The 57,671-nt window shown below is 45.7% G+C and carries 51 protein-coding genes and 2 pseudogenes (1 of these 53 running past the window's edge); 29 read left to right on the plus strand and 24 right to left on the minus strand.

Annotation, left to right across the window (positions count from 1 at the left end; all coding sequences use genetic code 11):
- Positions 1-526 precede the first annotated feature (526 nt).
- Both FS818_RS00005 and FS818_RS00010 read right to left on the minus strand, forming a co-directional pair.
- The gene (locus tag FS818_RS00005) at positions 527-1,261 is read right to left on the minus strand and encodes an MBL fold metallo-hydrolase (protein ID WP_145328459.1); all 735 of its coding nucleotides are present in this window, start codon (positions 1,259-1,261) and stop codon (positions 527-529) included.
- Positions 1,262-1,447: 186 nt separating this feature from the next.
- Entirely contained in the window at positions 1,448-2,002 is a 555-nt protein-coding gene (locus tag FS818_RS00010) for a hypothetical protein (RefSeq protein WP_145328461.1), read from the minus strand.
- A gap of 160 nt (positions 2,003-2,162) precedes the next feature.
- Between FS818_RS00010 and FS818_RS00015 the strand changes: the two genes are divergently transcribed.
- On the plus strand, positions 2,163-3,026 hold the full coding sequence (locus FS818_RS00015; RefSeq protein WP_145328463.1) for an SDR family oxidoreductase: 864 nt from the start codon (positions 2,163-2,165) through the stop codon (positions 3,024-3,026).
- 6 nt (positions 3,027-3,032) lie between these two features.
- On the opposite strand, the gene thrS is transcribed toward FS818_RS00015, so the two are convergent.
- The 3 genes from thrS to FS818_RS00030 all read right to left on the minus strand — a co-directional run bounded on the left by thrS (position 3,033) and on the right by FS818_RS00030 (position 8,129).
- Complete coding sequence (thrS, locus tag FS818_RS00020) at positions 3,033-5,048, minus strand: threonine--tRNA ligase (protein WP_145328465.1); 2,016 nt, start codon at positions 5,046-5,048, stop codon at positions 3,033-3,035.
- A gap of 550 nt (positions 5,049-5,598) precedes the next feature.
- Entirely contained in the window at positions 5,599-7,362 is a 1,764-nt protein-coding gene (locus FS818_RS00025; RefSeq protein WP_145328467.1) for a sensor histidine kinase, read from the minus strand.
- Positions 7,359-8,129, minus strand: a complete 771-nt coding sequence (locus FS818_RS00030; RefSeq protein WP_145328469.1) for a response regulator transcription factor — start codon at positions 8,127-8,129, stop codon at positions 7,359-7,361. Before FS818_RS00030 ends, FS818_RS00025 begins: the two co-directional genes overlap by 4 nt.
- Positions 8,130-8,350: 221 nt before the next feature.
- Here FS818_RS00030 and FS818_RS00035 point away from each other — a divergent pair, with 221 nt between their 5' ends.
- Both FS818_RS00035 and FS818_RS00040 read left to right on the plus strand, forming a co-directional pair.
- Positions 8,351-9,403, plus strand: a complete 1,053-nt coding sequence (locus FS818_RS00035) for a M23 family metallopeptidase (RefSeq protein WP_186375377.1) — start codon at positions 8,351-8,353, stop codon at positions 9,401-9,403.
- A 400-nt stretch (positions 9,404-9,803) separates the two neighbouring features.
- The gene (locus FS818_RS00040) at positions 9,804-10,340 is read left to right on the plus strand and encodes a GNAT family N-acetyltransferase (protein WP_145328473.1); all 537 of its coding nucleotides are present in this window, start codon (positions 9,804-9,806) and stop codon (positions 10,338-10,340) included.
- A 76-nt stretch (positions 10,341-10,416) separates the two neighbouring features.
- Here the strand turns inward: FS818_RS00040 and FS818_RS00045 are convergent, their stop codons facing one another.
- Entirely contained in the window at positions 10,417-10,908 is a 492-nt protein-coding gene (locus tag FS818_RS00045; protein ID WP_186375378.1) for a DinB family protein, read from the minus strand.
- 294 nt (positions 10,909-11,202) lie between these two features.
- Here FS818_RS00045 and FS818_RS00050 point away from each other — a divergent pair, with 294 nt between their 5' ends.
- The 10 genes from FS818_RS00050 (at position 11,203) to FS818_RS00095 (ending at position 20,855) form a co-directional block, all read left to right on the plus strand.
- Positions 11,203-11,622, plus strand: a complete 420-nt coding sequence (locus FS818_RS00050) for a hypothetical protein (protein WP_145328477.1) — start codon at positions 11,203-11,205, stop codon at positions 11,620-11,622.
- On the plus strand, positions 11,619-12,908 hold the full coding sequence (locus FS818_RS00055) for an ammonium transporter (protein ID WP_145328479.1): 1,290 nt from the start codon (positions 11,619-11,621) through the stop codon (positions 12,906-12,908). Before FS818_RS00050 ends, FS818_RS00055 begins: the two co-directional genes overlap by 4 nt.
- A 146-nt stretch (positions 12,909-13,054) precedes the next feature.
- Positions 13,055-14,005: a DUF1963 domain-containing protein gene (locus FS818_RS00060; protein WP_145328481.1), complete on the plus strand. Its 951-nt coding sequence runs from the start codon at positions 13,055-13,057 to the stop codon at positions 14,003-14,005.
- A 231-nt stretch (positions 14,006-14,236) separates the two neighbouring features.
- Positions 14,237-14,695: a DinB family protein gene (locus FS818_RS00065; protein ID WP_145328483.1), complete on the plus strand. Its 459-nt coding sequence runs from the start codon at positions 14,237-14,239 to the stop codon at positions 14,693-14,695.
- 140 nt (positions 14,696-14,835) lie between these two features.
- Entirely contained in the window at positions 14,836-15,795 is a 960-nt protein-coding gene (locus FS818_RS00070) for a phosphotransferase family protein (protein ID WP_260984452.1), read from the plus strand.
- A 67-nt stretch (positions 15,796-15,862) separates the two neighbouring features.
- Complete coding sequence (locus FS818_RS00075) at positions 15,863-16,567, plus strand: response regulator transcription factor (protein ID WP_145328487.1); 705 nt, start codon at positions 15,863-15,865, stop codon at positions 16,565-16,567.
- Between the two features lie 30 nt (positions 16,568-16,597).
- Positions 16,598-17,731 (plus strand): sensor histidine kinase, encoded by a 1,134-nt coding sequence (locus FS818_RS00080; protein WP_145328489.1) that lies wholly within the window; start codon positions 16,598-16,600, stop codon positions 17,729-17,731.
- A 140-nt stretch (positions 17,732-17,871) separates the two neighbouring features.
- Entirely contained in the window at positions 17,872-18,312 is a 441-nt protein-coding gene (locus FS818_RS00085) for a HAMP domain-containing protein (RefSeq protein ID WP_145328491.1), read from the plus strand.
- On the plus strand, positions 18,306-20,183 hold the full coding sequence (locus FS818_RS00090) for a transglycosylase domain-containing protein (RefSeq protein ID WP_145328493.1): 1,878 nt from the start codon (positions 18,306-18,308) through the stop codon (positions 20,181-20,183). Before FS818_RS00085 ends, FS818_RS00090 begins: the two co-directional genes overlap by 7 nt.
- Before the next feature lie 126 nt (positions 20,184-20,309).
- Positions 20,310-20,855 carry a DUF2569 family protein gene (locus FS818_RS00095; RefSeq protein ID WP_186375379.1) on the plus strand — a complete coding sequence of 182 codons (546 nt, stop codon included), beginning with the start codon at positions 20,310-20,312 and terminating at the stop codon, positions 20,853-20,855.
- A 139-nt stretch (positions 20,856-20,994) separates the two neighbouring features.
- Here the strand turns inward: FS818_RS00095 and FS818_RS00100 are convergent, their stop codons facing one another.
- The 15 genes and pseudogenes from FS818_RS00100 to FS818_RS00175 form a co-directional block, all read right to left on the minus strand.
- On the minus strand, positions 20,995-21,453 hold the full coding sequence (locus tag FS818_RS00100; protein ID WP_145328497.1) for a threonine/serine exporter family protein: 459 nt from the start codon (positions 21,451-21,453) through the stop codon (positions 20,995-20,997).
- Positions 21,454-21,471: 18 nt separating this feature from the next.
- A complete protein-coding gene (locus tag FS818_RS00105; RefSeq protein WP_145328499.1) occupies positions 21,472-22,251 on the minus strand; it encodes a threonine/serine exporter family protein in 780 nt (259 codons plus the stop codon).
- 192 nt (positions 22,252-22,443) lie between these two features.
- The gene (locus FS818_RS00110) at positions 22,444-22,749 is read right to left on the minus strand and encodes a hypothetical protein (protein ID WP_145328501.1); all 306 of its coding nucleotides are present in this window, start codon (positions 22,747-22,749) and stop codon (positions 22,444-22,446) included.
- Positions 22,750-22,817: 68 nt separating this feature from the next.
- Positions 22,818-23,861 carry a S66 family peptidase gene (locus tag FS818_RS00115; protein WP_145328503.1) on the minus strand — a complete coding sequence of 348 codons (1,044 nt, stop codon included), beginning with the start codon at positions 23,859-23,861 and terminating at the stop codon, positions 22,818-22,820.
- 111 nt (positions 23,862-23,972) lie between these two features.
- Entirely contained in the window at positions 23,973-25,316 is a 1,344-nt protein-coding gene (locus FS818_RS00120; protein WP_145328506.1) for a DUF4179 domain-containing protein, read from the minus strand.
- Positions 25,313-25,828 carry a sigma-70 family RNA polymerase sigma factor gene (locus tag FS818_RS00125; protein ID WP_260989749.1) on the minus strand — a complete coding sequence of 172 codons (516 nt, stop codon included), beginning with the start codon at positions 25,826-25,828 and terminating at the stop codon, positions 25,313-25,315. Before FS818_RS00125 ends, FS818_RS00120 begins: the two co-directional genes overlap by 4 nt.
- A 286-nt stretch (positions 25,829-26,114) precedes the next feature.
- Complete coding sequence (locus FS818_RS00130) at positions 26,115-26,660, minus strand: ankyrin repeat domain-containing protein (RefSeq protein WP_145328510.1); 546 nt, start codon at positions 26,658-26,660, stop codon at positions 26,115-26,117.
- Positions 26,661-26,765: 105 nt separating this feature from the next.
- Positions 26,766-27,641, minus strand: coding sequence for a helix-turn-helix transcriptional regulator (locus tag FS818_RS00135; RefSeq protein ID WP_145328512.1), 876 nt, complete (start codon positions 27,639-27,641; stop codon positions 26,766-26,768).
- The gene (locus FS818_RS29455; RefSeq protein ID WP_311278866.1) at positions 27,638-28,711 is read right to left on the minus strand and encodes a GNAT family N-acetyltransferase; all 1,074 of its coding nucleotides are present in this window, start codon (positions 28,709-28,711) and stop codon (positions 27,638-27,640) included. Before FS818_RS29455 ends, FS818_RS00135 begins: the two co-directional genes overlap by 4 nt.
- A gap of 192 nt (positions 28,712-28,903) precedes the next feature.
- The gene (locus FS818_RS00150; RefSeq protein ID WP_145328514.1) at positions 28,904-29,734 is read right to left on the minus strand and encodes a polymorphic toxin type 44 domain-containing protein; all 831 of its coding nucleotides are present in this window, start codon (positions 29,732-29,734) and stop codon (positions 28,904-28,906) included.
- Positions 29,735-30,444: 710 nt separating this feature from the next.
- Positions 30,445-31,808 (minus strand): annotated as a pseudogene (locus FS818_RS00155) (IS3 family transposase).
- 71 nt (positions 31,809-31,879) lie between these two features.
- The gene (flgB, locus tag FS818_RS00160; protein WP_145328516.1) at positions 31,880-32,290 is read right to left on the minus strand and encodes a flagellar basal body rod protein FlgB; all 411 of its coding nucleotides are present in this window, start codon (positions 32,288-32,290) and stop codon (positions 31,880-31,882) included.
- 253 nt (positions 32,291-32,543) lie between these two features.
- Entirely contained in the window at positions 32,544-33,359 is an 816-nt protein-coding gene (gene speD / locus FS818_RS00165) for an adenosylmethionine decarboxylase (protein ID WP_090917942.1), read from the minus strand.
- A gap of 269 nt (positions 33,360-33,628) precedes the next feature.
- Positions 33,629-34,207, minus strand: a complete 579-nt coding sequence (locus FS818_RS00170; RefSeq protein WP_145328518.1) for an SLOG family protein — start codon at positions 34,205-34,207, stop codon at positions 33,629-33,631.
- 82 nt (positions 34,208-34,289) lie between these two features.
- Entirely contained in the window at positions 34,290-35,432 is a 1,143-nt protein-coding gene (locus FS818_RS00175; protein ID WP_260989750.1) for an RluA family pseudouridine synthase, read from the minus strand.
- Between the two features lie 190 nt (positions 35,433-35,622).
- Here FS818_RS00175 and FS818_RS00180 point away from each other — a divergent pair, with 190 nt between their 5' ends.
- Positions 35,623-36,030: a hypothetical protein gene (locus FS818_RS00180; protein ID WP_145328520.1), complete on the plus strand. Its 408-nt coding sequence runs from the start codon at positions 35,623-35,625 to the stop codon at positions 36,028-36,030.
- A gap of 287 nt (positions 36,031-36,317) precedes the next feature.
- Here FS818_RS00180 and FS818_RS00185 read toward each other — a convergent pair whose 3' ends face one another.
- The gene (locus tag FS818_RS00185) at positions 36,318-37,028 is read right to left on the minus strand and encodes a GT-D fold domain-containing glycosyltransferase (RefSeq protein ID WP_145328522.1); all 711 of its coding nucleotides are present in this window, start codon (positions 37,026-37,028) and stop codon (positions 36,318-36,320) included.
- Between the two features lie 313 nt (positions 37,029-37,341).
- Between FS818_RS00185 and FS818_RS00190 the strand changes: the two genes are divergently transcribed.
- The 5 genes from FS818_RS00190 to FS818_RS00210 all read left to right on the plus strand — a co-directional run bounded on the left by FS818_RS00190 (position 37,342) and on the right by FS818_RS00210 (position 43,224).
- Complete coding sequence (locus FS818_RS00190) at positions 37,342-38,031, plus strand: glycosyltransferase (protein WP_145328524.1); 690 nt, start codon at positions 37,342-37,344, stop codon at positions 38,029-38,031.
- A gap of 17 nt (positions 38,032-38,048) precedes the next feature.
- A complete protein-coding gene (locus FS818_RS00195; protein WP_145328526.1) occupies positions 38,049-39,038 on the plus strand; it encodes a polysaccharide biosynthesis protein in 990 nt (329 codons plus the stop codon).
- A 34-nt stretch (positions 39,039-39,072) separates the two neighbouring features.
- Positions 39,073-40,593 (plus strand): nucleotide sugar dehydrogenase, encoded by a 1,521-nt coding sequence (locus FS818_RS00200; RefSeq protein WP_145328528.1) that lies wholly within the window; start codon positions 39,073-39,075, stop codon positions 40,591-40,593.
- The gene (locus FS818_RS00205) at positions 40,580-41,326 is read left to right on the plus strand and encodes a class I SAM-dependent methyltransferase (RefSeq protein WP_145328530.1); all 747 of its coding nucleotides are present in this window, start codon (positions 40,580-40,582) and stop codon (positions 41,324-41,326) included. The genes FS818_RS00200 and FS818_RS00205 overlap by 14 nt, the downstream gene beginning before the upstream one ends.
- 767 nt (positions 41,327-42,093) lie before the next feature.
- Positions 42,094-43,224: a glycosyltransferase family 2 protein gene (locus FS818_RS00210; RefSeq protein WP_313960454.1), complete on the plus strand. Its 1,131-nt coding sequence runs from the start codon at positions 42,094-42,096 to the stop codon at positions 43,222-43,224.
- 236 nt (positions 43,225-43,460) lie between these two features.
- Here the strand turns inward: FS818_RS00210 and FS818_RS00215 are convergent, their stop codons facing one another.
- On the minus strand, positions 43,461-43,997 hold the full coding sequence (locus FS818_RS00215; protein WP_145328532.1) for a DUF5412 family protein: 537 nt from the start codon (positions 43,995-43,997) through the stop codon (positions 43,461-43,463).
- A gap of 452 nt (positions 43,998-44,449) precedes the next feature.
- Between FS818_RS00215 and recQ the strand changes: the two genes are divergently transcribed.
- The 8 genes and pseudogenes from recQ to FS818_RS00260 all read left to right on the plus strand — a co-directional run bounded on the left by recQ (position 44,450) and on the right by FS818_RS00260 (position 56,259).
- Positions 44,450-46,327 carry a DNA helicase RecQ gene (recQ, locus tag FS818_RS00220; protein WP_145328534.1) on the plus strand — a complete coding sequence of 626 codons (1,878 nt, stop codon included), beginning with the start codon at positions 44,450-44,452 and terminating at the stop codon, positions 46,325-46,327.
- 822 nt (positions 46,328-47,149) lie between these two features.
- Positions 47,150-49,192: a B12-binding domain-containing radical SAM protein gene (locus tag FS818_RS00225; protein WP_145328536.1), complete on the plus strand. Its 2,043-nt coding sequence runs from the start codon at positions 47,150-47,152 to the stop codon at positions 49,190-49,192.
- A gap of 133 nt (positions 49,193-49,325) precedes the next feature.
- Complete coding sequence (locus FS818_RS00230) at positions 49,326-50,552, plus strand: tyrosine-type recombinase/integrase (protein WP_260989751.1); 1,227 nt, start codon at positions 49,326-49,328, stop codon at positions 50,550-50,552.
- A gap of 41 nt (positions 50,553-50,593) precedes the next feature.
- The gene (locus FS818_RS00235) at positions 50,594-51,109 is read left to right on the plus strand and encodes a hypothetical protein (protein ID WP_145328538.1); all 516 of its coding nucleotides are present in this window, start codon (positions 50,594-50,596) and stop codon (positions 51,107-51,109) included.
- Between the two features lie 143 nt (positions 51,110-51,252).
- Positions 51,253-52,344 carry a hypothetical protein gene (locus tag FS818_RS00240; protein ID WP_145328540.1) on the plus strand — a complete coding sequence of 364 codons (1,092 nt, stop codon included), beginning with the start codon at positions 51,253-51,255 and terminating at the stop codon, positions 52,342-52,344.
- A gap of 416 nt (positions 52,345-52,760) precedes the next feature.
- Positions 52,761-53,134: pseudogene (locus FS818_RS00250) on the plus strand (DUF1643 domain-containing protein).
- Between the two features lie 155 nt (positions 53,135-53,289).
- Positions 53,290-54,369 (plus strand): hypothetical protein, encoded by a 1,080-nt coding sequence (locus tag FS818_RS00255; RefSeq protein WP_145328547.1) that lies wholly within the window; start codon positions 53,290-53,292, stop codon positions 54,367-54,369.
- A 135-nt stretch (positions 54,370-54,504) separates the two neighbouring features.
- The gene (locus FS818_RS00260; protein ID WP_145328549.1) at positions 54,505-56,259 is read left to right on the plus strand and encodes an ATP-dependent nuclease; all 1,755 of its coding nucleotides are present in this window, start codon (positions 54,505-54,507) and stop codon (positions 56,257-56,259) included.
- Between the two features lie 212 nt (positions 56,260-56,471).
- On the opposite strand, the gene FS818_RS00265 is transcribed toward FS818_RS00260, so the two are convergent.
- Positions 56,472-56,759: a hypothetical protein gene (locus FS818_RS00265; RefSeq protein WP_145328551.1), complete on the minus strand. Its 288-nt coding sequence runs from the start codon at positions 56,757-56,759 to the stop codon at positions 56,472-56,474.
- A gap of 153 nt (positions 56,760-56,912) precedes the next feature.
- Here FS818_RS00265 and FS818_RS00270 point away from each other — a divergent pair, with 153 nt between their 5' ends.
- Together FS818_RS00270 and FS818_RS00275 are read left to right on the plus strand one after the other, a co-directional pair.
- On the plus strand, positions 56,913-57,173 hold the full coding sequence (locus FS818_RS00270) for a helix-turn-helix domain-containing protein (RefSeq protein ID WP_145328553.1): 261 nt from the start codon (positions 56,913-56,915) through the stop codon (positions 57,171-57,173).
- 152 nt (positions 57,174-57,325) lie between these two features.
- Positions 57,326-57,671 carry the beginning of a hypothetical protein gene (locus tag FS818_RS00275; RefSeq protein ID WP_145328555.1) on the plus strand. 899 nt of this gene lie beyond the right edge of the window, so the window shows 346 of its 1,245 coding nt (coding positions 1-346); the start codon lies at positions 57,326-57,328; the stop codon falls past the right edge of the window.

Genomic DNA, 57,671 nt, shown 5'->3' on the forward strand with positions numbered 1-57,671 from the left:
TCATGAACACTCTCCTCATTTCATTTAGTGTATCTGAGGTAGCTTTGAGTGTCCAATTGGATTAGGGGGCTTTAAAGCTGGTGATCGTTAGAAAATAAAACGTGGCGAATCAGGCCCAATAAGGCTTCTGGTGATCGTTAGAATTTTGCGGACTCGGAGCATTGAGTAGCTAGAAGGTAAATACTCATCCAATGGTAGATACGCGGTCGCTGGCAGGTGGAGGGCTCCGCGTATTCGCTCGATATTGCTCTGCTTTGTTAGTTTACAGACGCATCCATCGCGATAAAAGTCAAAAAAAGCTGTCCCCGCCAGTATACAGACGAGGAACAGCTTTTGAATTACAGGCAATCTAGTTATGGAATTTAGTTAGAGCTACGAGGGAAAGCATAAACCAGCTTCAGAGTCTGTCTACCCATGTACACGGTGAGAAGGATTTACGTGACTCTAATGCTATTGGTTGTTATCCGCCCAATATTTATAAGCTTTAACCTCCAGAGCGTCGCGTGCACAAACTGTAATCTTATACCTAAGCTTCGGAATTCTCAGCAAGTTCGGCGATGCGCTTTGCAGGCTCCTTTGTATATTCTCCGCCATGGTAGCAGAGAACTTTATCTACGTTCAGGCCGGTCAATTTCTTCAGACTGCGAAGTGCTTCGGGCATGTCTGGCGTTGCTGGTTGCGCTGGGCCGACCAGTTCATCGTCAACGACGCGCAGTTCATCGGCAGCAAGCAGGAACTGTTGCTCGCTAAAATAAAAACACAGATGGCCTGGCGTATGTCCTGGTGTATGAATGACTTGTGTTCCGCCTTGGAGTGGAAGAATGTCTCCGTCCGCAAGTGTTCTGCTGATGTGGATCTCAGGCAGTTGCATCAGCAATTGATCGGCCAGAGCCAGCACAGGGGCAGGTAACATGGCACGGCGTTCCGGCGTGAATTTGATTAGAGGTTTGGCACCTGTCAAATAAGGAATTTCATCTGTATGAGCCCAAACTTCAAGGCCTGGAATAGCATCCAGCAGAGCACCCAGATTACCTATATGATCGATATCCTGATGTGTGACAATCACACGTTTAATCTCGGAGAGAGGGACGTTCAACTCTTCGAGCGTCGATTGTAATTCGGCAAATTGGCCGATCATGCCCGTGTCTACTAACGTGTATCCGTCCTCGTCATGAAGAAGCACAGGATGAATAGGGCTGTTGCCCGTAGGGGTTGGTATGTTGAGTGTTAGCACTGTGATGGATGGTATAGGTTGGCTCATAAAATATCCGGATATGTGTCCGGAGCACCTCCTTATATGGTTTTGTTTTTAATAATGGACAGTAAACTCGGCTTGTACCTTGTACCTTGTACCTTGTACCTTGTACCTTGTACCTTGTTCATTTCCCCATTTGCATCAAGAAACGCGTAAGTAATTACTTCATTATTTAATCACGTAATCACGTACTTACTCCTTGTTCTGAACGTTCGGTTCATAGCTCAGATGTTTCCTGTATTTTTTCACCGCATGTAAAATGGTTTCAAAGGTGTCCTCTTCATTGCTGCCATCCTTCACAATGGCTACGAACGAGAAGTTCTCGTGAATCAGTCTGTTCCTTGTCTGGAACGCCTGATGGAGCGCTGTGCTGCATGGCTCTTTGCCCGCTTTCAAAGCAATATGTTGCTTGCCCAGTTCGGACTCCAGCATCTCCATGTTGGAGCGTGCCCGGTAAGCAGGAGTTTTCATGAGCTGGGTCGAATTAAACTTTTTCTGATACGTACGTTTGTAAAGCTGTAATAACATCTGTTCCATAATAGAGCATAACTCCACAGTTAGCGATGCGTATCTCCGGTTTTTGCGTTTGCGGGTAAGCTCGCTTGACTGTTCTTCGTGTAGCCATTCGTATTCTTCATATATTGAGGAATCGTCATGGTTCAGAATATCACGATATTCCTGTTCCAGCAGTTTGATCTCAAGCTTGGCGAGTTTCTTGACGTGTTTGAAATCCTCTTGGGTTAGCATACGACTTGTCCTCCCATGGGTACCGAGATGTGTATGGAGCATGATCGAATCATGAATGTTGCTGATCAGGTGATCGCTTCATTATCTCATATTCTGGAACATAATGCCTTAGCGTCAAAATAATTTACGGAACCTCCGGTTCAGAAGGGAAGGACACCTCATGTCCATTCAGACAGCCATCGTTACAGGAGCCAACTCGGGTATGGGGCTGGCAACCACCATTGAACTTGCAAAACAAGGATATCACGTCATTATGGCTTGCCGCAGCGAAAAGAGAGGACAAGAGGCGCTGCAGCAAGCTTTACGCGAGTCCGGCTCTGCGGATATCGAGCTGATGCTGTGTGATCTCGGTTCGCTGGGTAGCATCCGCCAGTTTGCACGCAAGTACCGCGAACGCTATGATCACCTGGATGTACTGGTGAATAATGCAGGCGTCGTGATGGTGAAGCGCAAAGAAACGACGGAGGGCTTCGAGCAAAGCATTGGCATTAATCACCTGGGTCACTTTTTGCTTACGTTGCTTCTCATTGAACCACTGAAAGCGGCTAAACAGGGCCGAATTGTAAATGTATCGTCTGGAGCATACAAAGCCGGTAAGATTCATTTTGATGATCCACATTTGCGAAAAGGCTATAACCCGATCAAAAGCTACGCCCAATCCAAGCTGGCTAACGTATTTTTTACCCGGGCGCTTGCTCGTAAGCTCGCCGGAACTTCCGTTACGGCGAACTGTTTACATCCAGGTGCAGTAGGAACCAGCATCGGAGTGGATCGCAATACCGGATTCGGCACCCGCATCATGGCACTTGCGGCCAAGCTGCCTTTTTTCCTGACACCGGAGGAAGGGGCACGGACAGCGATCTACTTGGCGACAAGTCCAGATGTCACCGGAGTGACTGGGCGGTATTTCTATCAGCAGAAGGAGCAGCGCTTGAAAGACCATGCTTTGGATGATGCGGCCGCCGAGCAGTTATGGACGTGGAGCGAAGAACAGGTTGGTTTGCAACCTGACGAGAGGTTATAACCTCTCTCATAACTGTCCGAGCACAATCTTATTCATCACCGCGTGCTGAACCATCTGGACAAAAGCATCGATGTGTTGCATGCCTTGATCTCCCTGACCGTATGCACGGACAGAGGCGGATGAGGCATTTTTCTCTTGTTCACCAAGTACGAGCGAATAAGGGACCTTTTCCATCTGTGCTTCCCGAATCTTGTAACCAAGCTTCTCATTGCGTAAATCTGTTTCTACACGGATACCTGCTGCCCGCAACTGGCTCTGCACCTCAAGTGCATAGTCGGCATAATGATCCGATACCGGAATCAGCTTGACCTGGACAGGAGCCAGCCAGAGTGGGAACGCACCTGCATAGTGTTCAGTCAAAATGCCGATGAAACGGTCAATGGAGCCATAAATAGCTCTATGAATCACGACTGGGCGATGTTTCAGACCCCCTTCACCGATATAAGTAAGATCGAATTTCTCCGGCATCTGAAAATCAAGCTGGATCGTTCCGCACTGCCAGCTTCGCTTCAGCGCATCAAGAATATGAAAGTCAATCTTCGGCCCGTAAAAGGCGCCGTCGCCTTCGTTAATGCGATATTCCACACCGCGGGCGTCTAAGACATTCCGTAACGCCTGTTCCGCCTGATCCCACAATTCTTCGGAGCCCATGGAATCTTCGGGGCGTGTGGAGAGCTCGATTTTATAATCGAATCCAAAAATGTCGTACATCCGTCCAATCAGGGAGATTGCCCGGTTAATCTCGTCTTCGATCTGTTCAGGCATCACATAGAGATGGGCATCGTCCTGACAGAACGTCCGCACCCGCATCATGCCATTCAGTGCTCCTGAAAATTCATGACGGTGAACCTGACCGAATTCCATCATGCGAATCGGCAATTCGCGATAGGAATGCAGTGTGTTTTTAAAAATCAGCATATGTCCGGGGCAATTCATCGGTTTTAAGGCAAAAGTAGCATCATCCACGTCCGCAAAGTACATGTTATCCTTGTAGTGCTCCCAGTGACCCGACTGTTCCCACAGGCGGTTGTTCATCATCAGCGGAGTACGAACCTCCTGATATCCTTCCTGAAGTTGTAACTCCCGTGAAAATTGCTCCAACGCTGTACGAACTGTCATGCCTTTGGGCAGGTAGAAGGGCATGCCAGGGGCTTCGTCAGAGAACATAAACAGCTCCAGCTCTTTGCCGAGCTTGCGGTGATCCCGCTTTTTCGCCTCTTCCAGCATGTGAAGGTGTTCCTGCAACCGGGCTTTGTTTGGAAAAGCAGTGCCATAGATGCGTTGCATCATTTTGTTGTCGGAATTTCCGCGCCAGTAGGCCCCTGCCACATGCAGCAGTTTAAATGCTTTGATAAGGCCAGTGGATGGAAGATGAGGGCCACGGCACAAGTCGAAAAACTCACCCTGCTCATAAATTGAAAGTTCGGCGTCTTCCGGCAGATCACGGATAAGCTCCAATTTGTAAGGGTCTTGGATGGCTTCGAATATGTCCAAAGCTTGCGCCCGGCTAACCACCTTGCGGTGGATTGGAAGATTTTCCTGAATAATCTTGTTCATTTCCCGCTCGATGGCTTCCAGATCACTGATGGAGAGGGACTGCTGCAGATCAACATCATAGTAAAATCCATCTTCAATGACCGGTCCAATCCCCAGCTTTACGTGGTCCGCGCCATACAAACGTTTCAGTGCCTGTGCCAGCACATGTGCTGTGCTATGACGATACCTCTGCAGACCTTCCTCGCTATCCAGTGTAACGATGATGAGTTCGCAGTCCCGCTCCAGTTTTTCGCTCAGATCGACATTCTGTCCATTCACGATCCCGCCGATCGCCTGTTTGCCAAGACTTGTGCTGATTGAAGAGGCAACTTCGCCGACAGTGATGCCTGCTTTGTAACTACGTACAGCACCGCCCTGCAACCGGACTGCAATCCCTTCTTCAATCAACGAATCTGATGCTGCTACGTGCGGGTCATCCAAGGATTTTTGGTTGTTTTCAAACGCCTGTTGTTTATTTTGACTCATGTGAACCACTCTCCTGTATTTTTGTGTTGGAAGCGCAAAAAACACCCGTCCCGGAGAAGGGACGAGTGCGCTTGGCTCGTGGTTCCACCCTAATTTGGTTATGTTGCATTCTGCTTTCGGCCAGCCGCCGCAAACAGAACCATCATAACCCTCATTGGAATCCGTTAACGGGGATCAGGCGGTGAACTCTACTGACCGTACATGTAACCATCTTGCGAGATCCTCGATTGAAATCATTTATTTAGATGATCTACACATTATCTGTACATTGTCGGAGGTTCGAGACCACGGCTACAGAGGGGTAACCTGGATTCGTTCGCTGAAGAAGGTTTCACCAATCCCTTCTCTCTCTGGGCAGCACGCAATCCAAATCATGTCTCTGGTCATCGCTAAATATGAAGGATGCAACGAACTGAATAACACAAGTCAATTTCAGATCCGTTGATCCTGTAGTATGCAGAATTTATTTTGATAAAGGGAACAGGTGTTACTTGAGAGTCGATTATATAGACTGAAAATGGAAAGGTCAAGTGGAATGTTCGAATGCGGGCTAGCCCGTTTCTTTTGCGCTTTGCATCCAGATCAATCGAATCGTTGTTCCTTCGCCAGGTGCAGATGACACTTCAATTCGACCTTTCATTGCCTCGATTAAGCCTCTCGTAACCGCCATGCCAAGTCCTGACCCCACGTCACTCGTTCCCGTATCCGTACCACGGTAATAGCGTTCAAATAGCTTCCACACGGTCTCCGGACTCATGCCTCGCCCATTATCGGCAAACTCGATTGTAAATTCACCGTCACGTTCACCGGCTTCTACACGAACAACGAGAACAGACTCGGGTGGGTTGTGCAGCAGAGCATTAGCGGTGAGATTATCTACAATCCGTTCAAAAGAAGGAACGTGTACTAGCCCATAAACAGGTGTGTCTGCAGATTGAAAAACAATACGTCCTTCACCGTACGCAGGGTTGCGCTCGGCTCGCTGCACCAGATCACGAAGCAACGTATTTACGTCAGTTCGTTCAACCTCAGGTTGATATCCTCCGCTCCGCAGACGATAGGTCATCGCAAGATCATTCACAAGTCTGTCCATATACATGGATTTGTCAATCATGATGCCTGCGAATTCTCGAACTTCTTCAGTTGTCCAGGTGTATTTGTCTGTTTCCAGCATATGTGCGTAACCTTGAATGGAGGAAAGAGGTGTTTTGAGGTCGTGCGTGATACCGGCGATCCATTCCTCTCGAAGGGAATCCGTTTGTTTCCGTAGTTCCTCATCCTGCTTGAGTGTATGGGACAAAGCTTGCATGGAGTGAAGTACGTCGCCATACACATGATATTTACGCTTCCATTTTCCATTGCGGCGTTGGCTCCGCGGAATACCTGATGCTCCGGTTGGTTCCTCATATTGCCCTTGCTCGAGTCGCTGCAACCACTGGAGCATGTGCAGCATCGGGGCGCCGAATCGATTAGCGTACCATAAGGCAAGTAAAATCAGCAGCGCAATGATGGACAAGATCAAGACGATGAGCGCAGGTTCAAGAATAAAAGCGTACGGATTCTGTTTCTCAACGACAGTTGAATCCATCCGTACACTTACCATCCAGGTCGTTTCGTTTTGGTTATCGTACCATGTGGCGACCGATATACCTGAGCGATTCGGGTAACGGACCTGAAGAACGAGATCCTGAATACTGTACTGGCTGGGCACGCCAACAGCCGGTTTGTTATAAGAGTCGATTTCTTTTCCATAGGGATCAAGGATCTGAATGTAGCCATCTGCTTTGCGAATCGTTTCTTGCTCCGCTGGTTTCACAATCAGTTTGCCCTTCTCATCCGACAGCTTTGGACGGATTTCATCAAGTAGGGATTTGGCCGCATTTCGTTCTCCGTATAATAACGTAAAATTTTTCCCGTCCTTTTCCCGGATCAGCATGGATAGCTGGTAGGGAAATGGTTTATTAGCTTCCCAGTAGGCGATCAATTCTCCTGGTTTGTAGTGGTCTGGTACATCGGAAGGGACATGATAATCGTCGATGACATAGCCCTTTTCATCCAGAACCTGAAGCCAGCCATGATTTTTATCCACCTGCTTGAGCAGATCGGGATCGTATCGTATCGTGTTATCCGGCATGATCTCCGCTGAATTAATAAGTTGATCCAAGCCGTTAACTGCAAAGTCATCTACAATATTCACTTCATTCACTTTATGCAAAACCCAGATGGTAGCAAGTGATCCTAACAAAATAATCAGAATCACCGTGCCAGTGAGCATACCGATGAATCGAGTCAATAACTTGCGGCGAATACTCATGACCGTGACAGGTTGTTAGGCTGGATCAGTTTGTACCCCAAGCCGCGCACATTAACGAGAAATGCCGGATTGGAAGGGTCCGCTTCAATGCGTTCCCGAATGCGATGGATATGCACCATAACCGTGTTGTCGTCGCTAATTGCCTCTGAGCCCCACACGCGTTCGTACAGTTCAGACTTGGTGAAGATTCGGTTCGGATGTTTGCAAAAAAAGAGCAGCAGCTGGAACACCAGTGCCGGACAGGTTACAGCCTGTCCTTGAACGCGGAGTTCTCCTGCCAGTTCAAATACCTGGAATCGTCCAAAATCATATAGACCTTGTGAAAGGTCGTTAGATGGCGTATTTACGTGTGATGAGGCATTTTGTTGTTGCTGTTGAAAAGCTGTCGCCTTGGAAGGCAAATAGCGATTCAGCAGGGATTTGATTCTTGCAACGACTTCCAGCGGGTTGAACGGTTTGACGACATAATCATCGCCGCCAACCGCAAATCCGGTCAGTTTGTCATAGTCCGTTGTTTTGGCGGTTAGAAACAGAATAGGGGCGTCCGTGACCTGCCGTATAAAAGGACAGATTTCCAAGCCGCTTTTCCCTGGAAGCATAATATCAAGCACGATACAATGATACGTTTTGTTGCTGCATGCTTCGAGCGCGGCTTCACCTGTAGTTACCGTATCGATATCGAGAAACTGCTCTTTGAGCAGTACGGTTTTGAGCATATGTAGAATCGCTTGTTCATCATCCACAAGCAGTAGTGAGACATGATCCATGATGTAATGCTAACCTCCTTTTAACTCACTTTCTTGTATATTGCCCATCATAACATTCTTGAGACCAATTGGAAGATAGGTTGCCTTAACAGAAGCTTAATTATGAAGCTTAAAGTAAGGCGATAGTTTAACTAGATGTAAGTGAAGGTTAGACCAACCATAAGACTCATGATGTAGATTTGAGGTAAGCAAGAAAAGATAAACAGAAAGGGTGTTGAATGATGAATAGGAAATGGAAACTACTCCTTCTAACCGTGACGGCATTTGCTGTACTCTCTGCTTGTACAAGTAACAAAATTACCTCCGATGAAGCAGAGCAGGCCGAAAAGCAAGCGGCAGAACAGGTGGCGGATCAAAAGGGTAACGATGATACTTTGCGCAATGAACAAAATACGGGTTCGACAGATCAACAGGTAACACCCGACAATCTCTTGGATACATTGACGAAGGGTTCCAAAGATGCGATTTATAATCAGTTTACTCCTGAGATGAAGCAAGCCGTGTCCTTGGAGGATTTCAAGGCGTCTGCTGACAGCTTTTTGAAAGGAGCGAAGTCGTGGAAGCAGGTGGTGGATACCGAGATGAATGGTTTGACGGAACATGCGTGGACAGATGATACAGGAGCCAAGGGCATCCTCGCCTATTTTACAGAAGATCATCAGATTGCCGGATTAAATATTACTCAACTGGAATCTCATTCGGATACAGATAACAAGCTGACCAAGACCGAGTTTCAGTTCCCGATGAAAGGAGAGATGTATGTCTTCTGGGGAGGCCATAGTGTTCTGGAAAATTATCATTACGAGCACGAAACACAGCGCTATGCACTCGATATTGTTCAGACGAAAGACGGGGCGAGCTATCAGGGCGATGCCAAGGTTAATGCCAACTATTATGCGTTTGGCCAACCTCTTTATGCTGCTGCGGACGGTACGGTAGTGGAGATCAAAAACGATATCGAGGATAACGTACCTGGCGTGATGAATCCGGAAGAACCGGCAGGGAACTATGTCGTGATTGATCATGGCAATAAAGAATACAGTATCACGGGTCATATCAAAAAAGGCAGTGTTGCGGTGAAAAAAGGGGATAAAGTCAAGCAGGGCGATCATATCGGGGATTTAGGTAATTCGGGCAACTCCAGTGAAGCTCATTTGCACTTTCAGGTATCCGATGGGCCAGATCTGTTCACATCGCGTTCACTAAATATTCGCTGGGCCGATCAGAGCCAGGAGTTGACACGGGGCAATACCGTTCAGGGACTGCCGGAGTAAGCAGGTCAGGCGAAAAATAGTTTAAAGGTAATACTTGTTGTCGAGGTATGGATATTCTACATGCTGTACGCCAGCTTCCTTTTTCCATTATAATAGCGTCTATAATTAATTATAGTCTTGAACTTGGTTGTGAATGAGATTAGAGCTGGATAAGGTGGAAATTTTATTTACACTTTAACGGAGAGGACAGAAAAAACCTGAATAAGCGAAGCTAAAAGCTTTCTGCAAGAAAGCTACATCGGAAGCATAAGCTTAGCGCCTTTATCACCGGATTTTTCCCTTTGGAAAAGGGAATCAAAAAAATCTGGGGATAACCGCTACTCTCCAGGTTATTCTGTCATCGGAGTGGACTGTGTAAAATCTTTAGTTCAACTTATAAACGTTAATGGAGGAATAGGGAATGGCACTGGAAAAGGTACAGATCGAACATGCATGTCTGGAAGACTTGCCGAGAATTGTGGAGATTTATAATTCAACCATCGAGAGCCGCATGGTAACGGCGGATTTGGAACCGGTGACGGTAGAGCAACGCTTGCCATGGTTCAACGAGCATACACCGGATCGTCGTCCGCTGTGGGTAATGAAACGGGATGGACAGGTTGTCGCATGGGCCAGTTTGAGTTCGTTTTATGGGCGCCCGGCATACAATGGGACGGTAGAAGTCAGCGTATACGTCGATCAGCAGTGCCGTGGAATTGGGGCCGGTGGGCTGTTGCTGAATACAGTATTCGAGGCTTGTCCTGAGCTGGGAGTCACGACGATTCTAGGATTTGTATTCGGGCATAATGAGCCGAGTCTGGGTTTATTGCGCAAGCATGGCTTCGAACAGTGGGGATTCTATCCTGAAGTGGCCGTGCTGGATGGCATGGATCGGGACCTTGTAATTCTGGGCAAAAAAATGGGAACAGATCACCGTCTGAAAGAGGCGCAGATTTAAATAAAGAAAAACCTCCGTAACCACTATAAGTGGAGTGCGGAGGTTTTTTGCTTCTTTTACAAATCAGGAACCCATTTTACAGTCCCAATTGTTGCTTGATTTCTTGAATCTGTCCCAGATGACGTTCTTCATGGTAGCTTGTAAAATCAATCCACTGCTCAAGATCCATCTCACCAAACGCGGGGTGAGGGAACGACTTGCTCCGTAACAGGGCAACATCATGCTCACGTGCAAACTGTTCCAGTGCTTGATGGGAAGCAGCAAGATCGCTGCGAATATCGGTGAGTGCCTCAGGCTCAGCTGATGGCTGCACATGAGGAGGGGCTTCAACCGATCTGCTACGGTCCAGAGACATTTCATAAGGCTTTTTCTCAATGGACACATTCTGTCCTTTTTCCAATGCATGACGTGCTTGCTTGGTGATTACATTTTCCATCAGGTTCAAGTGCCGCAGTACTTGTATAATACTCCATTGCTCGGGTGAAGGCTTCTGATTTAATTGATCTTCATCTAATCCAGAGATAGCCTCCCAGATTCGGCCTCGTATTTCGTCATTACGTTCAAACATCATGAACATCCTCTCTTTAGGTTTATTAAGATAACATGACGGTTTGTATATGTCCAATGGAACATATGAGTTCCTGTTTAATCAGCATAGAACATAGAAAGATTAAATGCGAACTTCACCTATATTACCCCTTGTTAAATGAATTTATGGAGAAAACAAAAAACATACCCTGGAATTGGGTATGCTGAATCGTATATATCGCCGTCGGTAAAACGAAAAAAAGATTGACGGGCATAGCCCGGCAAACTATAATCGGTAACAAGTAACTTGATATGTAAGGAGTCCTGACATGATATGTTAGTAATCGACGAGGTGTATCACCATACAGCATTGCAAATATCATCGTCCGATCTATTGTACCTTATCGAACGGTTGAAGGTCAAAAAAGAAAATGAGATTGAAACGCTCAAGCAGAAAATTGAGCAGTTTGAACAAAAACGAAGAGCTGAGGAAGTGGCCTACCAATCGCTGTCGCCTGTTCGCAAATGGTTTGCGGGGCGCCCGGCTTCTCATCACCAAGCGGTGGAATATATGGTGCAGGTGAAGGAACGATTTCGCAAGATGGAGCAGATTCGCAGGCGTATTCGTGACCTCGATCAGATCGCAGAACGTATTCAGATCGCTGATCATAACCGGGAAGAAGAGATTGAGCTCCCGCCAGAAACGATCCGCGAGATCAGACAGCTTAGTGAAACGGAGGATGTACAGGCATGACTTTGGAAACGTTAAGCTCCGGGATCGACACGGTCTGGGTTGTTCTCAGCGCAGCGATGATTTTGTTGATGGAGGGCGGATTTGCCCTGCTGGAGGCTGGCTTTGTACGTTATAAAAATAGTGTGAATATCATCATGAAAGTATTTGCGGATATTACGATTGGTACGTTATTGTTTTACGCCATTGGTTTTGGGTTGATGTATGGTTCAGATGCTGGAGGATTTATAGGGGTGACAGGTTTTTTCCTGAATGGTGATCTCTCTCATGTGAACGTCCCGGTATCCCTGGAGACATTTTGGCTATTCCAAGCCGCGTTCACGATTGCCGTCATCTCAATCGTATCCGGTGCCGTAGCCGAACGGATCAATTTCCGTGCATACCTGCTGTACATCATCCTGATGACGGCGATCATTTATCCGATTGGCGGGCATTGGGCTTGGGGCGGAGGCTGGCTCAGTCAGCTAGGTTTGCAGGACTTTGCCGGTTCGGCAGTGATCCACGCACTGGGCGGTTTCTCTGCACTGGCGGCTGCCATTATTATCGGGCCCCGTAAAGGGAAATACACGCCGCTTGGTGTAAGTGCCATTGCATTGCCAAGCAATCTGCCGCTGGCTTCGGTAGGGGCTTTCTTGTTATGGTTTGGCTGGTTTGGCTTTAATGCGGGAAGTACATTGAGTGCGACCGATGTTAGAATCGGTCACATAGCCATCGTGACGATGCTGTCCGCTGCTGCGGGTGGCGCGGCTACGCTGCTCTATACCTTGTTCCGCTTTAATCGTTCCGATGCACCGTCCGTCATCAACGGTTCACTTGCTGGACTGGTAGGCATCACGGCAGGCTGTGCATTCGTAGGGGATTTGGCGGCGATATTCATTGGCGCTGTCTCCGGTCTGTTGATGATGGCTGCAACGAACTGGCTGGATCGCATGCGCATTGATGATCCGGTAGGTGCATTTCCGGTTCATGCCGTGTCCGGAATGTGGGGGACTGTTGCTGTAGGTCTGTTCGCTACGGACGGCGGTTTGTTCATGGGCGGCGGCTGGAAGTTGCTTGGCGTTCAGGTGCTGGGTCTGACTGCGTTGGTCGTCTGGGGATTCGCCATGACCTGGTTCGGACTGAAGCTCATTGGTAAAGTGGTTCCTGTCCGTTCAACCGAGGAAGAGGAAGACCTCGGTCTGGACATCAGTTATCATGGGGTGATGGCAGCGCACCAGTCGCATGAATTTCTGGATGGCGAGGAGCATATGATTGCTTATCAACAGAAGTCCTCTGATTCAAATCGATAACATAAGTATATGAAAAGATAGGGGCTGACGAAGGTCAGCCTCTTTTTTACACAGAAAGCAGGGAAAAAAGACAAGGCGGAAGAATATACAGGTGTGAACGTGAATAAGTCTCAGCATAGGTGTAACGTCAAAAAGGGAGGATCTATATGATTAAGCCGGAACAATGTGAACGTCTGACTAGAAAAGCACGTAAAACCCTCGAAGAAGAATACGGTCTCGGTGCTGTTGCCGATCTGGTGCTGGATGCTGGGCGCTGGGGTATTCGCCTGGATGTGTCCACAACGGATGAATATCGCAGAACAGGAAATTCGCGTGTTGGCGGACATCCTGATCTGCCGGATGATCTGGACTGGCCGCTTACGAAGGACGGGGTGCCAATGACTTTTCTGGCCCAGCTGAATATGGTGGATTTGTCTCCGTATACACCGAATGACGGGCGCGGAACGTTGCCGGAGCGGGGCATGTTGTACTTTTTTATTGGCAGTGTGGATGCAGCTTATCCGATTGAACATCGAGTAATCTACGAACCATCTACATATAATCTTGTAAAACGCGAACCGGACGGGGCTACTGCTCTGGGGGGAGAACCTACGATAGCGCATTCGGTTACCGTCTTGCCTAACCTTGAGCTTCCTACATATGCGTACATAGATGCTGCGGCGTTGGATGAACAGGGGAAAGCTTCAGAGGCAGCTTCCGATGCAGAGGGAGCTCTCGAAGGCCGTTGGCTAGACCGTTATCTGGAATTCGAATCAGATTGGAATCACCCAAGCCCGCTGAATTGGGGCGGCATGTTTGGTTACCCCGATGGGCAGCATCCCGATGCAGAACACCGGGCGTTGAGTTATATTGAGCTGGGTGAGGCACATACCGGCAGTGAGCAGGAATGCGTGAAGAAGCTGACCGCGCATTACGATGGAGAAGAAGAGCGCACGTGGGAGGAATTGTCGGACACGTTGCTGTTATTAAAAATTGATACGCATGATGCTATCGGTTTTCAGTGGTTGGATTGCGGTGAATTACAGTTTTTCATTCGAGGTGCTGACCTGGAGGCTGAGCAATTTGATCATACATGTTGTTCGATTTATTCCAGTTAAGTTGTAGTTCATTTTTATGCATAGGCCAACTGTCATTCCATAAATTAGGTGAATATTTATTCAATAGCTGTAACAAAATGTCCCGAATCCCCGTCTAAAGAAGGAGGAGGGACTTTTTTTGTGCGCATATGTTAATCAGAGGCGCCAGCGTGTTTAAATAGTTAAAGGAAGTACATAGGTTGAAACGAGATCATATGTTCTGTATAATGGAATGAAAAGGAAGTGGTAGAGTTGATCCAGTCTGTATTCAAACATATCGATACAGCGGTTGCGTCTTTAGTTGATATTTGCGATCAATTAAATGAAGAAGATTTGGACCTGACTCCAATCGAGGGCAAGCGTTCTGTAAAGGAGTTACTTTCGCATCTGGCGCTAGTATGCCGTGCGGATCTGTACATATCCGAAGGGGCGTCGGAGGAAGAGATGAACCAGTTTTACGAAGAGAACAAGATGTGCTCCCTGGACCAGATCAAGTGTGCACTCATAGAGAATCGGAACTTTCTCTACCAGCGGTACATGCGGTTTACGACGGAAGAATTGCTTCACGTAACAGTATCATATTGGGGTGCTTCCTATAGTCGTCTGGAATGGCTGCTTGAAATGATGGGCCATATGTACCATCACAGAGGCCAACTTTATACGATGTTAACCTTGACGGGAAGAGAACCGAAGACGGCGATGTTTGCCTAAACGAATACATATCATAAATACATACGAGGTTAAGGGGAAATTGCGTTCATCCGGGTACAAAGGTTTGTGAGCAGGAACTATGCTGATGTTCTTTGGAATGAGCTGGATTGTGGCACATACCTACAATGGGGGGGATACAGTTGGTAGAATTCAAGCATAATGGGAATCTATCTTTAATTGAGCGTGGAATACTTGAGCTTGTGAAAGTGATTCCTCAACTTCGGGATGCTAAACAGATTGAACGAATATCCAAAGGATATTCCCTGGATCACAAGTTCAAAATTGCTGTTTCAGGCCAAGGGAATGTATTGTTGCGGATCTTTCCATACCGAGATATAGATAGTAAACAAAAAGAGGTTCATGTTTTAGAAGCATTGAAGCAAATGGGGGTTCTTTGCTCGACACCGCTTGGCATCGGCAGGATGGATGAAAATAATGGATATATGATTTTGAATTATATTGAGGGAGAAGACGCTTCCGAGGTATTACCTTCAATGAGTGAGCAACAGCAACATTCCATCGGCTTGCAAGCAGGTGGCGAGTTGAAGCGTATTCATCGATTACCTGTAGAGAAACGGACCGAATCATGGTATATACGGAAGAGTAAGAAGCATCGGCGTTACGCGGATCAATACAAGGCATGCCCTGTGGTAATGGAGGGAGATCAACCTATTTTGAATTTTATTGAGGATCATCTGGCATGGATGAAAGAACGTCCCGATGGTTTTCAGCATGATGACTTCCATCCCGCTAATCTGGTGGTAAACAAGGGCGAACTGGCTGGAGTAATTGATTTTAACCGAGCAGATCAAGGAGATCCTGTGCATGAATTTTTGAAACTGGGTTTGTTTGCTACGGAGGTCAGTACTCCGTATTCCATTGGACAGATACAAGGATACTTTGGCGGACGCGAGCCGGATGAGGGTTTCTGGAACATGTATTCACTGTATATGGCTATGGCACTGGTATCTTCAGTGGTGTGGATTCAGAACGTGAAGCCGGAAGAAACCGATCAGATGATGATGAAGATTGAACAGGTGCGCGAAGATCACGATGATTTCCGTAGGTTGATTCCCAAGTGGTATACTGTGTACAGATAACAGATAGATGGCTTAGATACTCGGTTTCAACCGATGCAGCACTTGTGAAGCAGAAAGGAATTATGCCGTGGCACAACCAGCATCTCTACTGCTTGTTGATGATGAGCAGGATATTATTAAATTGATGGAAATTTATTTTGGCAATGAAGGGTACCGGATTTTTACAGCGAAAGACGGAATACAGGCTTTAGAGGTGCTTAAGACGGAGAAGATCGATCTCATTATTCTGGACGTCATGATGCCCAATATGGACGGAATCGAAGCCTGTATGAAAATTCGCGAAGAGCAGAACATGCCGATTATCATGTTGTCAGCAAAAAGTACCGATATCGATAAAATTACGGGTTTAAGCATCGGTGCTGATGATTATTTAACCAAACCGTTCAATCCGCTTGAGCTTGTAGCGAGAGCCAAATCCCAGCTTCGCAGGTATCATACGTTTAATGGGGGCAGGGAAAGCAAGGAGCATGAATGGATCATTGATGATCTGATTATTAATACGGATACACATGAAGTGTGGGTGGATGACAAACCTGTGCATCTTACCCCCCGGGAATTTGCAGTGCTCGAACTGCTCGCAAGGCATCAAGGATCGGTACTTAGTATGGAACAGATTTACCGACAAGTTTGGAAAGAAGACTTCATGGAGTCTAACAACACGGTCATGGTACACATTCGTAAACTTCGTGAGAAGATTGAGCATGACAGTAAACATCCAAAGTTCATTCAGACCGTATGGGGCGTCGGGTACAAGATGATTAAACCGATGTAGGTTATATGTTACAAGCAGGGAGTTTCTACCATGAATTCGAAATGGATTAATACGGTACGCTGGAAGTTTATTTACGCATTTCTGTTAAGTGGCATGTTGACTGCCGTGATATTGTATGGGGCAGGCAAAGTGGGCGAGACGATTCTGGAAAATCAGCGATATCCGAATTACACGATTCCGGGCCAAGTGGTTCGCTGGCTAGTGAATCATATTGGCTCTGTTCCGCTGATGATTGCTGTAGGAATCATCAGTTTTGTGCTGTTTTTCTTTCTGTTCACCCGTAAAGTGATGGTTGTGCTGGATGAGATCACGGCGGGGATTCAGGAAGTTGCCAAAGGAGAACTGTCACATCGGATTCAGGTGAAGACTTCCGATGAGTTTGGTGTGGTCGCGGCGAGTATCAATCAGATGGCTGAACAACTCCAGCGCTCTCTTCAGGAAGAACGGAGTGCAGTTGCAGCCAAAAATGATCTGATTACAGGCATCTCGCATGATTTGAGGACACCCTTAACCTCGATTCTTGGATTTCTGGAGTATATCGAGAAGGATCGGTATCAGGATGAATTAGAAATGCGTTATTACGTCAGTATCGCTTATGAGAAATCTCTGACGTTGCGCAAGCTCATTGATGATTTGTTTGAATATACTCGAGTCAGCGGCGGAAGTCTGCCGTTGTCTTTAAGACCACTGAATCTGACCCCATTCCTTATGCAACTCGCCGAAGAATTCGCTCCAATGCTTGAAGAAGCAGGCATGACTTATACGATCGTTGGAGGCCAAAAGCCATTATGGATTCAGGCTGCTCCGGGAGAACTTGTTAGAGCCTATGAAAACTTGTTCAGCAATGCGATTCGATATGGTGCGAAGGGCAAAATAATGGAAATTGGCCTTGTTCTTGATGAGGAAGAAGCGGTGGTACGTATCAGCAATTACGGGGAACCGATCCCCGCTCAGGACTTGCCACATCTGTTTGAACGCTTCTACCGGGTCGATAAATCACGTTCTCGTGATACAGGGGGCACAGGATTGGGACTTGCCATTGCCAAATCCATGATAGAACTGCATCAGGGGCAGATTGCGGCTTATAGCGATCAGGGTAGGACGGATTTTGTTACCCGTTTTCCAGCCATAAAACCACCCGTCCATACGCCATTGGAAGAGTAGAATGTTTCATATCATACCTCTCCTATTAAGTTTTGGATCTATAAATTAAGAATTTGATAAGAAGTTAACAAAGCTTCTTTAAGAACTATTCGGTATGCTACCTCTATCAATCCGTTTGAAGTATGAGGAGGATACCGAAGATGAGTTCGAGATTTAATACCGTTCGAATGAAATACATCTATATTTGCGGAGCAAGCGCGGTTCTCAGCATCGTGCTTCTTTTTGTTATGTACCAGATCATGAGATTAGCTTATCGTTTGTTGTTCCATGAGGCTACCTGGTTTACCCATCTGGTACATTGGTGCATTAATCATGTAGGGAAGAAACCGATCGGGTTGCTTATAGGCGGAGGTTTGTTTCTTTTATTTTTCTGGATTCGTTCCCAGAAAATAAGCGAAGACATGCAAGCCCTTGTGCGGGGAACCCATGAACTTGCTAATGGCCGGAATCCTGCACCAATTCAGGTGTTAAGTGGTGGTGAACTGAGGCAATTGAGTGATCAGATCAATGCGATTGCGGAGCTCGCAGCGAATAAAGATAGCTCTGGAATGAAGGGGAAGTCCGGGGAATCATCATGTTAAATATGAAGATCAAACGTTCGATCTATCGACTGTATGATGTTGCTGTTATTGTAGCGGTTCTACTGGTGCTGCTGTACGTCTATTTGTTTTCGTATGGAAAAATGGTTATGCGTCATCAACCTGAAGTTATGAAGCACGTTTCATCAACCGTCATTCTGGATGAGGCTGGACAAGAGATCATCAGGTTGACGGCACGAAACGGAGGATATATGGCTCATGCCGATCTGCAAGAAATGCCGGACATGTTAAAACAGGCCTTTTTAGTAACCGAGGATCGGCGTTTCTACCGGCATGCGGGTCTGGACGTCATTGGTGTTGGCAGGGCAATGGTAGAAAATATACTACATATGAATTGGAGTCAGGGCGGAAGCTCGATCACACAGCAATTGGCTAGAAATCTGTACCTGAACGGCAATAAGAACTTCATTCGTAAAATAAACGAGTTATCCATTGCGATCGAGATGGAAACGAAGTATTCGAAGGACGAAATCCTGGAAATGTATCTGAACCAGATTTACATGGGACGCCAGCAGTATGGGGTCAAGGCAGCGGCTTGGCGTTATTTCGGTGTGGAAGATTTGAAACGATTAAAACTTTGGCAGATCGCGACACTCGCCGGTATTCCCAAGGGGCCGTCTATATACAATCCGGTGGATAACGAGAATCTTTCCAAAGAGCGACGTAGTGTCGTTCTCTCCATGATGCACGAACAGGGAATCATTACGAGCAAACAGATGCAGGAGGCCGCAGCTGTTGAATACCAAGCTCCTCCTCCAAATATGGCGAGCCTGTCAACGGCACATAAGTCTCAAATGGAGAAGCCTTCCTATATATCTGCATTGGATGCAGTCATGCAGGAGGCTTCACTTCTCACTGGCAAGGGTGAAGCCGAGATTCGTTCCGCAGGATGGATCATTCGAACAGGCTTGAATGCAAGTGCACAGCGGGCAATGGAGGAAACATTCGCGGAGCAAGTCTGGTTTCCGGATGACCGAGAAAATCAACAGGTACAGGCCAGTATGGTTATTCTTGATCAACATAACGGCGAAGTGAAAGGAATGATGGGCGGACGAAATCCTGTGAAGGGAGATATGAACCGTGCTTTGAAGGATGCAAGGCAGCCTGGATCGGTATTAAAACCCGTAATTGTCTATGGCCCTGCATTGGAGTCCGGGCAATTCGGGACAGCAAGTATGCTCCCTGACCGACCTACGCGTTACGGGAATTACCAGCCGGGCAATGTGGGAGGGAGGTACAGAGGTACGGTATCCTTGTCGGAGGCTCTGCAAAAATCAATCAATGCGCCTGCGGTTTGGTTGCTGCACGAAATCGGGTTGAAGCAGGCTAAAGGGTTCGCTCAGCGATTGGGAATTCAACTACAGGATGAAGATATGAATCTGTCCGTTGCCCTTGGGGGGCTTCATCAAGGCGTCTCGCCGCTCAAGGTTGCGCAGGCATATGCTGTTTTTGCTAATGAAGGGAGGTTCAACCGTGCACACCTCATCCGCGAAATAACGGATACTCGGGGGCAAGTTATCTATACCCATCGTTCAGAAAACAAACAAGTCATCACGAGGCGAACGGCTCAAGAAATAACGAACATGTTGCAGCTTGTCGTGAGCCAAGGAACAGGAAAGCGTGCCCGGTTGCCTGATGATCATGTCGCTGGTAAAACGGGTACGACACAGGTGGCGCTGTCGAATGCGCCTGAGCGAGCAAATCGGGATATCTGGTTTGCCGGATATACAAGGAACTGGACGGGGGTCGTGTGGATGGGATTTGATTATACAGATGCGAAACATTACTTAAAGTCAGGAAGCGGAACCGCGGCGGAGTTGTTTGGAACGGTGATGAAACGTAGCAAGCAATAAAGGGAAAGGGAAAGCTAAGTGAGTAGTCGGGGCTGGGTCTATCAGATCATATTCTCCTTTTTATAACAAAACATACGGATATTAAGTTATAATAGGATGCTCTTATATTTTTATAAGGAGGGCATCATGAATAGTTCATATGGTAAGCAAGATGAAGAATTAGATATGTTCTCATCCAAAAGCGGCATCCGGCCTGAACTTCCAGGTATTTCGGGTTTGGGCGGCTGGTTGATTTTAATTCAGATTAGTCTTTGGGCTTCACTGGTATTTTTACTCTCGGATATTTCACAGGTTGCCGTAATCATGGATCCAGCACGATGGGAAGGAAGTCGGGGCATCGACCCGCAGCTGTATGCAGAAGTCATAAGGCCGCTTCTGTGGTTTGGATTCATCAGCAGTGTCTTTCTGGTCGTGCTCGTTGTAGTGAATCTAGTTCTGTTGTATCGAAGAAAGCGGCTGTTCCCACGCTTGATGATTATACAGTACGTTGTCAATCTGGTGATCGGTGTGGTTACCTGGATTCTTATTGCTCAAAACGAGGTAGGCAGGGAAGAACATGTGCTGGATGCGACTCCTGCGTTTAACCTGATCATTCGCTCACTGCTGACGTGCTGTATTTTTATCCCGTATTTTCTGAAGTCGGTACGCGTAAAAAATACGTTTATCAAGTAAACGAGATCGGGAATGTTCTCATGATGATTTGATTCAAAACACGAAAAGACCCATAGCCTGCAAGAACGGAGCTAAGTCAAAACTCCAGCTTGCAGACCATGGGCTTTTTTTGCTTGCCAGCAACCTTCCGTTGGGTGGTTTATTTGGAAGCGGACTTGAAGCGACTTGAACGGGAAAGGCTTTGAATCATCTGGTTTAATACCTCGGACAGGACAAGTCCTACAGCGATAGCACCCGATAACATAAGAGCTTTGGCGGCCATCTCCATGGCAGCACTGTAGTCATTTTGTACAAAACTACGCATCGCATTATACGCCAGCCCTCCCGGCACGAGAGGAATGATACCTGCCACGCTAAAAATAATGACAGGTGCCCGGAACATACGAGAAAATAACTGACTGATGACACCAACAGCAATTGTTGCAGCCAAGGTAGCCGGAACAGCATCTGCTGCATACTCCAGCACAATATAGATAATCCAGCCAATCATACCGACAAATCCACCGTGAAGCAGCATCCGTCTTGGCGCGTTAAAGATAATGCCAAACGCGGCTGAAGCAATGAAGCTGGTTAAAGCTTGTCCTATAAAATGGAGCATTTCTTGCAACCCTCCGTCTTACATCAAAAGTGAAAATACAACAGCAATACCTGTACCGATGGCAAAAGCGGTCAGAAAAGCTTCGGCACCCTTGGATAAGCCGGATACTAGATGTCCAGCCATCAGGTCGCGCACCGCATTGGTAATGAGCAGTCCTGGCACGAGCGGCATGACAGAACCGATAATGATTTTGTCCCGCTCAAAGCCTGCACCCACATACACGAGGAGAAAGGCGAGCATGCCGATGACAAAGGAAGCTGTGAGCTCGGCAAAAAATTTAACACGGACCCAGCGGTGAAAAAGAATGACCGCCGCGTAACCGATTCCGCCGCAGAGTAGTGCAGGAAGAAAATCTCCCCAGCCTCCGCCGAACATAATGGTAAAACAGGCACTGGATAACGCAGCGGCCCCTAGCTGGACAGCATACGAATAACCAGAAGGTTTTCGTTCGATCTCCAGTAGCAGGTCATGGGCTTCCTGAACGGTCAGTTGCCCTTGTCCGATACGGCGCGAGACTGCGTTGACTTCAGATACTTTATCGAGATCTGTTGTGCGCTCCGAGATGCGAATCAGCTTCGCGGGTTCAGTTGCATTCACCGAGAAAAAGATGCCCGTGGGCACCACATAACTATGTGAATGTGGCAGCCCCAAGGCAGCGGCCATCCGCTTCATCGTATCTTCAACGCGGTACGTTTCACCGCCGCTTTGCAGCATGATTTTGCCAGCAAGCAGACAGATGGCGATGACTTGGGATTGCTCAGACGGTTCAGTAACAGGTTGTTGACTTTTGTTACGCATCTCCGGTTGGGATTCAACAGGAGAAGAGGGGTCATGACGTATGTATTCCAACCGGATCAAACTCCGTTTCATATGAAATAAGGCGTGGCACCGACACCATTGTATCATATTTCACACGCTCATAAGCAATCCCGGACATGTAATAAAAAGCTTCGTCCGATCCCCGAAAGGAAAGAGACGAAGCTTTTTGGCTTACATTAACAAGGTGATGACGAGCAATTCATACAGCACTAGCGGTAAAATTGTGGGGCCAAACAAAGCACGTGGTTCAGGATAACCATGCATTGGTGTCACTTGAAGGTACAGAATTCCGCGGTCGGCACTAATAATGACCCCTTCCCAGACCTGACCATCGATGTTCTGAACTTGCACTTTCTTGCCGATATGCTGACGAGCCGTATGATGAAGCATGTTCCGCACATTTTGCACGGATTGCAACATCGGTTGATTGGCCTGATATACAACACGAGTGGTTGGTGTGGATGGTGATTCAGACATGATGCACAACCCTTCCTCGAAATAAAATGCTTCTTACTTCAAGGTATGCATCTGCCTACAAAAGGTGATTACACATAGGTCATGTGCAGAGATCCACGTCCGCTTTCGTAACTGACCTGACCCAGTGCGCCATTAACAAATGTCATCTGTGGCGGAATGTGACCCAAGTCTACATCATACAGCACAGGCACGTTCAGATCGCCAAGCGCAGAAGAGAGGGCATCGGTAAACGTAAAATCGTCTGTGTCCGAATAACCGGCAGGTCGTCCAAACAGAAAACCGTTCGCCCCGGCAAACCAGCCGGCTTGTCTCATCTGCCACAGGCGGCGATAGATATCACTTGCATTCATCTCACAGCTTTCCAGATACCAGATCGTTCCTTCGTCAGTGCAGTATTGATGCAGATAGTCTTCTACCGGTGCAAAAGGAGTGCCGATCAGGCAGGTGATTGTGTCCATACAGCCTCCGATTAACCTTCCCGAGAAGCGAACAGAGTCATTCAGTGCTTTGGTTTCTCCAAGCTGCTTCCAGCGAGAAGGCGTATCCAGATTGAATCCAGGCAGTTCCATATCCCATTTGGATTGATAATGGGTAGAAGATACTTGTGTGATCTCTTCGTCAGCTCTCGTTTGCAGCACATCAAGCCAGCGCACCGTGACCGGATCTAATTCATTTGTCCGAAGATCAACATAATTTGTGCCATGAGCTGAGGCAGATCCGGTTAACAACGTATAGGCAAACAAGAATGTACTGATATCGGAGTAGCCGAGCACCCATTTGGGCGGTGACTTCTTCATTGCTTCCCAGTCCAGCAGCGGCAGAATATCCATCAGAAACTCTCCGCCCCATGGAGGAATGACGGCCTGTATCCCGGGATCAAGCATAAATGCGTTCAGTTCTGCCGCGCGAGATTCTTTGGGAGCACTCACACATTTGGAATTGTTACGCAGGGAAGGACTTTCCTTAATGTTGAAGCCGAGACGCTCGATATGGTGTTTGCTGTCTTCCAAATGACGATGCATAGATTCGCCTACACCACTGGACGGCGCGGCTACACCAATGGTATCGCCCTTCACGAGTGGCTGCGGATAACGGATGGAACGCGGCTTCATATATAACACACCTTTCCTACTTGAGCTGAAGTTGCTCATGATATGACTTCATAATATTTCCATCATTATATAGGAAAGTTTGGCAAAAGACAGCCTTTTGTTGGTTATGCATCAAGGGTTTACAGGGATTTCGAGTGAGAAGGATGACGTTACTTTTGACGGATAGGTAGCAATTTTCATCTGAAGTTCACCCTGTAATTGTGCACCATGTTCGATGGTGACTGAAACCGTGGTGTGATCCTGATCTTTTCCATAACCCGGACTCCAGCTTGCACCAGGGGTTTGGTAAGTTTTACCCGTACTGTCTTTCACTTTACTGAAAGCGAGTACGAAGCTATCTTCCATGCTGTCAGGAACAGAGAAATCAACAATGAGATCTTTGCCTTCTACTTTGCTGTCAAGCATCTGTAGACCGGAGGGACCGCCAGTAATCTCACGTGTTTTCAGGTCGAGGCTGAAATCAAGCTCTTTTTTATCAAGACCTGAGAATCCGGAGCCTTGTAAGGTCAGCTTTTTAGGTTTGGAGAAATACATGCTTTCAAAATAAATGGAACGTGTATCTTCCCCGATGGTGGTGTCGGTTCTCCAGGCACGTCCTTGTTCATCCACGAGTTGCAGATCGCTGAGACCGAAGATTTTTTTATTGTTGTTTGGGTCCATCTGCACGTCAAGCACCAATCGGGTTGGATACATGGTGGCCTGTTTTACCTGAATACGTTGTCCATCGACAACTAAGGTTTCGTTTACAGGGATGACCCTTTTCATGCCTTTGGTTAAATTTTTATCGACTGGCATCGTTACTTTCCACACCCCCGGATGGGCTTTGTCTCTCGATTTGAATACCACCGTTAACACATCCGGAGGGGGGGCTTTGTCGGTAAAGATGACGTCAACAAAGTTTTCATATACTTGATCATCCGAGTCGGATGCAGGTTTAGGTGAAGCATAGCTAAATGCAACCGGGAGATGTTTGCCTTTGCCATCAAGGAGATCAATATCATAATCGTTTTTCACAATATCTTTCATGCCTTTCATCTTATAAAAAATAACCATACGTGAGTCGTCTGTAATAATGCCCTCCACGGTTAAGGAACCCCCGTCATGCTCGTCGGTGATCCCGACTTTTTGCAACAGGGACTGATCAATCGCCATCATCAATCCTTTGTCTTGCCGGATCAGATTGACGACGCCTTCCATTCCAGGCAGTTGCTCGACAAAGGACGCAAAGGCAGGGGATACCCGAATACAGCCAGTGAACAATAAAATCAGGGCTGCTGCGGAGATGGAGCTGGTCAGCCAGCGTAATCTGGTTTTTCGTTTACGGGAAGCTTGTTGAATCCCGGCCTGTACAGCTCGGGAAGTTGCTGTATCCGGTACGGGCATCGTATCGTATTCGGCTTTGCGTGCTTGAAGACGTGTCTCCAAAGCTTCGAACGGATTTTGTTCGTCGGTCATGATAAGAGCTCTCCTTTCGGTTCAAGTTGATCCCGGAGCTTGCCAAGCGCGCGGTGCAGTCGTGATTTGACCGTGCCTGCCGGAATTTCGAGAATGTCAGCGACTTCAGTTAACGAGAAACCTTCGAAATAACTCAGAATAATAATTTGTTTGTATTCCGGTTCAAGTGCAGCTACCGCAGCGGCAAGATCCGGATCTTCGGGATGATCCCAGCGGCCGGATTCACGGATCTCGGTTACGGGACTGAACCGGATTTTGCGTTTGCGTTCATCTGCACAGTAGTTCAGAAGGATGCGGATTAGCCATGTACTGAAATAGGTAGGTTCTTTCAGCTTTTTGAGTTTGCGGTATGCGCGGTAGGTTGCTTCCTGTATGGCTTCCAGTGCATCGCCCTCATTATGCAGATACGCATAGGCGATCCGGTACAGGCGGCTCTGATGCATCTCCATTAAGGCTGCAAACGCTGCAGCATCCCCTTTTTGTGCAGCTCGCGTAAGTTCGGTAGGGGTCACAAGGCTCCTCCTTTGCTTATGTTGTTTCGTATTAGACAGAGAAAGTTGCCGAACGGTTCTTGTTTTTTTGAAAAAAATGTTGTGCATGTTGATCTTCAGAAAGTTCAATGCATTATACAGCAAAAACCGTCAGCCCTCCCACGAGCTTTACGGCCCCAAGAAGATTCTGACGGTTACAAGTATGACCCCGAATAGCCTTTTAGGTACAGTACCGAGTCACAAGTGTAGCATGAGTCCCAAGTATAGTACGGATTCACATCGTTATAGCGGCTTATATCTATCCCACTTAGGATAGCTTCGCCATCGCTTGCTCCAGACGAGCAGTGACAGAGGTATGACCACGTTGCTTCGCAATGTCTTGCGCGATTTCGCCGGATGTGTTAGGTGCTTTGACATCGGCTCTATATTCAAGCAACAAGTCTATAATGGCTGTCTGATCGGTATGAAAGGCAGCCGTGTGAAGGGCTTGCTGTCCGTCACTGTCAAGGATGCTCGTGGATGCGCCATGTTCCAGCAATAGCTTAATCACTTCCACTGAACGCTCTCCGGCCAGTGCGGCGTGTAGGGCTGTGTTGCAGGGAATGAAGGAGATAAGGGAATGAGAGATCGCATTCACATCCGCACCGTGTTCAATAAGGGCATGTACGCTCTCCGTGCTTCCAAAATGTGCGGCATATCCGAGGGGCGTCAATCCATCCTTGTTTTCCGTGTTGGCCATTTCTGGTTGTACGGCAAGAAGGAACTTTATTTTTTCCACATCATTCTGCTGTGCAGCTTCAAATAACTGTTCCAATGGTTCTAGCTGCTCTGTATTCTGATCTGTGTCTTTCATCTGTGAACCTCCTCTTTCGTATCTGTACACACAGGGAATATGGCATAAGCTCGTTTGGAGCTAACTTCATGATAGATCGTTCACACGGGCGGTGCTTCTCGAAAATCACCTTTTTATGCGATGCTGTGCAGGGGAGTGTTTAAATCGTCTGGAGAAAAGGGAGCTGAACGAGCCAAGGCTCTCAAAACCGACGTTGTAACAGATTTCTGTAACAGGGAGATCCGAATTGGATAACAACTGACAGGCAGCCTGAAGTCTGCGTTCCGTCAAAAATTGATGTGGCGATATGCCGAATACCTTTTTATAACTGCGAAGAAAATGATTTACGGACAGATGCGCGGCTGAGGCAGTTTCCGCAAGCGTGATAGGTTTATTATAGTAGGCTGTCATGTACTCGTGTGCGATATAGATTCTTCGATATATCTCGTTTCGGGTTGAAGATTTCACCATATCCAGGCTGTCGATTTCCGACCGAATATCCCGGTGCAAAACAAGCATATGCACGCCCAGTTGATACAGTTGTTCCTCTAGCCCCCATACATCTACGGCCTGAGAGGCATAGGAGGAGCGCAATCGCTCAAGCGCAACTCCTAGTTGATCGGTCATGGGATATGTTCGTTCCATCCAGTCAAGTGTACCAAGGGAAGATGTGGCATAAGGCTCATCCAAGAGATAGCGGTTACTTCCTGAGATATTCCGACCGATCTCTTCCACCAGACCCGAAGGGAAGAAGATGCAAAACGATTCAACAGGAACAGGTGAATCAATATGTAGCTGATATTCCTGTCCTTCGTTCAAAAGCAAATATCTGTCCTGATCGACTGCAAAATGTCCATGACCCGCTTCGTATAATGATGTTCCGTAACGGAACGTTTTCAGGGAAAGGGCACCTTGACCTTTCCAGTCAAACCGGGATCTTGACTCATGTAGTATGAAAGGAACGGTGCGTTGCGTTAACGTATTTCCCGTATAGGTGTTCATTGTGAGATGTCGGTATCATGTTTCTGTGTATATTGCTGCTTCGCTGCTTTCAATGCCGGGATGGCAAAGCTGGCGAGTGGGGAAGGCAGCGCATGGAGCGGGAACCAACCGATATCACCGATCGCTCCGCCTTCTTCCGGATTACGAGCAACCCCTTCGATTACTCTTGTGGCGTAAAGAAGAGTAATTGAATGTTCCTGATGCTTGGGATAAATCGTCTCGGCAGTGCCAAGTAAGCTCTCAATGACAATATCCAGATGCACTTCTTTCTTTATCTCACGTTCTACCGCGATTCTCAACGTTTCATACGCATCGACTGTTCCGCCGGGAATACTCCAAGTGTGCTGTTCGGGCGCACGATTACGCCAAACCAAGAGCACTTCATTTCGTTCATTAAGGATCACTGCACCTACGCCGATCCGGGGAGTGGCCTCGACCGCCATGCTACCAACAGTAGTAGAGCCTGCCGAAGGGGAAACACTTGCACTACCCGAACTAGACCCTGGCTGAAACGAAACGGGATATCCAGTCTGAGCAGACCAATCCATTGCCAGAATGCTCATCGAGATCAGATCGTACTGTGTACCATCTCGAAGAACAGCAGCACGATGCCGGCCTTCCTCGCGGAATCCGGCCTTGAGATATGCCCGTATTGCGGCTTCGTTGTATTCAATCACGTCAAGAGCAATCCGATTCAGGTTCAATTCATGGAATGCATATCGCAAAATCAACGCAAGAGCGTCACTGCCATAACCTTTGCCACGATCTCGTTCTTCACCAATGCCGATAGCTAGTTGTGCGGAGCGGTTATTCCATTCCAATCGATAGATGGCAACAAATCCGAGAAAACGATTGTCTTCCAACGTGCGAAGGGCAAATTCAAAATCTTGACCGTTCCGAACGGATGAAGATCCGGTCTCATCGGATGTTTGTGGCGTCACAATATCTGTATCCATGTTGCGCATATATTCGTAGTTTTGTGTAAAATGTGCGATTTGCACGCGGTCTTCGGGACAGGGTGCCGTGAGTCTGACTTTAGAGCCTTGAAACGCATTATATTGACGAGTCATGTTGCACCTCTTTTTATTTATTCGCTTATCCCATTATACTACAGCCCTAATAAATACCGAACTTCCAGTGTGGATTAAGAGGCATGGAGATGAAAGAGGGGGGAAGGTTTGTGGTAGTAAAAGAAGCTGCTGCCTGTGAAATACAAGGTAGCAGCTTCTATAAGGAGTCATAGTGGACTTTACACGGAACACTTAAGGAGATTCATTGTAACCTTGTCTAACCGCATTTTTATCATTATCATCATCAAGTCTAAAGCTTGTACCCAATCCTACAGCATCACCAGCTGTTAAAAGAGTAGGCAAGTTAAAAAGTTCTTTCCCTGTAAATCCGTAGTTATAGTTACCAAACCATTCAGAAGTTCTTAACTCAGTACCGTTTTTAACTCTTGCAGTCCATAATTTTCTGGCTGGGTAATAATAAGGAACTGACTTATAATCCCACACGCCGCCTGGTTGAACTTTTGCCACCCACATGCCTACTGTAGCGGTGTATGCATCGCGAGCGTTTACCCAAATGCTACTATTTAAACTATCGTAATAGTTCTTTACAGTGTTTCTATTTTGATTGGCCATATAATATGCGTTTAAATATGGAGGGGTATCTGGATCACTCATAATCGAGATCACAGAATCATTAGAAACACTATTCATTTGATCTACTTTGGTAACACTTTCGATAATTTCTTCTTGAGTACCTACTTGGAGCTCAAAATTTTCGTCAAATTTAATCGCATCTCCAGTCGCTAAGATGACATCGTTTGATCCATCTAAACTTTTTATGTACTGATTCAGTAGATTCGGTTCAACTACAGGAGCAATTGCATTCGTGTTAACCGAAATGGTTCCATCTGGATTTAGAGAAGCGTAACCGTGCTCAACCACATATTGGTGTACACCCTTTAAGGAATTTAAATCACCTTCAGTCGTTGGCGGAGAACTCGGATTAACGCTTGCAGACGCTACACTTGAAATTACCAGAGCTGATAGGGAAACAATGGAGAGAATCTTACCAAAAAATTTCAAAGTATTTAACCTCCTAAATTGTAATATAATTCTATATTAATAGGTTAATAAAGGAAAGTAAACCCTATTATAGATTTTAATCTAGTATTTATCTTGAACAATCTATAATTGTTTTATATTATATCAAAAAGGGAAACAATGTGGGAGTGAGACTATGAATCGTATAAATAAAATAATATTATGTAGTATTCCAAGTGCTATTTTTCTATATTTATTCTACCTACCACAACTAAACTATTACCGGATCACAAGATTAACGGGTTGGTCAAATAACACAATGTCACTTTTAATAAGTGTTATTAGTATTTTGCTTTTGGTTTCATTTGTGGTGTTGTTCTATTTCATAACGAAAAGAATGTTACATAATGAAAAATTTAAATATATTCCAACGGTCTCATGGATTCCGTTCTATATTGTTCTTATTATCATTAATAATTTTACGATTCCTATTACAGTATCGGGGGACAGACCTTCCCCAGGAACAGGTATATTACTTATATTATCTTATGTTTTATTGCCTATCATTCTGGCTTTCATTATCGGTGTTTCTACCTCTTACAAAAAAAAGTGATATGCTTGATCTTATAAAATAACTTGTGAATTTTTATTATTAAAATCGAGCCGAGGGTCGAAAGGACAGGACATTTCTATACAAAAAAACAGCCACAAGAGCTGTGAAGTTACCCCGTAAAGTTAGACAGATTACATCTTTAAGCAACTTGCTGGGCATGAATCCGGTAGCGTACCGGACTCATGCCTTTTAGTTTTCCTTAATGCGTTTGTTGTTGTAATAATCGATGTATTTGGATAGTTCTTGTTCAAAATGTGAGATATTTTCAAACTATTTTAAATACAAGAACTCAGATTTCATGATGCCAAAGAAGTTCTCCATGACGGCGTTATCGTAACAGTTCCCTTTACGGGACATACTTTGCCTGATGCCACGTTTTTCAAGGGCATGACGATAGGGTCTCATCTGGTAGTGCGAGCCCTGATCCGAATAAAGGAGTTTATCTTCTGTTGTTAAACTGCAAAATGCTTGATCTGACATCGTGGAAACAAGCGAGTAGACCGGTCTTGAACCCTCGTATATGTAATAATTTCTCCGTTATACAAATCAAGTATGGGAGATAAATATAGTTTTTCTCCGAACAATTTAAACTCTGTAATGTCCGTAACCCACTTCTCGTTTGGCCTTTCAGCGTGGAAATTGCGTTTTAATAGGTTCGGTGCAACCTTGCCAATTGTCCCTTTATACGAACGATATTTCTTCATACGTACCAATCCTTTTAATCCCAATACGTTCATCAAACGCTGTACCTGTTTATGATTCACACGGTGTCCACGATTGGTTAACTCATCGTGAATACAACGATAACCATAACGTCCCTCATGCTCCTTATAAATCGCTTGTATCATGTCTTTTAGCTCTAAATCCTTGTCTACCGTACCCAACGCTTTTACGACGTAATAATACGTGCGACGAGGGATATCTGCTAGCTGTAGAAGTGCTTTCACCGAAAATTCGTTCCTTAGTTCATAGACTACTTGCGCTTTGTCTTGTTTGGTGATTTTTCCTTGTTTCAAACTAAGGCATTCAACTTCTTTAAATAAGCATTCTCCATTTTCAAACGTTCTACCTCTGCTTGTAAAGCCTCTATAGATCCTTCTACCAGCGTTTGATCCTTCTGTGCTTTAGATCCTTTTTTCATGGGATGAGCGCCCCTTTTTCTTTGGTTGAAGGGCGTCTATCCCTTGTAATTCCAGGCTTTTTTTGCCAACTTAAAAGAGTACTATGGCTTTAGGAATATTAAATATAGCAGCCGTTTCTCTAACAGACGTCCCAAATTCGTTCATATAATGAAATACGTCTAGTTTAATCTGAGTAGGATATGATGTATAGCCTATAGCACTTTATAAAAGCTTTTTCACCGTGAGGCTCATATTGTTTAATCCAGTTTGAAAAGACAGAACGGTGAATCCCGATCGATTTTGCAATGCTTTTCAAGCTTTCTGATCCCTTTTCATAACGTATAACGGCTTGTACCTTTTCATCCGAACTGAATTTAGTCATAAAAAAACTGCACCTACAATTGGTAGTTTTGTCTAACAATTGGGGTGCAGTTCACTGCTAGTATAAGCTTTTTATTTTAAATCATTCAATAAATTTTTCATTTTTTTGTAATGTCCGCTGACTCGGTCAGCCATGTAGTTATACAAGAGTTGATTCTCGGAAAGCATAGCCATCTCCCGGTCAATATCTACATTGTTGTTGTTATTGTTCATGGCTGTTTCGTTGTTCTGCATCACCCGGTACTGAACGACGGAGGCATTCGGATCGCTGACGGGAAAATGTTTCTCATGTGTCCGCTGCATCCTAAGCTGTCCGGATTGACCGTTCTCGATGATACGTCTCAGCTCGTCTTGAAACTCAACGGTTGTCTTTTTGTAGTTGGGTGTGTCTGCGTTAGCGATATTGTTCGTTATCGCTGCATGCCGTGCGTTTAAGGCTTGCAAAAGGGATTCATTGCGCTTGGTTGTATTCGTTTCAATCATGCCCTAATCCTCCTTTACCGCATCGAATGCAGTTCCCTCTATTTTAAGAAATCTGCCCACACACTGTCAATCTGTTCAAAGTAACATATGACGGATGAACTCGCAGTTACGGCCGAAATAAACAACAATAAAGACAAGCAATTGACCCATATATCAGGTTCTGTGAAGGAAGTCAGCAGGATCAGAATCACTTGTCTTTATTTATGATCATATCATTTCTGATTGGTTGGTCATTCCAGATGGCTCTGTCCAATTAGGAAGAACGGTCTATATTTTTGCCGTAATAAATTTCGTCCATCTCCAGCTTAAGCCATTCGGTAATCTCCTGTTGTTCCGCTTTGCTTAGCTTGTCCTTGGTGTACCCGAACAGATAATTATCCAGATCGAATTCCTTCAGCTTGCATTTGGTGTGGAAAATGTTTTCCTGATAGACGTTCACGTCAATCATATCAAAGCCGCTTTTGATCTCGTCGGGAATATAATTCTGGATCGAACTGATCTCATGGTCAATAAACAGCTTGCGTCCGCTCGTATCCCTCGTAAAACCGCGCACGCGATAATCCATAATCATAATGTCCGTATCAAACGAATGAATCAGGTAATTCAATGCTTTTAGCGGTGAAATCTCACCACAGGTCGATACATCGATATCGGCACGGAAGGTGCTGATGCCTTCGCTGGGGTGGAATTCGGGATAGGTGTGTACGGTAATATGGCTTTTGTCCAGCTGCATGACCACGTTATCGGGCAGGGGACCAGGCGATTCATCGAAGGATTCCTCGGGAATCTCAACGATCGGGCCTTCCGATACCAGCATGGTTACACTCGCGCCCTGCGGCACGTAATCCTGCTGAGCGACATTCAGGACGTGTGCGCCGATGATGTCCGATACATTTTTCAAAATATGAGTCAGCCGGTCTGCGTTATATTGTTCATCGATATATTCAATGTAAGCTTCGCGTTCTTCTTTGGTCTTGGTATAACAGATATCGTACATATTGAAACTGAGTGACTTGGTCAGGTTGTTGAACCCGTGCAACTGGATGCGCTGCTCTGGCGTTAAAGTCATGGTTGCAGTTCCCCTTTATCCCATACGACATAAAAATCGCAGTTTTAATACTACTTATACCCAACCTTGCCCGAAAAAAAACATGAGTTTCCCATGGGTGGCAAGCGGACGCACTCCTTGAGTTCAACTTCAGCATCGATTAACACAGTCTGAGTTATAACTTCTCACGGGTCGCACAGTGTAGTCTGAAAACAGGTCGAGTCTCAAAACACGGAGTCCAGTAAGAAAGCAAAAAAACTGCACAGCAGTTTGCCGTACAGCATCTAAAGTTAGAAGGGGATGTCCCCGTCATAAGCAAAATCATTCATCCGTTCTTCCTCCGCGACCGATTGAATATCCTCGGAAGTGACCGTAATGATGGGATAATGCTCGTTTTGTTGTTTTTTGATTGCCTTTTCTTTCACAAAACGCGGGCTACCTTCGCCGGCATCTTCATCATATACGAGCAGTAGACCATCGCTTTTGCGCAGCAACAGATCGTCCCGTGCAGTGAACTGCCACGGCCCGATGTATGGCTGTTTGCTAATCGCACCATAATAGTCTACCCCAGCCAGAATGGAACGGTAGTACTCCAGCTTGTCTTCTTTCCATTGTTCCTCCGGGTTCTGAAAAGCAGTGATGATCGACAGTTTCAGATGTGGATATAACTGTTTTAATTCAAGAACAACCTCGCAGGCCCAAAGATCGACACCGTATTGACCTGGGGTAAGCACCCATTCCAAGCCATCCTCCACAAGAGGTGTAAGGCGGGAGGCGATTGCTTTTTTAATGTAAGGGATGCCCTCATGCTTCTGACCAAAAATCTGTAGTTCGTGTGCGCGGTAACCGGTAATGAACAGGTTTTGCAAAACGTGATAACCTCCTTGCAGACGGACAATGTACCCGTGAGGTTCGGTCTCCTAATCGGTTGTCCGTCTTCGTTTGAGCACGTTATTGTGCAGGTGTAGACTCTCCGCGGAACGGATACAGGAATGGCTTCGGAATATCCGTTTCGAATGTCATTAGTTTGCCTGTCGTTGGATGAATAAACGACAACACCCGTGCATGGAGCCCCAGACGTCCGAGATCTCTTGTACGCGCGCCGTATTTACGATCCCCGACAATCGGATGCCCCAGATCTTCCATATGCACACGGATCTGATTTTTACGACCTGTCTCCAGACGTACTTCCAGCAGAGAGAACTCACGGTTCGACTTCAGCCGTTTGTAATGCGTCACCGCATGTTGCCCGTCGTTTGGACGCGGGCTGGAGTACATCTTGAGTGTTTTGGTTTCCTTGAGCCAAGAGGAGATCGTACCTTCTTCTTGTGCTACCGAGCCTTCAACCAGTGCGACATAAACACGGTCTTGTACGTTTTCTTTCCAGTTGTTTTGCAGCTGCTGCTGCACCTCTTCACTTTTGGCAAACATCATCACACCCGAGGTGTCCCGATCCAGGCGATGCACGATGAAAATCCGATTCAGTTCGTTGGTACGACGCACATGTGACATCAGCTGGCGATAAGCGGTCAGATCGTCGCTTTTGTCAGCCGCGATGGATAGCAGTCCGGCTTCCTTGCGAATCACAATGATGTCGTCGTCTTCATGCAGAATGTTAATACCCGTCAGGGAAGGAGCGGCTACAGCGCCTTCTTTGCTGATGGATACGGTCTGTCCGGGTAGCAGAGGTTCGTTAAACTTCGTCACAACTTTCTCATCGATCGATACTTGTCCGCGTCCCAAAATGGACTTCACCGCATTGCGTCCTGACTTCACATGTTTCAGCAGGAAATTCAGCAGTTCATCCGGTTCGGTTACCTTGTACTGACGTGGCGGTTCGGACTTGCGATAATGTGCATTGCCTGGACGCTTCGATGCGGTAGCCGACTTGGCCGGCTTGCTTCCTTTGCCACCGTTTTTTGCAGGCGCCACGGACGAATGGGAAGCGGAAACCTTCTTCGTATCCTCTCCCGAGCGAGGGGGATTCGGTTTGGATGAAGAAGTGTTGGAACGGCCGGAACGCGGCTTGGAAGAGTCTCCGTATGATTTTCCTTTGGCGGATGTACCGCTGCTTGTGCGTTTGCGTTTATTCATGAATGACAATCTCCTTCTGAACAGCTTGTACCCTTTGTGTGCATACGATCCGTTCATTTCGTTATGCAGTTCAATATACCATTAACCGCACCGAATTAAAAATAGGTTCATCAAATCTGCAAACCATCCAGTCCGAAGAGTTGTCAGATTCATAGAATATGATATCCCATAGCATTGGAGGTGTTACTTCATGGGCGTGTTTCTCGATATGAGAACCTCGGAGAACTCGGGATACGTAGGGGCACCGGGATTACCTTTGTCCGAATCCCCTGAACCTTTCGGTGTAATCGGTCTTCAAACCCAGGGGGTCATTAATCCGATCATTACCTTCAACGGCACGGTGGGTGTTACGGGAGAACTGGGCGATACGTTTGTTGTAGAGATCGTGCGTGGTTTTGTGTATGATCCGTTCTTTATCATCTATCGCGCAGAAGGTACGGTCGGGCAAAATGGCGGTGCCGAGTTCCATTCGTTCACAGCTCAGGACTTGACTGCACCACCAGCGCTTGAAAATGTATATACGTCGTTCATCTCGGGTGTATCCACAGCTGTGCGGACCGGACCGGAGATGTTCTACGGTATTGCCGCGACCAACTAAAGGAGCTTTGAAAGACTTTAGAGAGACCATCTTATAGTAACGTTTGTTGTACCCGTTTCAGCTACATGGCAATCAAGATCATGGCAATCAAGATATAATTCAAAATCCCCGCCTCGTTAGGCGGGGATTTTGAATTTGAGATAAAGCAGAATTGTAAGAGTATTGATGTATAAGAGAGAGATTTGAAGAACAATGACCTGCAACGAGAAAGAAATAGAAAGAAGCAGAGATACAAGCGGCGCTATCGATCATGGGTATGAAGAAAAACTGGAAACAGCAGATGGAGCTTAGTTGGCGCGTCCTTTCAAAATCATATTATTGGCTTTCCCAAAGTCGATGGCGACTTTACCTGCCAGTGCTGCTGTTCGTTCTGCAAGAATGACGGCGTTAACCCCGCAAGAGAACAGAGCAACGTCAAAATCATCCTGATGCGTTTGAATCCATTGCAGGGTCTCATCCATCTGATCATAGTTGTCAAACGCTAACGTACTTACGATGTCGAGGTGATAAGGCTCCTTAACGAGTGCGGCTTGTAACTCATGCAGTTCACGCGTCACGAGCAACACACGTTTGCCAGCAAGCATCTGCCAAAACCGAGGTACTTGCACAAGTTCACGATTCACACAAGCATGGCAGGTCAGCGCAGGCGCGATGCCGTAGTGAGCAAAGATCATATCGGTCAGCGGCCGCTTGAGATAATCCGGAGCCTTGATAGTGCTGTCCCCACGCGGAAGGACACCGACAATGGAGGCTCTTTTCAACGAAGCAGCGACTTCGTCCCGCATCTTCAGGTTGGGAAGCCGCAGCCCCTTTTGACCGAGATTAGCTTTGATTGCCCAGCGCTCTTGAAGCACCTGCTCCATAGGCCATACGGATTCTTGCGACATCACGATATTTTCACCATCCCCCACACGCACCAGTGAGAATGGACGTTGTTCACGTAGAGCTATTTCGAGCTGATCAAGCACGTCCTGCATTTCAAGATAAGTAGAGTTCATTCCGAATGCCTGCCCCCTTTGAAAATCAAGCTCCTCTATTCTATGTCGCGAGAGAAACCATGATCTGTGCGTTCGACCTCCAAGAGATAACTTGGGGTGTATATCAATCTATTTATAAGAAAATCAGTACATATGTCGGTGCCGGAATGTTCAGGAGTTCATACGTTATACAGTGCTGGCATTTAAGAGAATGGAAGTGTAAGCGATCAGCGCGAGGAACGAGTTTCGTAGATACGAGATTTCATTCTAAAAAAAACTATGAAAACGTCTGTACTCGCCATATAGGCTTACAGCGTTCATGAGGAGGAAGGGTATGTCCAGGAAAGTTGTGATTGAGATTAACTTCAATAACTACGGGTTAGATCCGCAGCGGCTGACCCGCGAATGGCTGGAGCGCCGTATGACCATTTTTCGCACATTTACATTGCATTGTCTCAAGGCTCAGACCAATCAAGATTTCTTGACAGTGGTGAAGCTTTCGAAGGAATCCGGTGAGCTGATGCAGGAGATTTTGGCGAGTCAGGAGCCGCTGCCTTCGAATATTCGTTTTGGAACCCATATCGAGAGTGTACGTGCGATTCTGGAGTTTGCCAAAGACGTAGAAAACATCTATATTGCCCGTTTGGATTCGGACGATCTGTATCACAAAACATTTGTGCAGCAGCTCTATGATGTACAGCCTCAGCCAGAAACGATGGCGTTGATTAATCAGAATGGTTATCTGTGGGACAGTGTGAACAACGAGATGGCCCCGGCGTTTCATCGCTCACCGCAATTTTATGTTTATCTCTACAAAACAGCGGAGTATGCCGCAGGTTATCGGGTCAAACTTCCGGGCCGAGGCACGCATGGCAATGTGATCGACTTGCCACACGAGCTGCTTGCACCGCGAAATTACGTCAACATTGTACATTCCAGCAATACGTCCGTCAAAAAGGTACCGCCTAAAGACCGGCTTAGCCGTGAAGAAATGGCTGAGGTGTTACGCGAATTTATGATCTGAACAGGAGGGATTCATCCATGATTCAAGGACAAACGATTCTGGTCACCGGAGGAACTGGCTCCTGGGGTCAGAAACTGACTGAGGTACTGCTCGCGCAGAAACCGGCGGAGATTCGGCTGCTTTCACGGAACGAGTATGCTCAGATCGCGATGCAGCGGGAGTTCAACCATGATCCGCGCCTGCGTTTTATCATTGGAGATATTCGGGATTACCGGGCAGTGGAGGAAGCGTGCCAAGGCGTAGATGTGCTCTTTCATCTGGCCGCGCTGAAGCATGTTCCGGTCTGTGAGGATCAGCCGGATGAAGCATTTAAAACAAATGTGATCGGAACTCAGAATATTATTCGGGCGGCCATCCGTATGGGGATTCCAAAAGTCATTGACGTATCCACCGACAAGGCGGTCGATCCGATTAACGTATACGGCATGACCAAAGCACTGGGCGAAAAAATGATGATTCGTGCCAACTGGCTGAGCGAGAACACCCGGTTTGTATGTATCCGCGGCGGCAACGTTCTGGGCACAAGCGGCAGTGTTGTACCTTTGTTCCGACGGCAGATTGATGAAGGCAAAAGCCTGACCATTACGGACGAAGGCATGACTCGCTTTTTCCTGACCCGTACGGAGGCTATTCATTTATTGCTCAAAGCAGCGGAAGCGGCGGTGGGCGGAGAGACCTTCGTCATGAAAATGAAAGCTTGCAATATGACCGAACTGGCTTCTGTCATGCTGGAACAGGCAGGTCGCCCGTCAGGCGATTACAAAGTGACAGGCATCCGTCCCGGAGAGAAGCTACACGAAGTGCTGATCTCGCCATTCGAAGCACCGCGTACTCGCCAGTACGATGCGCAGTATTATGTCATTTTGCCGGAGCATGCGGATCAGGGTCTTACGAATCATTATGATCATCTGCCGCGTGTGAAATTTGATCAGTATCGTTCTGACAGCGAAATGATGAACAAACCGGCGATTGCTGCGTTTTTGCGTGCAGGAGGATATATCGACTAACGGAAGGGAGGCGGAACGTTTGGAGGTGGAAGAGATGAGTGAGAACAGCCTGAATCCCGAAGAAAAGGGGCAAGAAGAAAAGGAAAAGCAGGCACAGACTCGAGCAGGGCACCGTGGCCGGAAACAGCAACGATTGAAGCAGCTCTACCCGAAGCCACAGCAGACCACGCTTCAATGCATTCATGACCGCTCCCTGAAGGCTGTTGTCATCGGTCTTGGTTACGTGGGACTGCCGATGGCCGTTGAGATGGCACAGTCCGGTTACCAGGTGCACGGCATTGATATCGATGCAGGCAAAGTGGCAAAGCTCCGCGCAGGCCATTCGTATATTATCGGCATTGAAGATGAAGTGCTTCAAACGCTGCTTGAAGCGAATCGATTAACGGCAGGCACAGATTATGCAGCAGTTGCAGGGGCGGATGTCATTGTCATCTGTGTACCGACTCCGTTAACGGATAAACATCAGCCGGATATATCCTATATTTCATCAGCCGTAGGGGGCATGACCCCCTATCTTCAGCTGGGTAGCCTGGTCATTCTGGAGAGCACGACATATCCAGGCACAACGGAAGAGCATGTGAAACAGCCCGTAGAAGCAGCGCGCGGCTGGACTGCGGGTGAACATTTCTATGTCTGTTATTCTCCGGAGCGGGTTGATCCGGGCAGTGTGCATTATGGTGTGAAAAATACACCGAAAATCATCGGCGGATCGACTCCCGCATGTCTGAATTATGGAACACAATTCTACGGCTCGTTTCTGAACGAAGTCGTGCCTGTTAGCTCCACAACCGTCGCCGAGACAGCGAAGCTGTTCGAAAATACGTTCCGTAGCGTAAACATTGCGCTGGTTAATGAGTTAACCCCGGCCTGTGAGCAGATGGGCGTGGATATCTGGGAAGTGTTACAGGCAGCGGCAACGAAGCCGTTTGGATATATGCCGTTTTATCCTGGGCCGGGCATTGGCGGGCACTGCATTCCGATTGATCCGATCTATCTGTCCTGGGCGGCCAATCGCCAGGGATCGGAGCTACGGTTCATTGAGCTTGCAGATGCGACGAACAGGCAGATGCCGGAGCATGTGGTTCAGCGTGCAACAGCTCTGCTGGAGCAACGTGGCCGTTCTATTCGCGGCGCCCGCGTGGTACTGGCGGGTATGGCGTACAAAAAAGACATTGACGACCTGCGCGAATCCCCGGCGCTCGACGTCTTTCGGCTACTGAGCGTAGCGGGTGCCGACGTTGTTTTCACCGATCCGATGGTGCCCGTATTCCGTCAAGATGATGGTTCCATGCTCCAGTCCCGGCCAGCTTCGCCCGAATTGTGGACATGGGCTGACCTGGTGATTATCACGACAGACCATTCTGCGTTTGATTATCAGGAGATGGCGGATCATGCACCGCTGATTTTTGATACACGTAACGCCACGGCCGGATGCAACGGAGACAATATCGTTGTACTTGGTCAGCCTGAGCGACATGACTACGGGAGAGCACAGAGCCTTGTGCAGGAGAAGGTTGCTGAAAGGGAAACGGGAGATGGCTATGGCGAATCATGATCGGGTGAACGAGCGTTATTACGGAGAGATTAATTCCGAAGATTCTCATGAAGCGACGAGGACCCGTGTACACTGGATGTGCCGGGAAACCACAGGCAAACGTATTCTGGATGTGGGATGCAGTCAGGGAATTACGTCTATTTTGCTGGGGCGTGAAGGGTTTCGTGTGACAGGCGTGGATTTGGAGGAAGAAAGTATCCGTTATGCGCAAGAGGAGCTTGCTAAAGAATCCAAGCCCGTCCGCAACCATGTCGATTTCCGCATGCTGGACATCACGCAATGGAAGGCGAGAATAACCTTTGACACTGTCCTGCTGGGGGAAGTGCTCGAACATTTTGCGCATCCCGAGACACTGCTATTGCAAGTTCACAGTCTGCTCGGAGAGGAAGGTACACTCATCGTGACCGTTCCTTATGGCTATCATCCATTCTATGATCATAAACAGACGTTCTATGCGAGTAATCTGGCGATGTGTTTATTACCGTATTTTGAAGTAATGAAACTGGAAATTCATCATAAATATCTATGTTGTGTGGCGCGCAAACGCCAGAAAATACAGCTCGACGTAAAACCGCCTCTGAACCAGGTGCTGGATTGGATGAAGCTGGACCATACCCATTTTGAAGAGGTGGAGCAGCAGCATCTACGCTCTATGAAACAGCGCAAAAAAGCGTTGGACAATGCCGTGGATCAGCTAAAACGCATACGTCGTCAGGAGAATGAGGAAGGGTAAGCGGCGCATAGTGGTAACACTAACAAAAGTACCAACACCAACACCAACACCAACACCAACACCACTAACTTGAGCCGGACATGAGCAACTGTAGCATTAGCATGTGGACCCGTGACACCAGTACCCAAACCGCAATCACAGCGAGAGTTCGGTACCAGTACACGAACACTAACTGCAAGAACACTAATTAAGCGAACACCAACCTTACCGACTCAACCCTAACATCTTCAAGTGCCATGAGCATTTAGACCATTGACACCAGGATCAATACGAGTAATTACACCAACGTTATGTCACCAGCGCACGAACTACAATAGTTACAAAAACACTAACCTTAACTTCACACACTTCTCAAACGCTAACAAAACTAACTCAAGTATTACTGTCAGTGAATGCATCATTAGCATGGACACCACTGACATCTACAGTCACCAACAGTAGCAACAATCCCACTCCGACTCCCAGTACCAGTAGCAATTACTATAGAGAATGCAGCATATAGTAATGCAAGTTTTTCTAACGATCACCAGAAGCCTTATTTAGGTCATTTTGAAGCTCACAGAATTTTAACGATCACCAGCGACGTTATTTGCATGAAAATCAGCCATTTCCCTCAAGTTTAAGCTGAAAATACGAAAATAGGGTCATCTGTGATCGTTAGATTTTCAAATGCGCTGAAATGAGCTAAATAGCGTCATCTGTGATCGTTAGAAATTTTAGATCTTTTAGAAGTTACTTAATGTCTTTGGTTGTGTGAATCAGCACTCGTGAGGCAGGAAGGGGCTCAAAACGTGATCACCATCAGTTTGTGCATGATTGTGAAAAACGAAGAACGCACGCTGGCACGGTGTCTTGAATCGGTGGCTGACCTTATGGATGAGATTATCATTCTGGATACGGGGTCGTCCGATCGAACGATGGACATCGCTGCAAAGTATACCGACCGGGTCTATACGTATACGTGGGATGAAGACTTTGCCGCAGCACGGAATGAGTCATTCGCTCGTGCTACGCAGGAGTATATATTGTGGCTCGATGCGGATGATGTGCTGTTGCCCGGGGAACGGGCGAAGCTTGCGATGTTGAAGGAGCAGCTGCCGTCCGGAGGTAAGACGGCAGGTGTGATTATGGGTTATACGCTGGCCGAGGGGCCGGAGGGAAGTCCGCTAGTGGCGGACCGCCGGCTTCGCCTGGTCAAGCGGGATGCCGGTTGCCGCTGGCATGGCCGGCTACACGAGCAGCTGCGCTTCCCGCAAGGCGAGGTCATTACGGCAGATATTGCCGTCACCCATCGCCGCGAGGCGGGCAATCATTCGGCGCGAAACGTGCGCATTCTGCGCAAATGGATCGCCGAAGAGGGCATAGCCCAGGGACGCCTGCTGTTCTACTATGCAGGCGAATGTTATGACCGCCAGCGCTACGCGGCGGCGGCACGCGGTTACGCCAAGCTGCTGGAGCAGCCGAGCGGTTACCGCGAAGATCGGCTCATTGCCTGCGCTAGGCTGGCGGAATGTTATGAGCGGCTTGGCGAGCCGGGCCGTAAGCTGGGCGCATTGCTGCAGTCGTTCCAGTACGACTTGCCGCATGCCGATTTTTGCTGCGCCATTGCCGCCTGTTTCCATGAGCGGCAAGAGATTGTCACCGCCATCTATTGGTATATGCAGGCGGTGGATGTAAGCAGCCGTGATCCGGGGCTGCGCCCTGTACCGGCTGCTTGCCGAACGTGGCTGCCACATGCCCGGCTCTCGCTCTGTTATGCTCATCTGGGCAACTGGGAGCAGGCGCTTTTGCATAACACGAAAGCTCGCAAGTATCTGCCGAATGATCCAGGTTTGGTTGGTAACCGGGAGAAACTCGAAGCCGTGATTCGCAAACAGAGGAAAGAGAGAGAAGAATAGCACTCGTAAAAATCAAGATTGAAACAGAAGGTGAAAAAGAGAGAAGTAGGGTTGTGACATTAAATTCTTTGTAAAGTGAAGCATTTCCAAAGCAACTCCAAAGTAACTCAAAGAGCACTTCCCGAACATTAAAAATTTAATTTGATTGTACAGCGGTATTCTTCTTGCGAATACCGACAATACAAAGAAGCCCGTTAAACCGAGAAAAGCGGTTAACGGGTTTCTTATCGTTGTTTTTACAATTCAGGTGCCAAGCAACGGATATACTGATTTTTTGTGCGCAAACTTGTACAAGCCCAGCCCCATCCATCATAAATTTCTTCATCTATATTCAAGGTGACCGTCTCGTTACTATACTCGCTCCAGTTTTCGATGCGAAGGGTATTGTCACTTTCCCATTCGAGGTGATTTCCGCCATGATACTCTGCACGATAGATGCTTTTGGCATTCGAAGCGTTTGAATCCGCTGTTTTCCGTACGTCTACCCAGATCGTCACCCCGCCTGCTGCGCCGCCGTAGGGAACACCGTATAGTTCTGCCGTGTATTCCCCATTTGGAGATGACATGGACGAGCTCAGATCGCCCTCACCCGAACGGTCAAATGTGGAAAGGTACGGACGAAGCGTAAAGAAAAGCATCAAAGCAACGGTGGGCAACACAAACATAAGAATAAATATTGAAGAAACAGGATGCCTGCGAATCCAAGGTTTGCGCGGAGACATATTAGGCAATACGGATTTGGATTTGAACTGGGATTGATCGGAATGTTCCATGGAATCAGGTAACCTCCCTAGCAGCATAGAAATTGGAACCGAAACTTTAGAAACCGGAAAAAGAAATAAAGACATAAATAAGAAAGGAGTAATTAATCATTGAGCAAGGATCGTACCTTGATTCGTAAAGCTTCATTGTCATTTTCATTCCTGATCATATCATAGTGAGTGTTGTAAAGATCACAAATAAGTTATATTAAACCAAATGATTTGTTATAAAAAGGGGCTGTTTGACTTGCGTTTGAGAAGGGCTAATCGTTTTTACATTAAAACGCGGTTGCTCATTCGGGCTGTGCCCGTTAAACTAAAGGGAGCGGCGTTTTGCTTGACGGACAAGTCATGAGAACGCCATTTTGTTGTCAAGGATGCGGCGCTGTTGCCGCGTTTGGATGTCAGAATCGGATAGAACCAAGCCGGTGCAGGAACACCGGTGACAAGTAAGGAGTCTTTACATGAGTGTGCAAGCACCTACTTTAGAAGAAGCGCAGGGTCTCCTGCAAAAATATTATGGTTATCCCGATTTTCGTGAGGGTCAAAAAAAGATCGTTTCCAGCCTGCTCGAATATGAGGATACGCTGGGGATTATGCCAACCGGAGGCGGGAAGTCGATCTGTTACCAGATTCCCGCTTTGTTATATCCGGGGCTCACGCTGGTCGTTTCCCCGTTAATCTCGTTGATGAAAGACCAGGTCGATGCGCTGACGACCGCGGGCATTGCCGCCGCTTATATTAATAGTACGTTAAGCGGCAGAGAAGTGAATGAGCGCATCCGCGCGGCCCAGCGCGGTGAGCTGAAGTTGCTCTACGTCGCGCCGGAGCGACTGGAGCTGGACTGGTTCCGCGATGAGATGGGGCAGCTGCCAATCTCGTGCGTGGCAGTGGATGAGGCCCACTGTGTGTCACAGTGGGGCCATGATTTTCGGACAAGCTACCTGGCGGTAGCGCCGTTTGTGGACAGTTTGCCGGAGCGGCCGGTGGTTGCGGCCTTTACGGCGACGGCGACGCCCGAGGTCATGGGCGATATTCTGCTGCTCCTGCGTTTGCAGGACCCGCAGACGTATGTGACCGGACTTGGGCGAGATAATCTCGCGTTTAGCGTGCTGCGCGGCGAGAGCAAAAAGGATTTTGTCTTGAACTACGCGCGCGAACATGCCAGCGAGCCAGGCATTGTATACGCCGCCACCCGTAAGGACGTGGACGATCTGCATCAGCGTTTGTTGCAGGCTGGTTTGCCGGCAGGACGTTATCATGCAGGCATGACGGACGATGAACGGGCACAGAGCCAGGAGCAGTTTTTGTACGATGATATTCGCGTGATGGTTGCGACCAATGCGTTCGGAATGGGGATCGATAAGTCCAACGTGCGTTACGTGCTGCACTACAGCATGCCGAAAAATATGGAGGCATACGTTCAGGAAGCCGGACGTGCGGGTCGGGACGGTGAGCCAAGTCAGTGTATTTTGCTGTTTGGAGCACAGGACATCATCACCCAGAAGTTCCTGATCGAGCAGAACCCGATGGAGGGTGACCGCAAGGCGAACGATTACCGCAAGCTGCAACAGATGGTCGATTACTGTTACACCACGCGTTGTTTGCGCAGCGCGCAACTGGATTACTTCGGTGAGGTGCACGAGGACAAGCCTTGCGGCATTTGCAGTTCCTGTACAGACGACCGTGAATTGGTGGATATGACCATCGATGCGCAAAAAATATTCAGCTGCATTCACCGCATGCGTGAACGCTACGGGGTATCTCTTGTGGCTTCGGTACTCAAAGGCTCTCGTGCCAAAAAGGTGCTGGACTACGGCTTCGATTCTTTGCCGACCTACGGGGTTATGGGCAATCGCACAGAGCGCGAAATTGCAGAGATCATCAACGTGATGGTATCCGAAGGTTACCTGATGTTGTCCGAGGGCCAATATCCAGTGGTTCGTTTGCAGCCGCTGGCGGTTGAAGTGCTGAAAGGCCAACGCGAAGTCATGCAGCGTGTCGTACGCAAAACAGCAGCTACGGCTTCTGGTACAAACTACGGCGGACGCCGCGGACGCGATGCAATGCCTTCGGCTGTGAACGAAACGGTGTTTGAACAGCTGCGCCTGATCCGCCGTGATCTGGCTGCCAAAGAACATGTGCCATCCTATATTATCTTTAACGATGCAACCTTGCGCGAAATGAGTGTGGTATGTCCGAAGACAGAACGTGACATGCTGACCATTAAAGGGGTCGGTGAGGTCAAGTACCGCAAGTACGGTCTGCCGTTCCTGGAATTCTTCCAGAAGCAATCGGGTGAAGAAGTGGATACGGACGATGCTTTTTATGAATATGAGTGATATATGTTAGCGATATGTGATAGTGAATATGTCGTGAGTGATGTGGATAAATGACAAGAGACAAGTGATATCTGATCTGTGATCAGTGACTTGTGCCTGAAGACTAATCCTAAATTTAGAGATTAGAGATAAGACTAAAGTTTAGGAAATAGAAAATGGACACAGATAGAGATATGGGACAGAACCAGAAATGGGAACGAGAACAGAAGCAGAAACATGACCAGGACCAGAATTTGAATCAGAACCAGAAACAGAGGCAAAATCAAAAAAATACGGAAACAAATACGGAAACAAATCAGAATATGTAACTTAAAATGTGTCCCTGCACAGTAGACAAAATGAGCCGGATTGTCTTTCAAAGGGTGGACATGGACGTATAAGGTGGAAAACGAGTGTGGGTACAATATATAGTGGTTTTGATGTAATCGAGTCTATATATTGTGTTTTTAGTCGGGCGGAGAGTGTATGTGTTTTTTAAAGAGGTGTCCACTCTTTGAAAGACAAATTGGGGATTTGTTTATGAGATGCGGACGTTATGGCATACGGACTGGTTAGTAGACCTTGCTAGTAGATCTTGTTTTTAAATTTTGTTAATAGGTCCTGCGCGTTTGTTGGTACGTGATGCGCGTGCTAACGCGGATGCTGTTGCATTATGGGCGTGCTGACGCGGATAATGGTGTGAGTTGTGCAAGTGTGGCGAGAGATAAGGCTCGGACTTGCATTAGAGGTTTGTCTGAACAGAATCCGGGGCAGGATGGCTGTGGGGCTTTACTTTTCCCCAAAAAATATATGGTCTGGGTGTCCAGGCAAAGGTTGTGAACCATGAAGGTAATATTGTCGACTTTGAATGCAAAGTACATCCATACCTCGCTGGCGCTGCGGTGTTTGAAGGCGTACAGTGAGAAGGATTTTGATATTGAGCTCGCGGAGTATACGATCAAAGACCCGGTCATGAATATTGTGTCGGATCTGTATCAGCGCGGGGCGGATGTGATTGGGTTTTCGTGTTACATCTGGAACATTGAAGAGACGATCAAGGTCATTGATAATTTGAAAAAGGTTATGCCTGACGTGAAAATTTTGCTGGGCGGGCCGGAGGTGTCCTACGACACCGAATATTGGATGAACCGGATTCCGAATGTCGATTTTATCGTCATGGGTGAAGGGGAAGAGACGTTGCATCAGCTTTTGACGGAGCTTGAAGGCAGCAAGAAGTTTCATTTTGTGTATGGACTGGCGTATCGTAAAGGGGAAGAAGTTATTCTCATGCCAGGACGTCCGAAAGCGGACTTGAATGATCTGCCTTCGCCGCATCGTTTCGAAGAGGATATCCCGGATCTCGGGAAGCGGGTTGTTTATTTTGAGACCAGCCGGGGCTGTCCGTTTAGTTGTCAGTTTTGTCTTTCCAGTATCGAGGTCGGCGTGCGGTATTACGATATTGAGCGGACGAAGTCGGACATTCTATACTTGATCGAGAAGGGTGCGAAGCTGATCAAGTTTGTGGATCGGACGTTTAACATTAAACGGGATTATGCGATGGAGATGTTTAAATTTTTGATCGAGAATCATCAGGGAACGGTGTTTCAGTTTGAAATCACGGCTGACATCATGCGTCCTGAGGTGCTCGACTATTTGGCAGAGAATGCGCCGCCGGGTACGTTCCGCTTCGAAATCGGGGTGCAGTCCACGAATGATCCGACGAATGAACTGGTGAAACGCCGTCAGAACTTTGCGAAGCTGAGCCGTACGGTTAATAAAGTCAAAGCCAGCGGCAAGATCGACCAGCATTTGGATCTGATCGCAGGACTACCGGAGGAAGATTATAATACGTTCCGCAAGACGTTTAACGATGTGTTTGCTTTGGGGCCGGAAGAGTTACAGCTCGGATTCCTGAAAATGCTTCGTGGTACGGGTCTTCGTCTGGATGCGGAAAAGTACAATTATACGTATATGGATCACGCGCCGTATGAGATTTTGGGCAGTGACGTGTTGCCATTTAGCGACATTGTTCGCCTGAAACGCCTGGAGGATGTGCTGGAGAAATACTGGAACGCACACCGGATGGATCATACGTTGAAGTATTTAATGGAGCAGGAGTTTGATTCACCGTTTGATTTCTTCCAAGCGTTTGGCGATTACTGGGAGGGACAGGGTTGGCAGAAAATCGGGCATCAGCTAGAGGATTTGTTTACTCGTCTGCACAGCTTCCTGGAGTCACGGAACACACCGCATATGGATATCGTGCTGGGTCTGATGAAGCTGGATTATTTCCTGGGACATAAGTACAAGCCGCGTAAAATCTGGTGGGACGATGTGCTCCAGAAAGATCAATGGGCGGGTTATATGAAAACGTTGGCTGAACGTCCAGAAGACGTTCGATTGCCGCGTGTTGCCGGTGCCTCTGGCTCGGCTTGGCTGGAAAGCAGCGGCGCGAGTGGAGCGGCCGCTGCGGGGACTTCGGCGGCAGCCGGAGAGGACACTGCCGCGGAGGCGGCGGGTGTGATCGGCAGCCATGCCGGGGGTGTTGCGTCGCTTGCAGCGCGCGACGCAGTGGAGTCCGCCGCGGATGGAGCGGCGGACATGGGGTACGGCAACGCTTCGCGTGCGTTGCCGATGACCTCGGCCATGACCGCACAGACGGTCATGGGTGCCCGTGCTTTCGCCGATCTGGGACTCGGCGAAAAGGAACTGCAGAAGCACGCCGTACTGGACGTGCTTCCGTTCCGGCTTGAGCGTGTGCTAGCTGGCGCCAGCCCGCTTGCCGCGAAAGGCCAGACGCTGCTGGTCGTTGTATACCAGCAGCACGAAGACCAGCAGGCGCAGTATTACACGCTGCCGCTGGGAGAAGAAGCCGCTGCCATGTAGGTGCAGCGTCATAGTTCCAAAAGCAATCGTAAGATCATTGGATTCCCTTAACGGGATGAAGATGATCTTCCTTTTTTTATTTTCCAAATTCAATAGAACTTATATATCTAATAGAGCCAAAGGAGAATGCCGTATGAACAACAAAATACAAGTTGTCATCATGTTAACTAAAGGTTCAGTCGATTCGCTGCATGTTCAAATTCCATATAATACGGTGCATATTCAGCGCATTCGTCAGGTAACAGGGAGAAGGTGGGAGACTGATGCAAAACGCTGGATCATTCCCTACTCAGACGCATCTCTTCAGGAGTTTACAAAGCACTTTGATGCGCTAGATGTAGAGATTTCCCCGGAGTTGTGGGTGGAGAGCGACTTGTTGAGAAGCTGGAAGTTACGTGGAGAGCAAACACAATGGAAAAGAGATCTATTGCAGCAAGTTCTTAAGTTAAGAGGATACAGTCGCAAAACGATTAAAGCATATTGTAATCAGATTGAACGATTTGTGGCTAGTCTTCCTCAGATCGATACAGAAATCCGTGCATCTCATGTCCACACATATTGTTTGAATCTGCTTGAGCGTGGAATCTCTCATTCCAGTGTTAATCAAACGATTAGTGCGATCCGATTTTATTGTAAACATGTGTTACTCCATCCTACTGAAATTCAATATGTACGACCCAAAAAGCAGGTGAAGCTGCCCAATGTCTTATCCGAAAAAGAAGTTACCCAATTGCTAAAAGCTGTGACTAATCTCAAGCATAAGACGATTCTTTATCTAACCTATTCGGCAGGGCTTTGTGTCGGCGAAGTCGTTCGTCTACGCTACAGCGATCTGGACATTGAGCGTCAGACGATTATCGTAAAGCAGGGAAAAGGTCAAAAGGATCGGAGAACGCTTCTTTCTAATCTTGCTTGGAACATGGTGCAGAAATACATCGCCGAATATCGACCCGATCGCTGGCTATTTCCGGGAAAAACTTCGGATCGACATCTTACCGAGCGCAGTGTGCAAAAGGTTTTTGAAGAAGCCAGGCAACGAGCAGGTATTGTCAAAAAGTGTAGCATCCATGCTTTGCGGCATTCTTTCGCCACGCATTTGCTGGAAAACGGAACAGACCTGCGTTATATTCAGGAGCTTCTTGGTCATACGAGTGCACAAAAAAACGCAGCGATATACGCATGTGAGCACGAAAAATATCCAGCGTATTCAAAGCCCGCTGGATCGTATGGATATGGGAGATTGAATGTCTCAAACTTCTCCCTTTTTCACCAAATTTTTCTTCGCATATATCTGCCTATAGGTTATCATATACGTAGTTCTTATATTACCTTAAATGGGTGGCATTTACGAAGTACATAAATAAGATGTTAGATGAAATCTATGGACAGAAGGTGATATAAATGCATGAAGAAATATATGACGACAATGAGCATAGCAAAGACTGCTACGCTCACTTTGGGCTAGCCGTATATTATTCGCAGGTTTTAGAGCATCAGTTAGTAAACATGATCATGATTCTAAAACGATCTCAAGGTCTACTTTCAACAGAAAACGACTTAGATATTCTTTATGAAAGAAAATTCTCAAAAACAATGGGTCAATTAATAAATGAGATTAAAGATATATTTGAATTAAGCGTTGAAGAATTAGAGGCTTTAAAAGCTGTATTAAAGCAAAGAAATTTTATAGTTCACGATTTTTTTAAAGAGAATATAACTCTTACCTTTACAAGAACAGGTAGAGATAAATTGATTGGTGAACTTAAAGAATTTGTTGAGAAAGTTAGAGCTATTGATTCTAAACTTACGATTTATTCTACTAGAATGCTCAATGAACTTGGAATAACGGAAGAAATGCTAGAAGAAGAAAAAAACACTATAAGAGAAGAGGAAGAGAAGAAAGAAAGTGGAGGCTGATTCAGGGAGACATAGACATCATCTAACATAATATTCACGCTTCGGACATTCGTCCTTGGTCCGGCATTCGCCAGACACCCGACATACGTCGGGTCGTGAATACAGGAACGTTAGGCGAAACTTCTATAAGTAGGAGAGGAATTATGGAGAAAATTAATGAACTGAAAAATATGATTCCAGAACAATTTAGGAGAAGCATTCGTGAAAATAGAGTCCATATACGAAGTCATCCAATTGATAGGATGTTACGAGCGTTAGAAAGTGAACATGCTTCAATGTATGAGAAAAAGTATGCTGAAAAACTTTTAGAGGTCATTTTAACGATAAAAAAAAGAAGTCCCGAATATTTCAAGAAAACTTGGGGTTCAAGAGTGCTACAAACTAAAGATAATTATAATCAAGCAATAGGCACGCTAGGAGAATATAGATGTCGTTATATACTGGAAGAATCTCAATTCAAAGTTAACGAGATAGCAGAAACTAATAATAAAAAAACACCGGATTTTGAAGTTGTAGATTATACAGGTCAACAATTATTTGTAGAAGTTATGACACCTCGAATGAATAGGGCAGCTCAGGAGAAACTCAAAAATTTTTATGAACAAGACACTTCTCAGCTAAAAGTGAAAGGTGAAAATGAACTGTCAATACAAGTAAGAACTGTGGCAGTTAATTATATGCGTGAGAAGAACAAAGATAGAATAATAGAATTATATAAAAGAATATTGAGTAACAAAGCAGAAGCTGGACAAGCAGAAGAGGGAGCTATAAATATATTGTGGCTTAACTTTGAAGATAGTGATCTTTCAATTAGTAAAAATGATGTTTATCCTTGTTACTCGAGGCCCTTTAAAGACATATATCAAACAGGAAACTTTGGAATTTGGCAAATGCTTTATGGGAAAAAAGGAGATTCAATTTTTGATGATCTAGTTTGGCTCAGACATTATGAAGGAAGAAAAAGCGAACAAAATTCTCAAAAGTACGAAGGATATTTCAGACAATTCCAACAATGGAATGGCATAGTAATGAGTTTTCATGACTGTCAGGTTTTTCATCAAAATCCATGGTCTGAATTAGAAATACCAGTTAAAAGTAAACAATGGATAATGAGATTACAGAGTTTTGACTTAAATGCAAGTTGGATTGATGAGACTAATAAATATTTGTGTGAAAGAGTAGAGGCAAAGAGAAATGAACTACAACGTATTCATCAAATCTTTAAGGAATATTGAAAAGAGGAAGCAGCGTAATAAGAAGAATGATTAAATATAAATTATCAATAATTAAATATTTGATTGAATTCATAAGAACGAAGCAACGCCTAACAACATATTCACGCATCGGGCATGCGCCCTCGGTCCGGCAGGAGTTAGGAGTAGATTCAGGGGAGCAGTTACAGTAGCAGGGAAGAGGATTCAGCCGGACACATCCGCACCGACTAAGCGCATCGCGCCCGGCCACTTCGTGGCCTTAAGTCGGTAGGACGTCGTGAATACAATAACGTTATACGACAGAACTTAAATCATTTTCAATAACTTAAAAGAAGGTTAGTTCAATGAAGCAAGGGGCTAAGTTTGATTCAGAAAGAAAATATAGATACTTATTGACTAGAGAATGGGATATTACACTACCTAAGCTATTATACATAATGTTAAATCCCAGTACAGCAAATGAAAACTCAGAAGATCAGACTTCAAGACAATGTCTATACTTTGCAAATAAATTTCAATATGGATCACTTATAGTTTGATATCAACTGACCCAAAAAGGCTAAAAGAATCATTAATAGACCCTGTAGGACTTGAAACCGATAAGTACATTTTAGAAGCAGCATTAAGAGCCGATAGAGTGGTAATAGCATGGGGCGAAAAACATTTCTTTAACAAAAGAGACAAACAAGTAATTGAATTGTTGAGAAGTGAAGGAATTGAAATGTTTTGCTTAAAGAAGGCTAAGTCTGACCACCCTAGACATCCTTCGAGACTTGGACATGACTTAGATGAACTGATTTATTTTGGCTAATTATTCAAGGTAGAACTTCCATCGTATAGCATAATATTCAAGCAGCGGCTCCTTCGGAGCTTTTGTCTGCGGGAGGGATTTCAGCAGACAACCCCAGTGGGGTTTATGAACACAAGTAAGTTATGTGTATAATTTTTATAAACAAGGAGGAAGAAATGAAAAAAGAAATCATAGATCAATATGAGAAATTAGCAGCTCCACCAAAAGATGCTGATGGAAATTGGTATAGACAAAGAGGAAGAGAACTAGAAGTTCTTGTTCAGAAACTTCTAGATTTAGAAAAGCTTGAACCTAGAATGCGATATAGACCTGAAGGAGAAGAAATCGATGGTTCCTTTCTATTAGGGGATAAGGTATATTTGCTCGAACTAAAGTGGCATAGTGTAGAACTTCCTGCATCATCTATATATCAATTTAAGGGGAAAGTAGATGGGAAGCTTTTAGGAACTATAGGTATTTTCATTTCATTATCAGGATATAGCAAGGATGCTGTTGACGCACTGAGTCTTGGGAAAACCTTAAATGTTATTTTATTTGATAAAGAGGACTTTGAAGTTTGTGTAAAAGAAGAGTATGGATTTAGAAAGGTACTAACGACTAAATTGAGACAGGCTGCTGAGGAAGGTATAGTTTTCTTCCCGTATAACTCAGTAAGTATACAAAATGATTTAAAGGAAACGATAGAGCCTACTCTACCTCAAGTATTGAGTTATCAATCTATTTCCGGAAGTATTGTGAGTGAAAATCAGATAAATAAGATTAACACTGACATAATATTAATATGCGAAGGCAATAGGGATAGAGAGATATTGTTAGGACTTATGAAAAAAATTATAAAAGATAAACCTATTAAACGAGTAACTATAGTTGTCGCCATGGGGAAATATGTAATGCCTAAAGTTATTAATTCAGTAAGGTCACAGGTAGATTCTGATGCAGATATCTTAGTTATTGTTGATTCAGATGGTGAAATAGATAAAACTATGAAATTCTTTATAGAAAAGGCACATTTAAAACCTAACAACATTATTATTACTGATCCTTATATTGAGACTTGGATATTTAATGAATTACCAGATAGAATATCAGACTATATGCAGCGAAATGCTCAACGATCCAATCAAACTGTTGAACAATATATCAAAGGTATTGTTGAGTCCATTATAATTGATGACTTAATCAAAAAAGATAATAGTTTTGAGAAATTCTATAATTCCATCGTGATCAAAAAATAGTGCAATGTAGTTCAATGAAGAAAGAATACTTCACATAACATAATATTCACGCTGTGGATATTCGTCCTTGGTCCGGCATGTGCTGGGTTGTGAATACAGGAACGTTAGACGAAATCAACTTAAAGGAGAATAATTGTGAAACTATCAAGAATTGAAATTAAAAATTTCCGTAGAATTGAGTATGTTGACCTGAATCTTAATACAGCATCTTTTATTATTGGCCCGAACAATGTAGGAAAAACTTCTGTTATAAAAGCAATAGAAGCTTTACTTTCACTTAGTAATACAATAAAGCCAGATGATTTTAGAGTGCTTTCGGATGGGCAAAGAGAAAAAGAAATTGAGATTTGTGGATATTTTACTGATATTGATGCGAGTATTGCAAATTCAAGAGGATTTAAGGGTAGGGTAATAGATGGGCAATACATATATAAAAAAACATTCGATATAGGCTCAACTAAGGCAAGGATATGGACTCTACAGTATCTCTACACAATCAAAGAAGAATACGAGAATATAAGTAAGTGGAAAGATTTAATGGAATTGGGATTCAGTGAAGAAGCATTGACAGACCTATTTGGATCAAAACCCTCAAATGGAAAGCTTACATCAGGTTGGCAATTTATTGTAGAGGATGCTGTTGTTTGGAATTTTGAGTCGGAACCTGAGTATATCGAGAATCCTGGTGGGATCGCTAGTAATGTTGCTTCAAAATTACCACGATTGATTCACATACCGTCTTATGCCAATGTCGATGATATAGGGAAAGCTGATGGGAACAAGACATTACTCGGGGAGTGCTTGGGGATTTTGTTTGAAGATTTATTGTCTCAAAACGAATTGGCTGCTGCAATTCAAGGTCAACTTACTGAACTTCAAACGGTTATGTCTCCTGACAATAGTAGTTCATTGATAAGTGGATTATGTGTAGATGTTAATTCAGTTATAGATGAAGTGTTTCCGGGTTGTGGAATTAAAATAATTCCATCACTTCAAGATTTGAACAGTGTTTTGAAACCAAAATATGAAGTTGAAATGTTCTCTAATGTAAACACAAGTGCGGATAAGCAGGGAACCGGTTTAGTGAGAACTGGTATTTTTTCCATGCTTCGTTATCATTCACACTTAAAAGCCTTGGGAGAAGCTAAAACTAGACCATTATTAGTTGCTTTTGAAGAACCAGAAATCTATTTGCATCCTGCAGCGGCGAATCTTTTGAGGGATACAATTTATTCTTTGGGTGAGACTGATCAAATTATTTGTTCAACTCATTCTCCATGGATGATAGACTTGTCAAAAGATTGGTTGAGTTTAACCAAACTGTACCCTGATTCTAACAGTTATACTAAGTCATTTAACTATGGTTTGAATGATGCTTTAGAGGAACTAGGAAGTGACGAAAAGGAATTATTAAAGATGGTCAAAACGTTTGATGATGAATTATCACGAATATTCTTTGCAGATAGATGTGTCATTGTAGAAGGGGATTCCGAGGTCATTGCTATAAAAAACACATTAAATCTACTTGATGCTACAACAAGAAAAGATATCCTTTCAAAAACACAAGTTATTAAAGCAAGAGGAAAAGCTGCAATAATACCATTAGTAAAGTATCTGAATAAGCTTAGTGTTCCTTTATATGTTATCCATGATCGTGATAAAGGTGTGGCTGGAGCTGAAAAGTTCAATTCACCAATTGCAGCAGCTGTAGGAAATTCAGAATGTGTATCTATGTTGGAGGAGTGTTTAGAGGAGTGCCTAGGATATCAAGCACCTAGTAGTGATAAACCTTTTAAAACTCATTTAGAAACAAGCAAATGGAAAGCGAAAAGTGATATTCCTGAATCTTGGAGAATAGTTTTCCAAAAAGCTTTCGAATGTAGTATATAGTATGCGAAATTATACTATTAAAAATCGGTTGAAAGTTTTTCTAAGAAGCTGTTGACTTCAGTTAACATAATACTCAAGCGGCGACTCCAATGGAACCTTGGTCTATGGATGGATTTCCGTGAGGAATTTCAGCAGACAACCCATTTGGGGTTCATGAATACTGGAACGTTATATGAAATTCTAAAGAATAGAAAAGAGGATCATATGATCCTCTAAAGGCTAGAGTTCTGTAATTCACTAGAGAGTTGTAGAGCATCTTTGAAACCTTGTATGTAGATACTTCTTTCTAAGATGGATTGAAGAGAAATTTGAGCGTCTTCGTAAAGAAAAACCGTATGTTGAAGTTGATCGGGCAAAGCATCACGAAGTGTTTTAAAGTATTGATCTGTCTCAGAAGAAAGCTGAGTGTATTCTGCATGACAATCCAAAAGCTCAGTATAGAGTAATTCTAGACGTATTCTTATCAGTGGTTCTGTTAGCGATTCTAATGTATTAACCATATCCTATTCCTCCTTTGATTAACTCTATAGAGTTATTATATAACCTTATAAAGTTAATTGCAAGGTGAATATTTGACTTTGTAAAGTTAAATATTCGCTTTTCATTGATGATTACTAATGTGGAAGATAAGATAGAACTATGGAGGGGAAAAGATGAACGTAATCAAGTGCAATATACGAGAACTTATGGCAGAACATCGAATAGATGATATAACAGAATTGATGGTGAGATCAGGCTTAAGTCGTAACTCAATCAACAAGTTATATCGGGAGACGAATATAGAAACAACAAAGCTAGAAACCTTATTTAAACTATGCGATACATTTAACTGCAAATTATCGGATTTAATTGAATATGTACCTGAAGAAGAAAATTTAGTGAAAGTATATTCAAGAAGTGATTCCGTCGTATAACATAATATTCAAGCTGCAGCTCCTTGTGGAGCCTTGGTCTGCTGGATGAATTTAGTGGAAGCGTTTCAGCAGACAACCCCTTCGGGGTTCGTGAATACAGGAACGTTAGGTGAAATCTTGGCAATCATAATTATTACAGAGGTGAATTTTCGGTGAAGCTTAAAATACTTGAAGAAATCGTGAAGTTTTATGTGGAGTCATCTGATTTTAATGGTATTTCCTACTGGAGATTGAAAGAATTATTTGGAGTTGGGGAGGAAGAAACAAATTTTGATCCGATATTGATTGAATTGATTAATGAAGGTAAGATTTCAGTAAATTACACTTTAAATCCTCACATCAAGCAATTTAAAGATTTTTCAATTGAAAGTCAAATAAATGCAATTAATACTATGCCGTCAAATATATGCTTGTATCCTTCAGAAACAATATTAGCGGAAGAAATACCGGATAAATACTTAGATCGTCCCTTTACTAGAATGTTATATTTCGGTAAAC

The sequence above is a fragment of the Paenibacillus xylanexedens genome (assembly GCF_007680605.1).
Classification (GTDB): Bacteria; Bacillota; Bacilli; order Paenibacillales; family Paenibacillaceae; genus Paenibacillus; species Paenibacillus xylanexedens_B.

What these genes read in the sequence shown, in the direction of transcription:
- FS818_RS00005 (WP_145328459.1), bottom strand. Translation starts at nt 1,261, where the DNA reads ATGAGCCAACCTATACCATCCATCACAGTGCTAACACTCAACATACCA.
- FS818_RS00010 (WP_145328461.1), bottom strand. Translation starts at nt 2,002, where the DNA reads ATGCTAACCCAAGAGGATTTCAAACACGTCAAGAAACTCGCCAAGCTT.
- FS818_RS00015 (WP_145328463.1), top strand. Translation starts at nt 2,163, where the DNA reads ATGTCCATTCAGACAGCCATCGTTACAGGAGCCAACTCGGGTATGGGG.
- thrS (WP_145328465.1), bottom strand. Translation starts at nt 5,048, where the DNA reads ATGAGTCAAAATAAACAACAGGCGTTTGAAAACAACCAAAAATCCTTG.
- FS818_RS00025 (WP_145328467.1), bottom strand. Translation starts at nt 7,362, where the DNA reads ATGAGTATTCGCCGCAAGTTATTGACTCGATTCATCGGTATGCTCACT.
- FS818_RS00030 (WP_145328469.1), bottom strand. Translation starts at nt 8,129, where the DNA reads ATGGATCATGTCTCACTACTGCTTGTGGATGATGAACAAGCGATTCTA.
- FS818_RS00035 (WP_186375377.1), top strand. Translation starts at nt 8,351, where the DNA reads ATGAATAGGAAATGGAAACTACTCCTTCTAACCGTGACGGCATTTGCT.
- FS818_RS00040 (WP_145328473.1), top strand. Translation starts at nt 9,804, where the DNA reads ATGGCACTGGAAAAGGTACAGATCGAACATGCATGTCTGGAAGACTTG.
- FS818_RS00045 (WP_186375378.1), bottom strand. Translation starts at nt 10,908, where the DNA reads ATGTTTGAACGTAATGACGAAATACGAGGCCGAATCTGGGAGGCTATC.
- FS818_RS00050 (WP_145328477.1), top strand. Translation starts at nt 11,203, where the DNA reads ATGTTAGTAATCGACGAGGTGTATCACCATACAGCATTGCAAATATCA.
- FS818_RS00055 (WP_145328479.1), top strand. Translation starts at nt 11,619, where the DNA reads ATGACTTTGGAAACGTTAAGCTCCGGGATCGACACGGTCTGGGTTGTT.
- FS818_RS00060 (WP_145328481.1), top strand. Translation starts at nt 13,055, where the DNA reads ATGATTAAGCCGGAACAATGTGAACGTCTGACTAGAAAAGCACGTAAA.
- FS818_RS00080 (WP_145328489.1), top strand. Translation starts at nt 16,598, where the DNA reads ATGAATTCGAAATGGATTAATACGGTACGCTGGAAGTTTATTTACGCA.
- FS818_RS00085 (WP_145328491.1), top strand. Translation starts at nt 17,872, where the DNA reads ATGAGTTCGAGATTTAATACCGTTCGAATGAAATACATCTATATTTGC.
- FS818_RS00090 (WP_145328493.1), top strand. Translation starts at nt 18,306, where the DNA reads ATGTTAAATATGAAGATCAAACGTTCGATCTATCGACTGTATGATGTT.
- FS818_RS00095 (WP_186375379.1), top strand. Translation starts at nt 20,310, where the DNA reads ATGAATAGTTCATATGGTAAGCAAGATGAAGAATTAGATATGTTCTCA.
- FS818_RS00100 (WP_145328497.1), bottom strand. Translation starts at nt 21,453, where the DNA reads ATGCTCCATTTTATAGGACAAGCTTTAACCAGCTTCATTGCTTCAGCC.
- FS818_RS00105 (WP_145328499.1), bottom strand. Translation starts at nt 22,251, where the DNA reads ATGCGTAACAAAAGTCAACAACCTGTTACTGAACCGTCTGAGCAATCC.
- FS818_RS00110 (WP_145328501.1), bottom strand. Translation starts at nt 22,749, where the DNA reads ATGTCTGAATCACCATCCACACCAACCACTCGTGTTGTATATCAGGCC.
- FS818_RS00115 (WP_145328503.1), bottom strand. Translation starts at nt 23,861, where the DNA reads ATGAAGCCGCGTTCCATCCGTTATCCGCAGCCACTCGTGAAGGGCGAT.
- FS818_RS00120 (WP_145328506.1), bottom strand. Translation starts at nt 25,316, where the DNA reads ATGACCGACGAACAAAATCCGTTCGAAGCTTTGGAGACACGTCTTCAA.
- FS818_RS00130 (WP_145328510.1), bottom strand. Translation starts at nt 26,660, where the DNA reads ATGAAAGACACAGATCAGAATACAGAGCAGCTAGAACCATTGGAACAG.
- FS818_RS00135 (WP_145328512.1), bottom strand. Translation starts at nt 27,641, where the DNA reads ATGAACACCTATACGGGAAATACGTTAACGCAACGCACCGTTCCTTTC.
- FS818_RS29455 (WP_311278866.1), bottom strand. Translation starts at nt 28,711, where the DNA reads ATGACTCGTCAATATAATGCGTTTCAAGGCTCTAAAGTCAGACTCACG.
- flgB (WP_145328516.1), bottom strand. Translation starts at nt 32,290, where the DNA reads ATGATTGAAACGAATACAACCAAGCGCAATGAATCCCTTTTGCAAGCC.
- speD (WP_090917942.1), bottom strand. Translation starts at nt 33,359, where the DNA reads ATGACTTTAACGCCAGAGCAGCGCATCCAGTTGCACGGGTTCAACAAC.
- FS818_RS00175 (WP_260989750.1), bottom strand. Translation starts at nt 35,432, where the DNA reads ATGAATAAACGCAAACGCACAAGCAGCGGTACATCCGCCAAAGGAAAA.
- FS818_RS00180 (WP_145328520.1), top strand. Translation starts at nt 35,623, where the DNA reads ATGGGCGTGTTTCTCGATATGAGAACCTCGGAGAACTCGGGATACGTA.
- FS818_RS00185 (WP_145328522.1), bottom strand. Translation starts at nt 37,028, where the DNA reads ATGAACTCTACTTATCTTGAAATGCAGGACGTGCTTGATCAGCTCGAA.
- FS818_RS00190 (WP_145328524.1), top strand. Translation starts at nt 37,342, where the DNA reads ATGTCCAGGAAAGTTGTGATTGAGATTAACTTCAATAACTACGGGTTA.
- FS818_RS00195 (WP_145328526.1), top strand. Translation starts at nt 38,049, where the DNA reads ATGATTCAAGGACAAACGATTCTGGTCACCGGAGGAACTGGCTCCTGG.
- FS818_RS00200 (WP_145328528.1), top strand. Translation starts at nt 39,073, where the DNA reads ATGAGTGAGAACAGCCTGAATCCCGAAGAAAAGGGGCAAGAAGAAAAG.
- FS818_RS00205 (WP_145328530.1), top strand. Translation starts at nt 40,580, where the DNA reads ATGGCGAATCATGATCGGGTGAACGAGCGTTATTACGGAGAGATTAAT.
- FS818_RS00215 (WP_145328532.1), bottom strand. Translation starts at nt 43,997, where the DNA reads ATGGAACATTCCGATCAATCCCAGTTCAAATCCAAATCCGTATTGCCT.
- recQ (WP_145328534.1), top strand. Translation starts at nt 44,450, where the DNA reads ATGAGTGTGCAAGCACCTACTTTAGAAGAAGCGCAGGGTCTCCTGCAA.
- FS818_RS00225 (WP_145328536.1), top strand. Translation starts at nt 47,150, where the DNA reads ATGAAGGTAATATTGTCGACTTTGAATGCAAAGTACATCCATACCTCG.
- FS818_RS00230 (WP_260989751.1), top strand. Translation starts at nt 49,326, where the DNA reads ATGAACAACAAAATACAAGTTGTCATCATGTTAACTAAAGGTTCAGTC.
- FS818_RS00235 (WP_145328538.1), top strand. Translation starts at nt 50,594, where the DNA reads ATGCATGAAGAAATATATGACGACAATGAGCATAGCAAAGACTGCTAC.
- FS818_RS00240 (WP_145328540.1), top strand. Translation starts at nt 51,253, where the DNA reads ATGGAGAAAATTAATGAACTGAAAAATATGATTCCAGAACAATTTAGG.
- FS818_RS00255 (WP_145328547.1), top strand. Translation starts at nt 53,290, where the DNA reads ATGAAAAAAGAAATCATAGATCAATATGAGAAATTAGCAGCTCCACCA.
- FS818_RS00265 (WP_145328551.1), bottom strand. Translation starts at nt 56,759, where the DNA reads ATGGTTAATACATTAGAATCGCTAACAGAACCACTGATAAGAATACGT.
- FS818_RS00270 (WP_145328553.1), top strand. Translation starts at nt 56,913, where the DNA reads ATGAACGTAATCAAGTGCAATATACGAGAACTTATGGCAGAACATCGA.